The organism is Agaribacillus sp. DX54, assembly GCF_056858335.1.
Genome location: NZ_JBXEQE010000034.1, coordinates 1 through 57,671 on the forward strand (window position 1 = coordinate 1; position 57,671 = coordinate 57,671).

Here is a 57,671-nt window from a genome sequence, read left to right on the forward strand (position 1 = left end):
AAAGGACTTCCTTGTGGCTTACCCTTCCTGCGTTTGTGCAACTTTCCGTTTATCCGGATAGGTGCACGTAGCCATTTTCGGATCAGCCATAGGGTGGTAGGACATTTTACCTTGTTGTAGATCAGTTGCAGTAGCTTGTAGTGTTGTACTTCATCAAAGAACCCCTTCAGGTCAATATCCACAATGTCCTGATAGCCATCGTTGATGTTTTTCAGGGATTGTTTTACTGCTCCATGAAGGTTCTTTTCTGAGCGGAAACCATAGCTTTGCTCCTCGAAATCTAACTCGAATTTTGTTGCTAACTGTTGGCTTAACGCCTGTTGAAGCCATCTGTCTACTACGGTGGGAACCCCCAGTAGCCTGGTCTTCCCATTACTCTTGGGAATTTCTATTCCCTTGATAGCTTGGGGCACATACTTCCTGTTCAGGATAGAGATGACCGCTGTTATGCGGTTGTTGTCTATGAAAGACTTCAACTCACCTACCTGCATTCCATCTATACCTGCTGCCCCTTTATTGCATACCACTTGGTGGCAGGCTTTATAGAGGTTTTTCGGATGTAGTACTTTTTCTATCATTTTCTTCTTCTCCTTGTCCGCTTAAGGATAGGCTATCCCGCCTGTGGCGGCATTCCTAACCGAATTTGGACGCAATTCAATGTTCAGTCCTTCGCTACTTGGTGAGACCTCTCTGTTTTTCAGAGCTCGTTAGCCAGTAGCTACTATGACTTCTGCTGACTTCTCATCCTGTATCACGTACAAGTTGAGACCTCCCCAGGTAAGGGCATATTCCTTCCCCCAATATCCACTGGATCTACCTGACAGATACTTGATGGTTACCCACCCTTGGAACGTCAGTATGATGTGCTACCTTGTCCGACCTGTCAGGCCTCTGTATCCAGTTCCTGTTCGTTGGAACCAGGGTTTGCAGTCTCGCTTCCTTCACTCTATGCCTCACAGCAATCGAGCTTGCGACTTGCTTATGCTTCGGGACACGACTCCCGCACATAAGGGATTTTCACCCGCTGGAATAATTTGGTATCTTAGATACCTGATGCCCATGCTGGGCACACACAAACACTAAAATGAATATGCGAACTGAGCCATCTGATATGATAATGCAGGCAGTAATTTTTGGTGCTTCTTGCAGCTGAGACGCATACTCATTTTAGTTGGACGTTATGTGTAAAAAGTATTTTATAGCCGAATAAGAATCAAAGTAAAATGAAACAAATACTTATCCCTGCATTATTATTAACTTTTTGTTTAAAAACTCAAGCCCAAGATAATGCTAGAATGATTGGGGCTAATGATCCAAATAGTGATCCTAGTTGGGTATGGTATCAAGAACACGAAGGTGGTCTTGATATGTGGTTTAGAAATGAAGATCAAGATATAAAGAAAGTAGAAGGTATTGTTCAAACTCCATTTTTTACATCAGGCCATCCTCTGCAAGCTGCAGCTTCTAAAAAGGATATGTGGCCAGAAGATGGTTGGGTCTTAGCTTATCGAGATTTTGGAACGCCTGATGATGCGAAAGCATTTCCTTTTTTCATACTCTATAACAAGTACAGGGGAATTTTAAGGTACATGTTTTACAATGCGCGAGAAGTTTCATACAACTTTATTCGAGGAGAACTCTCTTTTCATGATCCTGAGTTTTCAGGTGCTCTAATGACCTTTTCAGATGATGAACATGCATCCTTGAACGACTTTGATGCCAATAATACCTTAAACTTTATGGGAGAGGTAGCTGTTTTTGATAGCTGGGGATATGTTGATTTTCAGCTTTTTGGCTATGATCCAACAATGGATCTGAATTCGCAATTGCGCATTGAAATTAAAGGTGTAGATATAGCTGAATTAAATCTAGAGTCAACGGAATTTACTCTTGAAGAAGTTTTTGATGATGCAAATCTTGAGGGATCTAAAGGGTTAGGCGAGAATTTAGTCAAATCGTTTGAGAAAGGTCAAAAATTTTATAAAAATGCTAACAAAGCAAAGAAAGGGCTATCTGATTTTGTAAGCAGTGAAACAAAGAAATTGGACGAAGATAAAAATGGGTCACTTAGCGATACAGAACTTGAAAATGCTAAGTGGTGGTTTAACGCAGTATCTACAATAGCGGGTGATGATCTAGTAAATGCATTACCCGTCATTGGAGGTGTAGCAGGATTCATCAACTCATTCTTTTTTAGTGGAGAGGGTACTCCCACACCAATGAAATTCGAGGGATCTTTGAAATTGGAAGGAAGCATAACAGACGTACCCGACCTTTTGATTAGTGATGATTTCATCCTTAATTCAAGCGCTTCTCCTACCTCACAATATTATATCCCGGTTAATCCTATCTCGTTAGGGGTTTTTAACCTAATAGATAAACCAATCATTACAGGTGAAGCAATTTGGACTTATAAAAGATCTAGGGCCAAAAAGGAGGAATACTATGTTTTAGGCGAGCCATTAAGATACGTTTTTAACGAAAACTCTGACTTAGAATTTGTGTCTATGAAATCTGCATTTGCTTCTATAGATAATGAGCCGACACAATACGAAGACCCCATACTTTTTGAGAGTCACGTCTTTACTAGAACTCAAACTGGCCCAAGAGTTCGGCCTCCTGGTACTTTCAGTCCTTGGGATACTCGCTTTGACTATCTCGTTTTAGAACTAAAATTCGAAACTAAGACAAGTAAAAACAACTCCAATGAGATTCTAGTTTACAAAACGTATTCAGTAGATAAAAACTACCAACAGGGTAGCATAATAGGTTTATTTCCTCCCATAGCTAACAACTTAGTTCTTACAGATCAAAGTGATTATGAACCACATCCATATTACGGGGCAGCTATTGCAAATAACAAAATAACGGCTGGGAATAACTTTAAAGTTGGTGGTAGCTTAAATAACGCTTATTTGGTTGCAGGTGCAGAAATTGTACTTACAGAAGATTTTCATGCGCAATTAGGTTCTAATTTTATAGCAAGTACTACGGATTTTAGTAGCCTCGAGAATGGAAGGTCTAGCAATTCAAATTTTCATATTGTTGAATCTATTCTACCTACTAATAGTGACTTTTATATTAATGCGAACACTACTGATGATTTTGAATCTCTAAGGGTTGAATTTAAAAATCAAGATTTTACCAATGACGAACTATATATTCAAGATCAAATACTTTCAGTTTATCCCAACCCAAATAGTGGCGTAATGAACATTCCCATTCGTCTAACGGAAATTAAAAAAGTATCCATAGAATTATATGATTTAAATGGAAATCTAGTGGCCAGGGATGAAAAAGAGTTTCATTCCCAAACAGAAATCCATGGCAGTATCCCGTTTAATGTTAGCTCTATGAAAGAAGGAGTATATGTATTAAGGATAACCTCAGGGAAATATATAAGTATTCAAAGAGTTATAATCTCAAATTAATAGAATATGAAGAGAGTGACTAAAGTTCTATTTTTTATTTGCTTTTCTACGTTTTGCTCATGTGATGATGAAGAGCTAACAGGTAACGCCAGATTAGTTTTTTCTGGTAATAATCTTGAAAATATGGAAATTGATGTATACCCAGAAGGTGTATTTATTCTTCGAGACATTGCAGCTACAAAGCCAATATTAGAGGACTTGCCATCTAGCAGTAATGGTGAAGTATTCGTTTCTGGTTTGAATTCTGGAAACTATACATGGTATGATGGCCTAGATAATATCGGGTTTTTCCAAATTTCTGCTGGACAGACAAAAACTTATGAAATATCAATAGTAAGATAAAAATACACCTAACACTATCATCCATAAGCTTACTAGGTGTTTGCAAAGGCTAGTGCTATCCGATACTTTTATGGAAATTTAAAAAGTCTAGCTTACGGATGATAGTTGGACGTTATATCATCTCTTTTCAAGATGGCCGAAATCGGAGCTATGTGGTCACTACCCCTAATTAAGTTTAGTTGTTTAATGCCGGTCTGCTAAATAAGCCAGCCGCTTCGCTCGACAGCCATTACAGCTGCTTCAACACTACTACCAGCTGGTCCGCCACTGTGACTGACATCGGTACTTTCACTCTTGTGGGTTCGCCACTTGAGTTTTCCTTTGGCATTCAGACGACAGCTTCCCATGTTCCATATAAAAGCCTCCATACAAGTCACGCCACCTTTATGCCGGATGCCATCTAAGCGGTAAGCAGATCGTCAGATTAAAGCTTGAAACCTGGTTTTGACATCTTCTTTGCGATTTCGACACCTCATAAGTGATTCATTTTCATTCGTCTCTTGTATAGTCACCTGCCTGTTTTATTACAGACTTTTAATGTATTGCTCACGACAATAGCTCTTAACTTATGCCGCATAAACCGGTTTGGAATCAACTTCTGCCAGTCGACTCCGAGGGGCCTACCCTCATCTTTTATATAGCGCCATTGTCTCAATTTTGAAACAATGTTCATGGCACACAATCCTTTGCGCATATCGGCTACCGGCAGGTAGAGAAAATATCGGCAATGGATTGTCAGGCTTAGCATTTGGACAAAATCATAGTGAGTTCTTCCAGGCTTAGCTGTTGGTGGATTTTCAACTTAACCCCGCTTGGAAAGTCCAACTCCATATAGGTGGGGACAGTGGTGTTACCGGACAATTGTAATGGTACAAACCCTTGTTTGGCCCCTTTTTCTCGCTTGTGCCGGTTGTAATGAGATATCCAGTAATTCAGGACACTGATCGGTAGACCTTCTTGTTTACAAAATAACTGCTTACCCTTAGGGCTTGAAAGCCACTTCTCAACAATGGGGTACATCTGTGATGGTTTGCGCATAACGATTTTTGCACGCTATATTAGACCAATGCCTCAAATTTTCAAACAGGTACTTTACAGTAGGCTTACAAAAAGATGCCAAGAAACTGGGCCTAAACAATTATTTTTTCCACAATTGCATGAGAAAGTGAGAATCTGCCAAAACCAATCGGCATTTTGCAGATGACATGATATAAAAAAACCTATTCCTTTTCTATTTCCAGTTATTAGAATAGTTTTATTCATTGTAGAGTTCCAAAATATAATTTGACAATGTCTTTACGGATATAAATGGACTGTTTCTTCTTGACATTGTTTTTTCCGATGTTAACTGAGTTTGAAACTCAAACTCCTCATCCAGAAGCTGTTCAACCTCAACAATAAAAGTCACCAACTCTATTGAATCAAAAATTTAAGATGATCCCAACATTCTGGTATCAATAGGCACATCTCCATCTGATTCAATTTCGCTTTCTTCAATAAAACCAGGCAATTTTGTTAATAGTTTCTGATTAAGCGTTTCTTCTGTCATAAGATTATTTGAATAGGTTTAATGATTCATGTAATGTGTAAAAATTACATAATTCACCCCTTTGACAGTAACATTAAATCAATTATTAAAATAATTGATGGTGATTTACGACCTTTAAGAAAGGTAGAAATTCACTGGAGGAAAAATTACCCCCCTAATAAAAAGTATCCCGCCAACCAACTATCTATTATCAAATGCCTGTCTGATACGGAATTTTGCCGTTCTATAAGCCAGTTTTGATCAATAGCTGCGGATTTTTTAACTATGTATTCTTGTTAAGAATTATATATATTCTTATTTACCAAAAATTTGGTGGATTTATTTTCGGATTACAGCGTTTTAAGACAATCTACCACTTTTTGTTGATGCAGGTGTTGAATCCCTTTCGTCACCTCCCCATACCCAAACCCCCTCCCATCAATCTCCACCACCGGCACAATCTCGCCCATGGTGCCGGTGATAAAAACTTCATCTGCCGCATACATCTCGGCGATGCTGATGTTGGCTTCCTCGCAGGGAATGTTGTTTTCAAGGCAGATTTTAAGTACCAAGCCTCTTGTAATGCCTGGCAGACAAGCGGTCGGAAAGGGGGTTCGAACTACTCCTTTTTTTACAAAAAATATGTTCGTAGCATTGGTTTCTGCCACGAAGCCTTGTAAATCCAGCATCACGGCGTCATCTACGCCTGCCAGGTTGGCTTCGATTTTGGCTAAAATGTTGTTTATTAAATTGTTATGATGAATTTTGGAATCGAGGCAGGCAGGGGAGTTTCTTCTGATGGTGGAGGAGATGAGTTTTATGCCTTCGCCTTCAAACACAGGAGGCTTCCATTCGGCGATGATGATCAGGGTGCAGCCGTATTGGTTCCAGTGGGGGCTCATGCCAGAGGTTACCTTTTTACCTCTGGATAAGGTCAGCCTTATGTGGACACCATCGGTCATTTGGTTGGCTTCCAGGGTTTTTTTGATCGCCTCCACAATGGTTTCCCTGGAGGGTATGCCTTCGAAAGCCATCGCTTTAGCTGAGTCAAAAAGCCGGTCCAAATGCTCGTGCAGCATAAATAGCTTCCCGTTGTATACTCTCAGACCTTCCCAAACACCATCACCGCCCTGCACCAGGCTATCAAAAACGGAGATTTTGGCCTCTTCCCTGGGGTATAGCTGGCCGTCAATATAGATTAGGATGTCTTCATTTTTCGGATTAGGCAATTTGACTGATTTGGCTGCTTTCATTGTTCTCATTAAAAAGTGTTATCGATCAGGTACTACGCTTTTATTGCTTCTCGGTATAATAGGTCGTAATAATGCTGGCATGATTCCAGCAATCCGTTCAGGGCCGGTGGCACCAGCCGGTTTTTAGGGCAGTAAGGGGCAAAGCCGGTGGAGTTATGCACATTTTCATACCAGTATTTGGCCCAAACGCCATCCTCAGGCCTGGGGCCCTTTTTCCAGGACAACATCTGCAGTTCAAATGAAATACCCACCTTTTGACAAAATGCCTTTAATATTTTTTCAGGATCTTTCAATAGCTCATGGGCATCGATCACAAGAGGTTTCAAGCCTTTCGCCTGCAGACTTTCAAAAATTTCATATTCCATTTTAAAACCAGTGTCTCTCATGACAGGTTCAGGCAGGTTTTTAATTAGTGATGTAATCACTTCTTCGGGGTCTCTTATTAAAAACACATTGATCAGCTTATCCAGAAAATCAGTGCGCATTTCTGTTAAATGATGGGCCATGTTTTTGATGAAAAGTATGGTTTCATCATAATCTTTGAGTACCACCTGGTCGATCACCTTACCGGCATCGATTTCCTGCGAGGCCAAAACCTCTTCCCGGCCGGGATGGGTTACGCCAGTACTATTCAGGTAGTGTGCATAGAATGGCTCGTCGATTACCCTGGTGTCGGTACGGTTGGCAAAAGAGTACATCAGGGCAGTGGAGATGTTGCGGGGGCCGGACCAAACACAGATTCTTGTTTTTGTCATGGGCAATTAATACAGTTTTGTAAAGGTATTGAGCCACCGGTCAGGCACCTGGCCCTGGGTGGCCAATTCGTAATCTTTGTAGTTGCAGGGTACTATGCAGTTTCTCTCGTATTTATTTTGGTCGGGATAAGGCACCTCTAACCACCATTTTTCGCTTAATTTACTTTTGTAAAATACAATGGCCTCGGGGTCGGCTGGCATCGAGACGACATATTTGAGGTAATCATTGGTCTTAAAATTAAGCTCGCTTTTACGATTGTAAAAGCCCTCCACAAAATACCATATCATGGTAGCGATGACTGAAGCGGTTTTTCTATCAAGGTCATCGAGCCGGGGTTTGTATTCATAAAACCCTACCGAGCTCAGCTTTTCATTTAATCCCGCATACCAGCAAATCTGGCAGGCCTCCTCACCGGTGAGTCCAAAAGGTCTGGGGTTGTTGACCCCGGGAGCGTCGATGGATTTGATCGCGCCAATGTCAAAACTCATCATATCCGCATCTCTGATAATCGGCTCCATTTCCTTGATATGCTCCCTCAGGTGCCCCAGCCGGTAGGCTTCGAAATAAAGTTTTTCCAGCAGGGAAATGTGGGCGGGATCAATCAGATAGCTTTGATAGCCGAGGTGACTGTAGTTAAAGAGAAAATTAGGTTCATGGAGCAGGATGTTATGGATATGATTGGTGTTATCCGGAATGCCTGCTCTGTCTTCCATGTCCAGAAGGGCATCGACGTTTAAAAAGCTGACCAGCTTTTTCATTTCTTCGTATGCTCTGAACTGCCCGATATCCATATCATGACTGCCTCCAATGAGTATGGGCAGCACATTGTTTTCAATCAGCATCTCGCAAACCTCCTTTATCCGAAGATAAGTTTCATCGAGGGATATGCCCGGATTAAGGTTACCTAAATCGATGATTCGGTAGGTGCCGCTACCTTTTTTCAGGTGGTATAGCTTTTTTCTGATTTCATTGGCTGCCTCCCAATCGATATTATTGGATTTTTCCTTATCCTGATCACCAGGTAATCCTAAAATGGCTATATCTGCGCCGTTAAACGCTGGCATTGATTCGTGGTTTACACGAATGCTATGATAAAAGGTATTGTGGCCTGAAATATCGCTGAATAGTTCATCATCGAGCGGTGAAAAGAATATCTTTAATTCCATTACCGCAATTTATGAATAGAATTCCAGGAGCCAAAATTTTATTCTTCACGATACCCCTGAATCGGGCCAAACTTTGTGCCTTTGTGGTTAACCATTTTTCACCACGAAGGCACAAGGGCACGAAGAGGCACAAAGGTTTTATCCGATGAGATAGAGCATACAGGTGCATTCTTGCGTTTTGCGACAGCCACGGAAGGGTACTTAATTTTTTCTCCGGAAAATTAAGGAAATACCATGCTTTAACAAAAAAGGAGTAAGCGAACCTACTCCTTTCCATATCTTTAAAAATAGTTTTATTACTACCCTCCGAAATCGTCAAAAGCCACGTTTTCCTCAGGAACACCCCAGCTATCGCACATCTTCAATACGGCCTGATTCATTAATGGTGGGCCGCAAAAGTAAAATTCAATGTCTTCGGGGGCCTCATGTTTACGGAGATATTGATCGATCACCGCCTGGTGCACAAAACCGAGGAAACCATCACCTTCCGGGTCATCGACATCCTTTTTCTCTACCCAATTATCCTCTGGCAAAGGCTCTGACAACACCACAAAAAACTTGAAATTTGAAAACTCTTCCTCTATCTTTTGAAAATGATCCAGATAAAACAGCTCTCTCCTCGACCGGCCGCCGTACCAATAAGTCACTTTCCGGCCGGTTCTTAGGGTATGGAACAAATGAAAAAGATGTGATCTCATGGGAGCCATTCCTGCACCACCCCCTATATACAGCATTTCAGCATCTGTGTCCTTAATGAAAAATTCACCATAAGGTCCTGAAATGGTTACTTTATCACCTGGTTTGCAGCCAAAAATGTACGAAGAGCAAATACCTGGGTTCACATCCATCCACTTGTTGTTGGCCCTGTCCCAAGGTGGGGTGGCAATACGGATGTTCAACATGATGATATTACCTTCAGCAGGGTGATTGGCCATGGAATAGGCGCGGAAGATGGGTTCATCATTTTTCATCTTCAGATCCCATAATCCAAATTTATCCCACTCAGATTTAAAATCCATCGGATCCCTGCCCAGATCAGGGTGCGATGTAATATCCATATCTTTGAAATCTACTTTAGTCTTCGGAACATCGATTTGAATATAACCACCTGCCTGAAAATCCAGATTTTCACCTTCAGGCAGTTTCACCACAAATTCCTTGATGAAGGATGCCACATTGTAATTCGAAACAACTTCGCATTCCCATTTTTTAATACCGAAAATCTCTTCCGGTATTCTGATTTTCATGTCACTCTTCACCTTTACCTGGCAAGACAAACGCACATTTTCTTTCTGCTCGGCCCTGCTCAGGTGGCCTACCTCGGTCGGCAGCACTTCGCCTCCGCCTTCCTCGATAACGCACTTACACATGGCGCATGTACCTCCACCTCCACATGCAGAAGGCAGAAACAACTTCTGCGCCGATAAAGTTGACAATAAGGTACTTCCAGCAGCCGCTATCATCGGATTCTCGGCATCACCGTTAACAATAATCTTCACATCACCGGACTGAACCAATTTCGATTGTGCAAACAGCAGGATCACCACCAGGAGTAACATAACTACTGTAAAAGCTATAATCGAAGTTATTACAATTGAACCCATATTTTACTACTTGTAGTTAAAATTTGTATCTGAATATTTGGTCACAAATATATTTATTAATTACCTATTTCAGTGACCCAAAACGTAATTTTTATTACGTTCGACAAAGGCATTGAAACTTTGGAATACATTTGTTGCTTTTATAACAAATACAGTGATCGCTATGTTTGTTTTAGGCTGTTTGTTTTGGGTTGAGTCAACAGTTTTATAAACGAAGCTAAGTCAATGAAGGACGAACTAGTCATACTATGGCTTTGAGCCATAGTATGACTTTAGTGAAATGCCATTCCCTCAAACGGGGCTGTACAATAATAAATCACATAAAGTGTTCCCCGGTATTTGAAACGCCGGGCAAGGGGGGCATCCGCATTAGCCATACACACCAGGAAGCCCGGAAATGCGGACAAGGAAGAAGAAAGGCTTTGATTTTAAAACAGTGACTTCCAGGTGCCTTTCAAATAGTTATACTTTATGGTACTGGGCAAGGCTTTCCACCAGAATTTATTCATTTCTACCGCAAAAGACGGCTGCATATAACAGTTGATGGTACAACCTTCGCATTCAGGCAGGCGACCTTCGAGGGCCACCAGTGTTTTAACATCGGAAGAATGGTACAGGTTATATAAATCTCCTTTGATCGGAAATGATTTTTTCCCCAAATGATAACAAGGCAATACCAATTCATTTTCGGGGGAGATCACTATGGTGCTGCTTGCTGCTTTACAAACCGGATCCTCGACATGGTTGCCACCACCTTGTCTGAGTGTGATAAACGCTTCGTTTAAATACACCCATTTCCTTTTTCCCCAATGCTTCAAAGTATTCAGGGTGGAGGCTGAAAGCTTTTTTCCGGTCCTTACATCATTGTAGTCAAATACCGGATTGAGAATAAGCACCAGATTATTGGGCAGACAAATGTTTTCATATATGGCATCGATCTCATCCACATTGTCTTCAAAAACAGTGAACAAAATATCCGGTCTTTCACCCAGGGTCGATGCGATATCAATGGATTCCATCACAAAATCAAAACAAGCCACACCGCGAGATTGATCGTGGGCCTCTTTGTCTGCAGCGTCAAGAGAGAAGTGAAGCATGTCAATCAATCCATGGAGTTTGACGGCCTTCTTAGGATATAAAAGTCCGTTGGTGGTCAGGGTAGTGATAAAACCCATGCTTTTAGCCAAAGCCAAAAAAGTGTGAATTTCCCGGTGCAACAGCGGTTCACCGCCGGTAAAATCGATGACTTTCACCCCCAGCTTTCTAAGATCTTTTAAATTAGCGGTTAAATCTTCCGGACTTACATAAGGAGATGGCCTTTCCCAAATATCACAAAATCCGCATTTCGCATTGCACCGGTAGGTAACATAGTAATTACACAATACCGGATGGGAAATAAGGCGCATTTAACAGCAGGTTTTATTTGCTTTTCAGCATTTTTAATAATGTTGTAAGTCTTTTTTTCAAATCACGGCGATCGACAATAAAATCAAGGAAACCGTGCTCCAATAGAAATTCAGCACTTTGAAAGCCTTTAGGCAAATCTTTGCCAATCGTTTCGCGGATTACCCTGGGCCCGGCAAACCCTATTAAGGCGCCAGGTTCGGCGATATTAAAATCACCCAACATGGCGTATGAAGCGGTCACTCCACCGGTGGTAGGATCGGTCATTAACGATATAAAGGGGATTTTAGACGCTGATAATAGAGCCAATTTAGCCGAAGTTTTGGCCAATTGCATTAACGAATAACCTGCCTCCATCATTCTGGCCCCTCCGGATTTGGAAATAATCAGCAGGGGGATCTCCTCTTTCATGGAAAGATCAATGGCCCTGGCAATTTTTTCTCCCACCACTGAGCCCATCGACCCTCCGATAAAAGAAAAATCCATGCAGGCGACCACGATAGAAATCCCGTTCATTTTTCCTTTGGCAGTCCTTACGGCATCTTTAAGGCCGGTTTTTAGCTGACCGGCTTCCACCCTTTTTACATAGGGCTTGGTGTCTGAAAACTTAAGCGGATCCGATGATTCGAGCTCCGCATCCAATTCTTCAAACTCATCATTGTCAAATAGTATTTCAAAATATTCCCGGGATCCTATTCTTACATGGTATCCGTCGTCAATACATACATAGGAGTTGTTTTTTAATTCACGGGTATGGAAAATTTTTCCGGTTTTAGGCGATTTATACCAAAGTCCGTCGGGGGATTCCTTTTTGGCTTCGGTAGGAGTCTTTACGCCTTTTTCCTTTCTCTTAAACCATGCCATATGTTACATTCTTGTTTTTTGTCCCTATCAATAGTGTAAGTCGGACAAATATAAGGATAATTAGGAAAGTAAGTTAACCTGATACCAGGCCAATGATGCAAATGGATAAATTTGTTTAAACGGAATGTAAGAGATTAGTTGGTAAGCGGATTAAAGTTCCTCATAGTCAATGTATTCTCCTCCTTTATATTTTTTTCGGGCATGTGGTTTATTGGGTACTTTATCTACGTTAACATTACCGTCGACAGGTCTTTTTTTTCCGTCAAAAGTATGGCCAGCCGGCTGACTACCCTGTTCTCCGGACATTAAATGCAAAAATCTGAATAAAAACCTTCCAAATCTAAAAAGTAGATAACCGATAATGGCAAATATTAATATTCCTCTAATCATCTGTGCACTGCAAGTTTAATGCTCTTTATATATTTCATTTTATGTTGTCCAAATCCCCGGCACATCTCCCGTCCCCCTTTATAGCGCAAGCTTTGCTTTTGCTTTCTTTGACGTGAAGAAGCACAAGCGAGACGTGGCTGTTGCACAACGTTTTCGACCAAAATTTTGGCGCCTCGGTGTCTTTGTGGTTAACTATTTTTCACCACGAAGGCACCAAGAGACACAGAGGTTTTCGCCTATAAAACAAATATACAAGTATATTCCTAAGTTATGCAACACCCACAAGACGCTGGCGCCAGGTGAGGTTGCTGATACGTTCTGCATCTCCTTCCGACCGATGCATCGCTTAAAATGCTTAAAATCGATGCATTAGTTGAAGACCACATTTGCTTCCACCTCATCGACGGACAAGGATAGAAGGATTTTCTCTTAATCTCTTTTACTATTTACTCAGATATAAGTTACGTTCGCTGTACACATTTAAGAAATAATCATCCATTAAATCATCGATAAAATAAATGGCTTCACCAGTGGATTTCATTTCCGGTCCCAATTCCTTATTCACGTTGGGGAATTTATTGAAAGAGAAAACCGGCACCTTGATGGCATAGCCATTTTTGGTTGGTTTGAAATCAAAGTCAGCTACTTTCTTTTCACCCAGCATAACCTTGGTTGCGTAATTAACATAGGGCTCCTTATAGGCTTTACAAATAAAGGGTACCGTTCTGGAAGCACGGGGATTAGCCTCAATAATATATACGCGATCGTCTTTAACGGCAAACTGAATATTGATAAGTCCCACCGTTTTTAGTGCCAGTGCAATTTTTTTGGTATAATGTTCGATTTGCTGCAGCACAAAATCGCCGAGGTTGTAAGGAGGCAATACAGCATAAGAGTCACCGGAGTGAATGCCGGCAGGCTCAATGTGTTGCATGATACCAATGATAAAAATATCCTTTCCATCGCAAATGGCATCTGCTTCGGCTTCATAGGCCCCTTCCAGAAAATGATCCAGCAGTACCTTGTTGCCAGGTATATCTTTAAGCAAATTTACCACATGTGACTCCAGCTCTTTTTCATTGATGACAATTTTCATGCTCTGCCCGCCCAGTACATAAGAAGGACGTACCAGTAACGGAAAACCCAGCTTCCTGGAAAGTTGGATAGCGGTATCGGCATCTTCAATCACGCCGTAATCAGGGTAAGGGATATCATTTTCCTTAAGCAGGTCAGAAAAACTGCCACGATCTTCTGCCAGATCCAAGGCTTCGAAACTCGTTCCGATAATCTTGATACCGTGACGGCTTAGTTTCTCCGCCAGTTTAAGTGCCGTTTGCCCGCCCAGTTGTACAATAACCCCCTCGGGTTTTTCATGCTGAATGATATCATATATATGCTCCCAGAATACCGGTTCAAAGTATAGTTTATCGGCCACATCAAAGTCAGTGGAGACCGTTTCGGGATTACAATTGATCATAATGGTTTCATAACCGCATTCTTTGGCTGCCAGCACCCCATGTACACAGCAATAATCGAACTCGATCCCCTGCCCGATCCGGTTGGGGCCCGAACCCAATACAACGATTTTTTTCCTGTCAGTGGTGATCGATTCATTTTCTTCTTCGAATGAAGAGTAATAATACGGTGTTTTGGCCTCGAATTCAGCCGCACAGGTGTCTACCAGCTTATAAACACGTTTGACTCCCAGGTCATTTCTCTTCTGGTGCACCTCGCTTTCAAGCGCTCCCAGCAGGTGGGCAATCTGACGGTCGGCATAGCCTTTTTCTTTGGCAGTACGCAACAGATCCGGAGGAATGGTTTCCAGGTTGTATTTTTGAATTTCTGATTCGAGAACAACCAATTCTTCAATCTGATTAAGAAACCATTTGTCAATTTTGCTGAGATTCCGGATGGTACTGAATGCAATGCCCAGCTTAAATGCATCGTAAATATGGAACAGACGATTCCAACTGGGATGTTTGAGGCTTTCCAGGATTTTTTCCTGGTCTCTAAGTTCCCTGCCGTCTGCACCCAGGCCATTTCTTTTAATCTCAAGTGATTGACAGGCTTTTTGCAGGGCTTCCTGGAAGTTCCGGCCAATGCCCATAACTTCACCGACAGATTTCATCTGAAGGCCAAGATGCCGGTCAGACCCTTTGAATTTATCAAAATTCCACCTGGGTATTTTTACAATAACATAGTCAAGGGCAGGTTCAAAATATGCGGAGGTAGTTTTGGTAATTTGATTATTTAATTCATCAAGATTGTAGCCAATAGCCAGTTTTGCAGCCACCTTGGCAATGGGATAACCCGTAGCTTTCGAAGCCAACGCCGAAGATCTTGAAACCCTTGGATTGATTTCAATAGCAATAATTTCGTCATTCTCCGGATTTACTGCAAACTGCACATTACAACCTCCTGCAAACTGGCCGATACCGTTCATCATCTTTATAGCCAGATTACGCATTTCCTGGTACACAGTGTCGGGCAGGGTCATAGCAGGGGCTACTGTGATCGAGTCGCCGGTATGAACGCCCATGGGATCAAAGTTTTCAATAGAGCAAATGATAATGACATTGCCGTTGTTATCTCTCAGCAACTCAAGCTCATACTCTTTCCATCCCAAAATACTTTGCTCAACCAGCACCTCATGAATGGGCGATGCATGCAGACCACGATTCAGTGCCTTTTCGAAACCCTCGGCTTTTTCTACAAAACCTCCACCTGTTCCTCCCAAAGTAAAAGAAGGCCTTATTACCAGCGGAAAGCCAATTTCCTGCGCAATTTCCTTGCCCAGGAGAAAGGAAGTAGCGGTAGCCCCTTTACACACACTGATGCCCAATTCATGCATTTTCAGCCTGAATTGCTCCCTGTCTTCGGTGGTTTCAATGGCATCGATATCCACACCGATTATTTTTACATCGAACTTTTCCCAAATACCCGCCTTTTCGCAATCAATGGCAAGATTCAGCGCGGTTTGTCCACCCATGGTAGGAAGTACGGCGTCAATTTTATGCTCTTTGAGAATTTTGATGATGGATTTTTTCTCTAAAGGCAACAAATACACATTATCGGCAGTAACCGGATCGGTCATAATTGTCGCGGGGTTGCTGTTGATCAGTGTGACCTCAATACCCTCTTCGCGCAATGATCTTGCTGCTTGTGAACCTGAATAGTCAAACTCACATGCCTGTCCTATGATGATAGGTCCGCTTCCGATAAGTAATATCGACTTAATACTGTTGTCTTTTGGCATAGTTAGATGATGAATCTCATTTTAGAAGTTGAACGGAACAATACAAATTCCGCAAATTTATATTAATTAGAGAATAATCAAAAGGCGTGGGGGGTTTTAGTTAGCCAGGATGAGGGAGGAATGGCGGGGGAATGGCATATCGCAAATATTAAAACAACGCCATCCACATGAGCCATTTCCCCTGTAAATACTGAAATAACTATAAAAAATATCCTAAAGGGACAAAACACCGGTAGCCAAAAACGATGAATCAGGAACGGCCTGTATTATGGAAAGTATGCCTGGTAACCGGGGGTTTGGCGGCATATGGTAGCGTTTGAATGCTGAAAATGAAATTTTTGATAATACCTCACACATTTTGAACCGGTAATTAATTGCATTAAACAAAGGGCATTCACAAATATTGCACTGTGCAAGGAATAACTGGGGAACCTGAAAAAATCAAGAAGCATTCAAAATATTATTATTTCTAGCCTCCAAATGAAAAAATGTATCTTTTTTGGAATGATTATCAATTTGGGACAATTATAAAATTGTATTTTTTTGATTTGATACCAAAAATATATCCCTGATTAAATTATAAATATTACACTAAATAGGTATTCGGCTAAATCTATTATTCCCTTCGTTGATTCCCCTTTAACTTTGAAAATAACCAATAACCAATTCATCTATGCACAGGTTAATTATATTCTTTTTTTTAATCCTGATCATCTTTCAATCATTTGCTCAGGATCAGTTTTCCGGAAAAGTTGTAGGGGTTTCAGATGGAAATACCCTGCAAATCATCGATAATTACCAGGATACCATAAGTGTTGTAGTGAAAAGTATCGACTGCCCTGAGTTAAACCAGGAAATGGGTAAGGCGGCCAGGAGCTATACGACAAAGTACTGCCTGGGGTCGACAGTAGGTGTTGAATTGTTCGGCAAAGACAGGTTTGGTAATGACATTGCTAACATTACCATCAACAAGACAGACCTCAGCAAATCCTTATTGGAAGCAGGGCTGGCATGGTATTATTGTAAAAACAAAGGCGAGGCGACACTGGAAGCCATTGAAAAATCCGCTCGCGCGAAGAAAGCAGGTCTCTGGGCGAATGAAAATCCCGTAGAACCTTGGATTTTTCGCAGGCAGCAAAGTATGTTAGCGCCAAAGTTAAGCTATTAGTGTGTTATGTGATGGGCAGCTTTTCTTGATCTAAGAATAATCTAATCTCTTCTCAGGGCAATTTATTCCGGATTAGATGGTTTATAGATAAAAGGTGTATGTGTTATGTTAAAGAAAAGCTGTCTGATATTATTGACCGGTTTGTTGGCGATGTCACTGCCTTGTACCGTTTCCGCCCAGTCGAAGTCAAAGCAAAAAAAGCTTAAAAGCAACGGGGAGGCGCCGGCATCCACCCGATATGAGAACTTTCCCTCCTCCAAAAATCCGGGGAGTAGCCAGTCATCTTACAAAAGTTCACGGCGAAGTCTTAAAAAGGGAAGCAGCAAAAATAACCTGATGCAACAACTTGACCGAAAGGTAGAAGAATACCATCAGAGGGTAAAAGAAGTGCAAAAAAGAAATGAAAAGTATGCAAGATTATCCAAAAAGCCCCAGTATTCTGATCCCTCCTATTTTGGCCATAAGCGAAAACCTAAAAAAAGACCTCCGGGCAAGAAAAAATTTTGTAAAGAATGCGGCATCATCCATTAGGGTGATCATGCATTGAACATGGCCAAAAGCTACTCACGGCGTTTATTCAGCGAAACATAGAAAAGTTATTGTTCCCGCCAAGGGCTGTCCAATAAGTTTGATCTGGTCAAGAAACGGCGAATTTTATTTGGCTCAGTGTTACTTGACTCCCCCCTCGGATAGGCCAGGGGGGTATGCCGGTCGTTGAAGCCAATAAAATTTGCTGGCCAGTCGAAACATAATACTTATTGGACAGTCTCACTAACGGCTTATTGAATAATTCGGCTTTTTTGTTAATTTTATTGCTGCTTCATATTATGGAAGATATCCAGCGTTTTATAGAACAAACCAATCTGCGCCCTACATTAACGGACAAGGAAATCGACCAACTGGTCGAGCAGGCGGGGAAGTACAATTTTGCAGGTATCTGTGTGCCTCCGTTTTGGGTAAAAAAAGCCAAAAGGGAAATAGGAATGGAAAACATACGGTTGGTGACAGTAATAGGGTTTCCTCTGGGATATCAGATGACCGAATCGAAAGTGCATGAGATGGAAACAGCTATTGCGAATGGTGCTGACGAATTGGATATGGTGATGAATATCTCAGCTTTTAAAAGCAAAATGCCCTGGGTAAAAATTGAAATAGCCAAATGTGCACGGTTAGCCCATGACAACGAAAAGCTACTGAAGGTAATTATCGAAACTGCCTATTTAGATAAGCATGAAATGATCAATGCGGCAAAATTATGCCAGGATGCCGGTGTAGATTATGTTAAAACCTCTACCGGGTTTGCCACCGGTGGTGCCAGGATAGAGGATGTCAGGTTATTAAGGGAAAAATTGTCTGACCATATCGGTATCAAAGCATCGGGCGGTATCAAAACCCTGGAGCAGGCTTCTCTTTTGATTGGGGCGGGTGCTGACAGGATCGGAACGTCGAGCGGGATTAAAATTATGGAAGAATTAGCGGCGAACAGAACATGATTACTCGATATACAATCAATATAAAGGGCAAGGTACAGGGTGTTTATTTCAGGGCGTCGACCCTAGAGGTAGCCCAAAAGCTCGATTTACATGGAATAGTAAAAAACGAACCCGATGGTTCGGTATCCATTGAAGTGGAAGGCACCAAAGCCCAGATGGAGAATTTTTTGAAGTGGTGTCACAAAGGGCCACTGGGAGCAGAGGTGAGGGAAGTTAAAATTACACAGTCTTCTTCGTTAAAAAATTTTCAGGATTTCAGGATTATCTAAACCAGTTGAATTTCCTCACCGAGGCGGTTCAGAAACTTAAACTCAGTAATACCAAGAGAAGAATCAGACACCAATTTAATCCACTTATGGTACCGGAAAAACCACTTCATCCTTTTCGAATAAAAACCTTCTTTAAAGTAGGCATGCACATAAGGATGCAAGGCAATACTTATTTTGTTTTCGTTCTGTTTCAGTAACAGAAAATCCAAATGCTTTTCAATTTGATCCGAAACGGCTATAGACGCGGAAATTTTACCCGTACCATTACAGGTTGGACACTTTTCCATGGTCTTGATATTCAGCTCGGGACGGAAACGTTGCCTGGTTATCTGCATCAAACCAAACTTTGAGAGGGGCAATATGGTAAATTTCGCCCGGTCTGACTTCATTTCCTCTTTCATCCTCTGGTAGACCTTCTTCTTGTTATCTACCTTTTTCATATCGATGAAGTCAATCACAATAATGCCTCCCATATCCCTGAGCCTGAGTTGCCGGGCAATTTCCCGGGCGGCTTGCAGGTTGACCATCAGGGCGGTCGACTCCTGGTCGCCTTCTGTGTTGGATTTATTACCGCTGTTAACGTCGATAACATGAAGCGCCTCAGTATGCTCAACAATCAGGTATCCTCCTCCCGGGATACTGACTGATTGACCAAACAGGGTTTTCAGTTGTTTTTCAATGCCAAAACTTTCAAATAGTTTGGCCTTGCCGTTATATTTTTTAACAATTTTTTCCTTTTCAGGCGCAATCGTTTTAATATACGTTTTAACCTCGTCGTATATCGATTTATCATCCGTTACTATACTGTCAAACGATTCATTTAACACATCCCGCAGTATAGAGGATGCTTTACTCATCTCTCCGATTATTTTTTCCCTTGGTTTGGCATGTTTCAGCTTTTTAATACCATCTTCCCACTTTTGCACCAGATTTTTCAGATCCCTGTCGAGTTCTGCCACATCCTTTTTTTGTGCTACAGTTCTGATGATAATACCAAAATTATCGGGTTTTATGGATGAGATGAGTCGCAATAGTCTTTTTCTCTCCTCTCCATCGGTCACCTTTTTAGATATGTTTACCGAGCTGGAAAAGGGTACCAGCACCATATACCTTCCGGCAATGGACAACTCACATGATAGTCGCGGCCCTTTTGTAGAAATTGGTTCTTTAACTACCTGTACAAGAATTTGTTGATTTTTTGAAAGAACCTGATTGATTTTACCGAATTTGTCAATATCCGATTCATTCGTAAAATCAGAAATCTTTTTTGCGTTCTTATTTCTATTTGCTGCTTGTTTTGTAAACTTATTGAGTGATCTAACCTGGGGGCCGAGATCAAGGTAATGCAGAAAGGCATCTTTTTCATAGCCAACATCTATAAATGCAGCATTTAATCCTTGAACAACTTTTTTGACTACTCCCAGATAGATATCCCCAACCGAGAACTTTGTTCCATTCTCATCATAATGGAACTCAACTAAACTCTTGTCCTTTAACAGGGCTATACGACATCCTCCTTGAGTTGAATTGATTAATAATTCATTGCTCAAACCTATTATATTTTATTTCTGCTTTTCAGAATAATAATTTAATGATGTGTATAAGGTTAAAAAAGTAAGCAATCACTTACTTCTTTTTATGACGATTCTTTCTAAGACGCTTCTTTCTTTTGTGTGTAGCGATCTTATGTCTTTTTCTTTTTTTACCGCAAGGCATAACTTCAATTCTTTTTTCTCCGCTCTAAATAGCGAATGGTTTAACAATTCTTTTATTCTATTTCTTCCAGATAACCATCTACCGTAGTCAATATAGAAGGGTCATCTTCCAATTCTTTCACTGCAAGGAATTGTTCTTTAGCTTTGGCATTTTCACCTAAATTAAAGTAACTGATTCCCAGGTAAAAAAGTGCCTGTGAATTTTGAGGGTTAATCTTCACCAATCTTGTAAATCTCTCCACTGCTTTATCATATTGGCCTGATTGCATGGACAGGGTTCCCAAATTAAAAATTGCCGTCTCATTGCCAGGATCCTTCTCCAAAACTGCTCTCAACCTCATTACTGCCTCCATCGGCGCTGAAGTGGTTACCAGGGTCATGGCCACTTTTGCCTCCAGATCAAGCCTTTCAGGCTCCATTTTTAACACTTTTTCAAAGAATTCTTTGGCCTTTGCTGCGAGAAATTTCTGTTTTTCCCTGTTGACCGCAAAGGAATAGGCTTTATAGTAACTTTCTCCGGCCCTTTCCCAGGTTTTAACGTTTGGCAAATTCGTAGCGGCAAGCTCCGAGTATTTTGCAGCACTGTCTAATCTGTTGTAGCGATCAAAAAGTTCAGCCAAAGAGTCTGCAAAGATAGCACTTTTTTTGTTATCGACACTATTTTTTACTAAATCTCTTAGATTTACTATCTGGTCGAGAACTTCGGATGGGATTGAAGAAGTGTGTGTATTTGCTTCTGCCGCGTTATCCCTACTGGTTTCTTCATCAGCATTTTGCCCGGTGGCAATGTCTCTTTGATCATTTTCTACAACGATTTTTGGTAAGTTGAATAAGGTTATTACCAAAAGTACTGCCGATATTGCGAATAAAATTTTTGTTCTAAGCATAAATTCAAAGCCTCAAAAGCTCTCTTTTTAAGGCTCCAAATTTAACACATAATTAGCTATTGGACGCTAATACTTTTTGACTTTTCTTGATTTTTTCTACGAAAACTTTTGAAGGTTTAAAACTTGGTATAAAATGTTCATCAATGACAATTGCCGTATTTTTGGAAATGTTTCTGGCAATTTTCTTAGCCCTCTTCTTATTTATGAAACTACCGAACCCTCTTACGTAGATATTCTCTCCTTCTGCCATGGAACTCTTTATCACACTAAAGAACGCTTCCACTGTTAGCTGCACATCATCCTTTGGAATACCGGTCTTCTCAGAAATCTGAGTAATTACATCTGCTTTAGTCACCTTGTTTAAATTTAAATTATAAAAATTCCCTAAAAAAAATGCGATCAAATCTTTTTGAGTTTACAAATTTATATCTTCGCTGAGTAATTTAAAAATGAAGTAATTAAAATATCACTTTTAAATCACCTTATTTATTACATATTAAAGTAACTAATTGAACCCCAATAAGTTTTTTAGAAAAAGGCTAATTTCATGGTATTTGCAAAACAAAAGAGATTTACCATGGAGAAATACTACTGATCCTTACATGATTTGGTTATCCGAAATCATTTTGCAACAAACGAGGGTTGTACAGGGTTTGCCTTATTTTCTGAAATTTACCGAAGCGTTCCCCACTGTCTTTGACCTGGCAAATGCCAGTGAAACCAAAGTTCTGAGGCTTTGGCAAGGCCTGGGATATTATTCGAGGGCAAGAAACCTCCACGCCTGTGCCAAAACTATCGTAGAAAAATACGATGGGAAATTTCCTGACAATTACCAGGAGTTGTTAAAACTAAAAGGTATTGGAAAATATACAGCCGCTGCGATTGCTTCATTTGCTTTTCAGGAAGCAGTTCCTGTGATAGATGGCAATGTTTACAGGGTGCTTTCCAGGGTGTTCGGCATAGCTGAAGACATTGGTAGCAGCCGCGGACAAAAAGTATTTGCCCAATTAGCCGGGGAACTCATGGATAGGGACCATCCTCACGATTACAATCAGGCAATTATGGAGTTTGGGGCTACCTATTGCACTCCTTCAGGCCCGGATTGCCACAACTGCATTTTCACCAATGAATGTCACGCCAATAAACATGGGCTTCAACGGGATTTGCCGGTTAAAATGAAAAAAGTCAAGGTGAAAACCAGGTTTTTTCACTACCTCGTAATCCAGCATCAAGGAAAAATCTTACTGAGACAGCGGCGCCAAAATGACATCTGGCAGGGATTATACGACTTTTATCTGATTGAAGATGTAAAGCCGCTGGATATGAACCAGATTGTACACGCCAAAAAACCGGGATGGGCAACTTATCAAAATCTGAATTTGCAACACCTTTCGAATGAGTACAAGCACATATTGACACATCAGCGCATATTCGCGCGCTTTTTTCATGTTTTACCTGTTAATGGATTTTCATTGGATCTTTTGGAAGAACCCGATAATTTCGGATTTTACAGTATCGATGAAATTAACGATTTGCCAAAACCTATTTTGATCGACAACTATTTGAATGAACATATTTTTTAGCTAACTTTAGAATAACAACTCAATTAATACAACGAAGAATGGCAGGAGTAAATAAAGTAATACTGATTGGAAGGTTAGGTAAAGATCCTGATGTAAGGCATCTGGAAAGCGGCACGGCAGTTGCCAATTTTACGATGGCCACAACAGAATCATATCGTGATAAAAACACGGGGGAACGAAAAGAAATAACTGATTGGCATAACATTGTTTTATGGAGAGGATTAGCTGAAGTGGCTGAGAAATACCTCAAGAAAGGCAATCTTATCTATATAGAAGGCAAATTAAAAACCAGATCATGGGAGGATAAAGAGGGGAATACCCGTTACACTACCGAGGTAGTAGCAGATAACATGACGATGCTGGGCGGTAAGCCAAGCGAAACGGCAGGTGACGGAAATTTCAGACAGGAAACCAAAATGCCCGTTACTGAAGCTGCCAGCCCTGACCTAAACACAGCTAACGATGATACTGATGACTTACCGTTTTAGTAACTAACTTTTGTTGTTTTGGGAGATTCAATTGATGACCCCTGGCCGGGGGTTTTACTCTTCTTTGATTTTATTTCCAATTCTTTGGCTTTTACAGCACTTGGAGGAGGAGTCATACTGTTACTTTTACTGTTGTTATCCGCAACAATTTCCGGCTCAGAAATAGCCTTTTTTTCATTGTCTACAAAGGATTTAAACCGGTGCAGGGCCAGCAAAAACCCTCAGGAAAAAAACCTGGTGAAACTTTTAGACCGCCCCAAAAAGCTATTGGCTACGATATTGATTCTCAACAATCTGGTCAATATCGCCTTTATAATCATATCTACATTCGTGGCATGGAGAATATTTGGGCATCAGAAAGATGAGAACCTGCTGGTTTTAGGCCTTACCGCCTTTAACACTTTTGCTATTGTGTTGTTTGGCGAAATCATTCCAAAAGTGTATGCCAACCAAAACAACCTTCCTTTCGCCAAAAGAACCGCCGGTTTTCTGAAGGCAGCCAATTATTTCTTCCACCCCATATCCTGGTTTTTACAAACTATGACCTCGATCATAGAGAAGCGCATTGAAAAAAGAGGGTATAACCTGTCCATGGACGAACTGGAACATGCCTTGGAAATAGCCACCGACGAGCACACCTCTGAAGAGGAGAAGGAGATATTGAAAGGCATTGTTAACTTCGGGTCGCTCAGCGTGAAACAGGTCATGCGTTCACGTATGGACATTTCTGCTTTTGACATTGAAACGGATTATATCACCCTGATCCGTGAAATTGACAATTTAAGTTTTTCACGTATCCCTGTTTACCGCGAAACCATTGATAAAATTGAAGGCATATTATATGTGAAAGACTTATTGCCACATCTCGATAAGGGGAATAACTACAAATGGCAAAATTTACTCAGAGCCGGGTTTTTCGTTCCGGAGAGCAAGAAAATCGATGCACTTTTAAGAGATTTTCAGGAAAAAAGGGTGCATATGGCCATCGTAGTAGATGAATATGGGGGTACATCGGGCTTAATCACCCTGGAGGATATTATTGAAGAAATTGTCGGGGAAATCAACGATGAATTTGACGACGACGACGTCGCTTACAATAAACTCGATGACCATACGTATATTTTTGAAGGGAAAACTTCCCTGAACGATTTTTGTAAAATTATAAGCGAGGAGCCGGTCTTGTTTGAGGAAGTAAAGGGGGAAAGTGAATCGCTGGGAGGTTTATTGCTGGAGTTGCATTCAAAACTTCCCAGAGTGGGAGATAAAATCAATTATGACAAATTTGTTTTTACCATTGTATCGGTTGACTCCAAAAGAATAAAACGGGTGAGAGTTTATATCAATATTCCCACCTGAACCAGGTACCAAAAAGATGATCGGAATTAATTTTCAGTTACACAGTTTTTGTTATCTCATTTTAACACTTGCCCTAACAGGCTGTGGCGGAAACTATGTCCCTAAGCCCAAGGGATATAACCGTATAGAATTGCCTGATCCTACCTACCAGTCACTGCCAGACACTTTTCCATACACCTTCCGGTTCTCGAAATATGCAAGGCTGCTGGATGACACTTCCAGATTAGCTGAAAGATATTGGATCCACATTTATTATCCTGAAATGGATGCCAATATTCAACTGACCTACAAGCCCATTGAAAACAAGAAGGAGCGATTGGAGGATTTTCTGGGCGATGCCTACAAACTGACCGCCAAACATCAGATCAAAGCGTATTCCATTGAAGAAAATGTGGTAAAAACCCAAGGTGGCCACACAGCCGTGGTTCAGGAGCTAAGCGGTGAAGTCCCCAGTCAATTTCAATTCTTTTTAACCGACTCAACACAGAACTTTTTAAGGGGTGCTCTGTATTTCACAACCGCTACTAAAAACGACTCCCTTGCCCCGGTCATTGAATATGTCAAATCAGACATCATGCATATGATCAGCACGTTTAACTGGCGGCATTTGAACCAGACGAACTACAGGAACCAACTCGACAAGTATCGCTCGGGCCAAAAATAGGCTATGATTGGTTTTTTTGATACAAAAATCGAATTTTTAAAAGGAGTCGGGCCTCAGCGTGGCGCCCTGTTGGGCAGTGAACTGGGCATTTTTACCTATGGGGACCTGATTCAATATTACCCTTTTCGCTACGAGGACCGTACCAGGTTTTATAAGATTGCGGAGATAAATGACCACATGAATTTCATTCAAGTGACCGGCCGGATCAGGTATCTTGAAACAGTGGGCCCACCCAGAAGACAACGGTTGGTAGCCTATTTTGGTGATGGAACAGGGGAAATTCAATTGGTTTGGTTCAAAGGATTGCAATGGATCATAAAAAAACTAAGGACTAACATTGATTACGTAGTATTTGGTAAGCCAGGCCGAATTGGCAAATACATCAACATTGCCCACCCCGAAATGGAACCGCTGACCACAAAAAATGAACAAGGCGGCTATCTTCAGCCTGTTTATTCAACCACTGAAAAGCTGAAAGCACGCTATCTCGACAGTAAAACCATCGCCAAATTTCAACGTACACTGACTGGGTTGGCTTTCAGGCAAATTCATGAGACCCTGCCCCCCGATCTTGTACAGCAATACCGGCTACTGCCCAAAAACCAGGCCATCAGCAACATTCATTATCCGGAAAACCAACAACTGCTTGCGCAGGCCCGGTACAGGTTGAAATTTGAGGAACTGTTTTTCATTCAGCTCCGATTGCTAAAGCTAAAATTAACCCGCCGGGAAAGGTTTAAAGGAATAATTTTCAATAATGCCGACTTACTCACCGATTTTTATCATCACCATCTCCCTTTTGAACTGACCAATGCCCAAAAGAAAGTCATTAAGGAAATTTACAGGGACATGCGTTCCGGCAGCCAAATGAACCGGTTGTTGCAGGGAGATGTAGGCTCGGGCAAAACCATTGTTGCCTTTATCTGCATGTTGATTGCCATCGGAAATGGTGCACAGGCAGCTATGATGGCCCCTACCGAAATACTGGCCAATCAACATTACGATGGTTTAAAAGGTTACGCAGAAAAAATGGGGCTCAATATTGCTTTGCTTACCGGATCTTCCAAAACCGCCGAGAGGAGGGATATTCATGAACGACTGCCGGAAGGATCATTACACATTCTGGTAGGCACTCATGCGTTGCTTGAAGATGTGGTACAGTTTCAAAATTTAGGCTTGGCGGTAATTGACGAGCAACACCGGTTTGGGGTAGCCCAGAGGGCGAAACTATGGCGAAAAAATGAGCATACCTACCCGCATGTGTTGGTTATGACAGCAACCCCCATTCCACGCACATTGGCGATGACCTTGTACGGGGATTTGGATGTATCAGTCATCGATGAACTTCCTGCCGGAAGAAAGCCTATTAAAACCATACACCATTATGATGCCAACCGGTTAAAAGTATTCGGCTTTTTAAAACAGCAAATCGAACTGGGCAGACAGGTGTATGTGGTCTACCCTTTGATAGAAGAGTCAGCGAAGATTGACCTGAAACATCTGGAAGATGGATATGAAAGCATCAGCAGGGCATTTCCGGACTATGCCATCAGCATCGTACACGGTAAAATGAAAGCGGATGCCAAAGAATATGAGATGAACCGTTTTGTGAAAGGAGAGACCAAAATCATGGTGGCCACTACTGTCATAGAGGTAGGCGTCAATGTGCCCAATGCTACCGTAATGGTGATAGAAAATGCGGAACGCTTTGGCCTGGCCCAGCTTCATCAGCTAAGGGGCCGGGTGGGGAGGGGCGGCGATCAATCGTACTGCATCCTGATGAGTGACTACAAACTTAGCAAAGAGGCTAAAACCAGAATTAAAACCATGGTAACCACCACCGATGGATTTGTAATAGCAGATACTGACTTAAAGCTCAGGGGGCCGGGTGATATCTCCGGAACCCAGCAAAGTGGCCTCACGGATCTGACAATCGCTGATTTGAGCCAGGACAGCGAAATATTGCAACAGGCGCGAAAGGCCGCACAAAGAATTCTCGATGACGATCCCGAACTCAAAACAGCAAAAAATGCCAATATACTGTTGCAGATAAACAGACAGAAAAAAAACGAATTAAATTGGAGCCGGATAAGTTAGGTTAAAAAAAATCCCATGCAACCATGGCACGGGACGCTTACATAAACCCTAAATAAAATATGTAATCGCTAAAATTAGCCTTTCTTTTTCAAAGTGATCTCGTAATTCTCCCCATCTTCATTATCGGTTATAACCAATTGATCATTTACCAGTTCTATCCCTACCTTAAATATATCGGTATAAGTCTGCCCGTCAAAATCATCCACATATTCAGTGACTACTGTCAGGGTTTTGCTCGCATTGTCATAGGTCCAAACACCGGTTTCTTCATATAGCTCTGTCTCCTCAGTATATTCCAGGTCATCACAAGTCGAATTTTTCCAATCGAATTCTCTCGCATATTCGTCTGCTTCAACCTTGTAAGCACCATCATTCGAAAAAGTCAGATAAAAATAATTAGTCCGGTATGTTTCCATCACTGTTACCGTTTTGAAAATGTTATCCCCGCATTGTACACTGGTTTCATAGCTTTTAGTATAATCTTCTCCCGGCACTTCTATTTCAACAACGTCCCCTTCGGAGTCTTTGGTAGATACCATCTCCCAGGTTTGCCCTGCAAAGAATTCACTGCCCCCGCCACCAAATTCAATGATCTCAATACAAATTTCCACAGCGTTACTAATCCTGCCTTCTTCATCATAGACACAATAAACCGCGCAAAACACCCCAGGCTCCAGGTTATCCGGTATTTCGATCTCAATTACATCGCTTTCAGCCGTTCTGGCGTTTTTGAATAGCCTGGATTTAGGCTTACGCGACCCAAACCGTCCCCCGGAACTACCGGTAGCGGTAGTCAAGGGAATATCGTAATATTCACCAGAGCCTTTTACCTGAAAGTAAACACCAGCCGGCTGCCCCTGATTCACATTCAGGTCCAGATAAAACGACTTTCCTGAAACCGCACCAAAATCCTCATTAGAATAATCGTTAAGGGATGGTGCATCCGGATCGGTGGAAGGAGCAGGAGGGGTGCCCTCCATTTTCACAGCATTTTCAATTGTAAGGGAATTGGAAACCAAATCCGCATCATCGATATCAATTTTTTCTTTCAACGCAGGGCCATCATCATCACTACAAGCCATCATCACACACGCAGCCAACAATACCATTAAGTAACTACTTCTCATGATTTTTGTTTTTTTTATCTTCACAAAGTTTTGGATTTAGTTAAATTTCGTTATTCAATCCAAAACTAAACAGCGTATTTTGGCGGGTTTAAGTCTTATGTAAGAAATGACTGATGATTTGTTAAATGCCTGATTATCGCATTTTACTTCATTCCGTTAACCAATCCTTGAAGGTATTTACCTTCTCCCTGCTCACAATTATCTCTTTGGAGAATGCGGGGTCAACGGAGATTTTTAAACGGCTGTTGGAGTAAACCAACACATCTCTGATGGCGCTGATTTTAACGATAAAACTACGGTTAACCCTAAAAAACAGGTTGGGGTCCAGTATTTCTTCAAGGCTCTCCAGTTTGTAGTCGATGATAAATTTTCTTTCATGTTTGGTTACCAGGTAAGCCGTACGGCCTTCAGCAAAAAAAAGTATGATGTCATCAACTGTAATCGATTTGATGTGTTCCCCTATTTTCACCATGAACCTGTTTTTGTAAGTCCGGTCTTTTAATCTTGAAAGGATTTTTCCCGGATCCTGCAAAGGTGCATGGCCTTGCCGGCCAAGGTTTAGCTTAAGTTTCTCGATTTTGTTAATGCTTTCCGTCAGTTTTTCATCTTCAATAATTACTATATTCATACTACGCGGTTGCTAATTCTTCTTGGTAGTCGATCAATGGTATCTTCTGAAAACAATCCCCATATGCTTTTACTTCCATGACAGGAAGGAAAGAGAAAGCCAGTCATACCGTATTGCCAGCTACTCTCTTACCTTATTTAATTATTGAAACCGGGACATTCAAAAAGGAATGCATATAATGGTTTCAATTCACAATTTATTTCCAAATCTATGCTCTGCTTTACAGTGCTGTTTTAGTGCCATCAAACCGATCGAGATTCATCACTTTAGTCCAAGCGGCTACAAAATCGTTTGCCAACTTCTCTTTAGCATCATCACTTGCGTATACCTCTGCTAATGCTCTCAACTCGGAGTTTGAACCAAAAATCAAATCAGCGCGTGTAGCAGTCCAGACTTTTTCAGTAGTACCTCTTTTAAATCCATTGAAAACGTATTTTTTATCATCTTCAGCTTTCCACTCAAAATCCATACTAAGTAGATTCCTGAAATACGTGTTATTCAATGTTCCGGGAGTATCTGTTAAAACGCCAAGATCTGATCCATCATAGGTAGCGCCCAGTGCTCTCATTCCACCCACCAGTACAGTCATCTCAGGGGCTGAAAGCTTAAGTAGCTGTGCTTTATCAATCAATAATTGCTCAGAAGTAAGTGTATACTCTGTTGTTTGGTAATTTCTAAAACCGTCAGCCATTGGCTCTAACAATTCCATACTCTTAAGGCTGGTTTTTTCTTGAGAAGCATCCATTCTACCAGGAGTAAATGGCACAGTAACATCGAACCCCGCTTTTTTAGCTGCTTCTTCAATGGCCACATTTCCGCCAAGAACAATTAGGTCTGCAATAGAGATTTTTTTGCTGTCTGCGTCAAAATCCGCTTTTACCTTTTCGTAGAATGCAAGTACTTTCTTTAGTTGCTTAGGATTATTCGATTCCCAGCTTACCTGGGGCTCAAGTCTGATCCTGGCACCATTTGCACCTCCTTTTCTGTCAGAATCCCTGTAAGTAGAAGCTGCACCCCAAGCAGTAGTTACCAGCTCATGAGTGGTTAACCCTGAATTTTGGATTTTAACTTTTAAAGAGGCAATATGCTTAGCATCCACTAATTCATGATCAACTGCGGGTATTGGATCTTGCCATATAAATTCTTCCTTTGGAATTTCTGGTCCCAGGTAAGTAGATTTTGGTCCCATGTCACGGTGAGTTAGCTTAAACCAAGCTCTTGCAAATGCCTTATCAAACTCCTCCGGATTTTCATAGAACCTCCTCGAGATTTTTTCATAAGCCGGATCTTTAATTAATGAAAGGTCTGTTACCAACATTGTTGGCTTATGTTTTTTATTTGGATCGAATGCGTCCGGATATAGTTTTTTTGGATTTACTGCTTCAAATTGCCACGCGCCACCCGGGCTTTTGACTAATTTCCATTCGTTCTCAAATAGTCCTTCGAAGAAACCGTGGCTCCATTGCGCAGGAGTCTCTGTCCAAATCACCTCTAAACCAGAAGTGATCGCATCCGGACCTTTGCCTGATTTAAAATTGCTTGACCAGCCCAGACCCATAGACTCAATGTTTGCACCTTCAGGCGCTGCTCCCAAATGCTCTTCTCCACTCGCTTGCCCATGTGTTTTGCCCAACGTATGACCGCCTGCTATAAGAGCAACAGTTTCTTCATCATTCATCCCCATTCTGCCAAATGTCTTCCGGATATCATGAGCAGCAGCTACAGGGTCAGGATTCCCGTTAGGACCTTCAGGATTCACATAGATCAATCCCATTTGAGCAGCAGCCAATGGTTTTTCAAGCTCCCTGTTTTCATCAAATCGCTCGTCACCCAGCCATTCTTTTTCTGATCCCCAATATACATTCGTCTGTGGCTCCCAGGTATCTACACGTCCACCGGCAAAACCAAGTGTTTCAAAACCCATACTCTCTAATGCTACGTTTCCTGTGAGGATAAACAAGTCAGCCCAGGAAATTTTCTGGCCATACTTTTGCTTTATTGGCCAAAGTAATCTCCTGGCTTTATCAAGGTTTGCATTATCAGGCCAGCTATTTTGAGGGGCAAATCTTTGTTTACCTTCTCTGGTTCCGCCTCTACCATCACCCGTACGATACGTACCTGCACTATGCCATGCCATTCTTATAAATAAGCCACCATAGTGACCAAAGTCTGCCGGCCACCAATCTTGAGAATCTGTCATCAAGTCTTCCAAGTCTTTTTTCAAAGCGTAGTAATCAAGACTTTCAAATTCTTTTTGATAATTGAAATTTTCATCTAATGGATTAGATAATGTAGCATTTTTACGCAATACCGTCAAATCAAGCTGATTTGGCCACCAATCACGGACAGTATTTCCGTCACCTTTAATTACTTCACCAGTGGACTTACCTGATTTGTCAAATCCAAAAGGGCAGCTTCCGCCGGACTCTTTTTCCCCGCCATTTTCCCTGGATTTAAAAGCAGATAGAACCATAAATACCGCCGCGGTAGTTATGGTTAGGATAATTGATATACTTAATACTTTTCTTTTCATCAGATTTATTTTTTTGCTGTGGTAAATATTTCCATTTGGCATTCATTAATCAAATTGATATTATGTATCGCATTATTGATTTTATAAATATTACTATCCGGCAATTATAGCAAGTGGGGGCTTAAAGCAATTGTAATCAATTTATTAAAGCGATCGAGAATTGCTTTGTAATTCATAACTACGTTTAACAATTCAACTCAAAGGGTTCCTCTTTCCTTCCTACATAATAGGTTCGCACCAGTTGATTATCGTCCTTGTTTTCAATTTTGACCATCCTTCTGGTACCGAAGGTGGTCTTACTGACTTTAAAATAGCCCCCCGGAGAAATACTTTTTATGTCTTTTTCATCATCCGTTAACGCGATTTTTCCACGATAGTCAAGAGAAAATGAGTTAAAGGTGAACCCCGACTTGTAAGAATATTTATGTCGGCCCCTCTCATGGGAAATGATAGGTTCGGTTTTATTTTTCTTTTCCTGAGCCATAGCGGGCGATAAAGCGCCGGTCGAAAGCACAGAAATCACAAAAAAGAGGATAATTACTACAAAAAACTTTTTATGATGTGTATTCATCGTAGCATTATTTGGAGTTTTTGAATAGTACAAAAATGACAGACAGGGATCACATCCCAAACGCAAATGTCATGAACTGTCAATTGTATGTATTAAATTGTCGGAGGAAGGTAGCCAGCGTTTCAATAATAATTGTAAATTGCCGGAAGAAAACAGTTATTACCCATGAAAACATTCAACCCGAACATTTCAATTAGTTGCCTTACACTTCTTGTTACTTTAACTTTAGGCTGTAAGGAAAAGCCTGCCACTAGTGACAGGGTTACAGAAGCACAATCTGAAGTTACCGGGGCAAACCCCGCCATGGAAGGCTTTAACAAAGCGGATTCAGATGAAAAGGCCATCGGCATCGCAGACGAGGTAATGAAAGCCATGGGTGGCAGAAAGGCCTGGGACGAGGCCCGTTATCTGGTATGGGATTTTTTTGGTGTCAGAAGGCTTTACTGGAATAAATGGACCGGGGATGTGAGGATTGAATATCTGAAAGAAGATACCAAAATGGTGCTGAATGTTCACGACCTGAAAGGCAAAGTTTATAAAGACGGTGAGGAGGTTACCCAGCCGGATTCCCTTGCCACCCACCTGAAACAGGGTAAAAGCATCTGGATTAACGACTCCTACTGGCTGGTGATGCCATTTAAGCTGAAAGATTCAGGAGTCACCCTCACCTACAGCCGCAAAGACACGCTGACCGACGGGCAGGCAGCCGATGTGCTTACCCTTACCTTCGAAGGAGTCGGTGATACACCTCAGAACAAGTATGAGATTTTTGTTGACCAAGCAGACAACCTCATCAAGCAATGGGCTTTCTTCAGGGATGCGGGTCAGGACTCTGCCAATTTTATCCGGCCATGGGACAACTATCGATCCTTTGGAAAACTATTGCTTTCGGGAAACAGGTCAGATAATGGTGGGCCAACTAACGTTCAATTGCTTGATTCTTTACCGCCTGCTGTATTTACTTCGTTAGAGTCTGTCGAATTGCCTGCTGTAAATTAGTCCTCCTAACAGATGCATACCCTTTTAGGATATATTATAGCATAAGCAAGGCCCTGAAGGTATAAGCAGCATAGGGTGATGACACAACGTAAGAATCTGCCCGTATTTTTATTTTGCATGCGAAAACCTTTGTGCCTTGGTGCCTAACCATTTTTCACCACGGAGGCACCAAGACACAGAGGGAAGGATTTGGGGTCACAGGAGGGTTAGAAAGGTATAGATACCAAGGCCTATAAAGATCAATCCGGTGACTTTGTTCACTATAAAGCTGTCAAGGCTAATCTTAAATTTTGAAACGATCAATACCAGGGTCGACAATAACAAAAACGTGCCGGTAGAAATGCCAAGAATATAGACCCAGAAAGTCTGGCCATTGATATCGACCCATGACTGACTTTCCAGATACGCCGTTACAGCAATCCAAAAAGGTATCGCCAAGGGGTTAAAAATACTTATAACAACCCCCTTTTTAAAGCCAGTCATTGGTATTTTCGATCTTTGTTCTCCCGGTTTTTTCTTTTTCCCAAAGAAGTTTACCAGGCCGAGGACAATCATAGCCGAGGCCGCAACTACTTTGAAATGCAGCGTAAAGTCAAGTTTACTAACAAAAAAAAACTGAATACCTACTGCAAATGTGGCATAAAAGAACTCTACCAATGCAGCGGCCAATGCAAAGTAAATGGCCTGTTTGATTCTTCCGCTTAAAGTTAATTGTATGACACTTATATTGATAGTACCCGGTGGTATGGAGCCGATATAGCTGAAGAAAAAGGCTACAAGAAAAGTTTGAACAACTACCATATTAAGTTTTCTTCCGGTCAGGCATTTTTCAACCGGTTGTAGGCTCTTAACTTTTTGATCTCCCTGATTCCCGTTGCAAGGGTCATATAAGGCACTCCCAAACGGTGGTTTTCCTTGCTAATTTTTAATAAGACCTCAAGATGGTTAAAAATGTCCCGGTAAGCAACCCAGATAGAGGTACCGGGATGATAGATATGCCCGGGTTCAGACCCTGCCCCGTTAAGTTCCATAATTTTAATCCCGGTGCCCCGATAAAGATCCTCAAGACTGCTGCAACGTAAATCATACCTGCCGAAATAAAACCCTTCGATACTTTTGCTGATTTTATCAAACACCTCATTGAGCTGATTATTTATTAAGTAATTGCCATTAAGAAAGGCCGTGCCCCGGCAATGATTTCCTATTGACTCCAGCTCCCTTTCTTCCCCATTCGCCAGCACCTCATCCAAATCACTTCCCAGACTTTTTTCCAACGCAGCCAATTGGAGTTTTGCCCTGGGATTCATCAAAATCAATTCCCTGATGGTTTTCTTTCCATCACCTGTGACATTTAACATTTGTTTGAGGACGATTGAGCTTACCTTTCCTTTTGGGTTGGAGGGGTACCGGTAATAAAATACACCCATTTCGATGGGAAGGTCAATATACTCTTGCGCCAAAAAAGGGATTTTAATTTGTTTCAGATAGCGATCCAGGTCATCTTCATTTTTTATTTTTTCAACAAATGACCCTCTCTCCCCAATATCAGGTTTCAGAATGAAGGGAAAGTCAACGCCGTTTTTTTTTAAAGCGGCAAGAAGCTGGAACTTGGAAGTACCGGGCTGAAAATACATGGTTCCGGGTATCAGTTCAGGGGCAATAGTATTGAGAATTTTAATTTTGGATTCTCCGAGCATACCACCATTTTCAATGGTCGGATTGGCGGCAGAAAAGAAGAAAGCCGACCTCGCCCTTAGTACCAACCCTACCCAGTAGATGAAAACGGGCAGGTATAACAGGTAAAATGGCCAGTATTCCCAATGTGTCAGCCTTATCCAGAAGTTACTGTTGAAAATTCTCTTCCCCAATCCTGCTGACTCTTGATCTTTCCGGTAGTCTGTGCCAGATCCGGTATCGGAGGTATCAATGAAGTTTGGCGTGAATGCCATAAGGCTACAACCTTACGCCGACTGGCTCTTATTATATTTGACGGTAGAATTTGCCACACCAAAGTTGGCCGGCATATCCACATGGGGACAAATGGCCTGAATGCCTATCTTTATCAACGCCATGTGATGAATAGCGTGTTCGATATTGTAAGCCAATTCCCTGTTAAAGTTTGTTGCTATTGAGCTGGTCAGTTCCATGTCGATACCATAGTCTACCTCGAGCTTAAAATAATGATTTTCATCAACCTTTTCTATAAAAGATGTAATACCGCTTAAAGTAGTCAGTGCCTGAGATTTGTCCGTTTCAATACCTTTATCGTGATTTCTTTTATCATAGTTTACAACGCCATTGATGTAGCCATCGAGTAAACAGGTAAAAAATTCCAGGGTATGGCGTATATGCTGTCCTACGGTTGCATTGTTGAGTGTATCTATGGGCTTCTTAAAATCCTTCTCACTGATCTGACTCATAACTGCAGCCAACTGATCCAACACGTTTTTCACAGCATTTTTCAATTCAATATTAACCATTTAACAAATATTAATATTCAAATAATTCGCAAATATATATACAAGATAGATCACAATCAGTCGCTCAGCCCTTTATTTTTGGTATATCCCGTAAGTTTTCAAGGATTAATTATACAAAAATTATTCATTAAAAGTTCAATTAATTTCTTCGAATCATAACATTGACGGCTACATCTTAGCCTTTAAAATTTCCCAAACCAACTCGGGTTCATAACCTTTATTTATCAGATAATCAGCTACTTTCCTGTTCAATCTGTAAAGGTTTTCACCCTTCCCCTCCTCCAGCCTTTTCTCTATCAAACGCTTCAAAGTTTCAGCATATTCCCTTTCGCCGATTTCTTCCAATCCCTTTTTAACACAATATTCAGACAATTTCAACCTTTCCAGAAAAAATTCGATCTTTAGCTTGCCCCACTTTTTTAGCCTGAACCTGCCAGAAGCGAAAACCCTGGCAAATCGTTCCTCATTGATAAAATTATCAATGATTAATGATGTCAGGATTTCTTCCACATCATCGGAACGAAGTCCCATAGCATACAACTTATCCCTTACCTGTTGCCGGGTTCTTTCCTGGTAGGCGCAATAATCGGCTGCTTTTACTTTAGCCGCTTCAAGCACTTTTTCATAGTTTTTTGTTTCCATAAGCTCAAGTTACTAATTCGATACGGCTTTTACTCACTGGGTAGTATTAGCCTGAAAGAGGAGCCGGCATCGATTTCACTTTCAAAAGTTATTTCCCCTCCCAGCTTTTCGGCAGCCTTTTTGGCAATATACAAGCCTAATCCATTACCCTGAGACCGCTCAGAGGCCCTGAAAAACATTCCAAATATACGCTGATAAAAATTACTGGCAATGCCGATGCCATTGTCCCGGAATTCAAAAACCACCCGGCTGCCGCTGCCTGTAATCAGCAATTTCAAATACGGCCTTTCATTCAACCTGTTACACCTGAAGTCAATGGCATTTTCGATCAACCTTTCACAAATGATCAATAACATGTTGGCATCAGATACCAGTTTCAGCCCCTCCTTAACTTCCACACAAAAGTCAATGTCCAGTTCCTTCAATCTTTTATCAAAAATGCGGTGCAGGTTTTTTACAATAGCGTCAAAATCTATATCCAGATGCTCGGCAGCCTGGTTTACAATATTGACCAAAAGCAGTTTTGATAAAACCTCGTTGGCGTTATCGGCAGTTTTTTCCAACATTTCCAGGTAGCTCATCTGGGCTTGTTTTTGCTCTTCTATTTTTGCGATTTTGGTAAGGCCTAATATACTCGCAATCGGCCCACGCAAATCATGGGAGGCCCGGTAGATAAATAAATCGAGTTCCTGGTTTGCCTGTATCAGGTTTTCATTAGTGCGGCGGAGCCTGGCAGTTCTTTCACTGACCATCTCTTCCAGACTTGAATTACTGGCTTTTAACTCCTCATTGGTTTCGGCAATTTTTCGTTGTGCATCTGCCAATAGCTGGTTTTTTTCAAGAATCGCCTTATTGCTTTCTTCGATCTGTTCTTTTTGTTTTTCGATTTCCAGGGCCCTTTCCCTGGTTAAAAGTTCAATAGACTGTAATTCCTCGTAAGCTTCTTCGAGTTCGGCCTTACTTTCAACCAGGTTGTTATTGGTCTCTTTAAGCTCCCGGAGCAGGTCGGAGATTTTTTCATTGCTTTTCTCCAGTTTTTTGTTTGCTGCCTGCAAATCTGTATTTGTGGTCTTTTCCTTTTCTAAAAGCCTCGATATTCTTCTTTCAAATCTTTGGTTTACTCTTCTGAAAAAAAGAAAGCCGCTCGTGAGAAAAACAAAAGCCGATACGGACGCGAATTTAATCAGTAACAGGCGGCGGTTTCTATATTCTCCGTAATCAGTGATTTCAAAAAACAGGCCCTGTATCTCCTCGAGAAACAACAAACAGATCAGGATTATTCCCAAACCAGCAGCCATCTTGAACTTATTCTGGTAATCCAACAACGTCGCCGGTAACACTAACATGGCAAGTATGGTAAATCTCGGCACTGTAAAATAGGCGATGTCTCTAAGCTCAGGGTTTGTCAGTTGATCATATGGAACAATAAAAATCAGCGACACAGGCATTATGGTACATAATGACCTTCTGACCAGTGAATTAAAGCCCGCCTTATTAAGCCATGGGATACTGGCAAGATACAGAATTAATATCGATATGGTAACAGTTATATATTGCCTGTGGAGGTATATTGTCTGGATAATGTTAAACAGTAAAAATATTATGGCAAGAGTAATACTAGCCAGATTGCTGAGAATGATCCTCTTTTTCAAACTGTCCGGCATTTCCCACTGTACACCAAAATAAACGATATCAACCCATATTTGATATATTTTTTTGTACATCTAATCCTTGAATTCGATGAAAAGTATCAATTCACATCAAAAACCTCTACCATTAAATCTTGTCAAGTTATGAATTTTAACTATACTTTCCAGAGTATTAAAAATATTTATTTGTACCCGCCAATACAATCCAGGTGGTGTAAAGCCTAAATATCAATTCGCTAAATTTTGATTCAGGGGTAGTATTTGGAACACTTTAAGTTAAGAATTACCACAAGACGGTAAATAATTGATAAACAGGACTGTGTGATTGTTATTTACATCAAATTTATTAATAAAAAATTATTGTCCAACCAAAAATACAGCATTACCGAACAATAGTTTCCCGTTTTGCCAAAAGGCCCTGAACAAGGGGTTGTCAGTCATATAAATAATATTTCCCTGACCAATATCTTCTACACCGAATACCAATGACTTTTCAACCCGGCTCAAAGCGTTTGCCCCTGAAAAGCCACTTACCAATTTGTTTTTGTCTTCAATGACCGACACATTCCAGCCATTGTGCAGATAAGCAAATCGCCTCCCACTCCGCTTTAAGGTAAAATAATAGTCAGGATATCCAAATGCCAGGGGATGACTGTTATCGAGACTTGTCTTGAAAATACTTCCAAAGATGGCATCTTTTATGGCTTCCCTTTCCCGGTCTTTGAACTTATAAAGCCTGCCGGTTATGTCATCTCCGGATGCAGACGGCTCCAGTTTTTCTTTTTCCTTGTTACTGGCATATTTTTTCAAGGCAAATGATTTTTTATCTGTAAAATAAGTCATAGCATTTTCCATTAAAATGAGCCTGCCACCAAGCTTTACCCAATTCCTGAAGGCTACTCTCTGTGCATCATCAATCAGGTCATTATACCTTCCATCGGGAATGATAAGTACATCATAACCGGCTAAATCCACCGTCTTAAAATAGTCAGTATCCAAAATGGTAACAGGGAAGTCGATTTGCTGTTCGAAAAAATGCCAAATTTCACCGAATGCCAGGGTGGACACCCCTTTTCCTGACAAAACCGCCACTTTGGGTTGCTCGATGTAGGCCACAGAATTGGAACCAAAATCTTTCCCCTTGCTGACAAAACCTGTTTTCACAGCATACACTTTTCTGTTGCAGGCCGATGCCGTTTCCAGTACCAGGTCTTCAAATTGTTTACCCAGTTTTTCATTACCCCGTTTCGTAATTATCAGGCTACCAGGCCGGAAGTTTTCGCCCGCTATAGTGAAAGCCTCGGTGGCAAAGCGCACCTTAATATCTTGCTGTAGCAGCTTGCTTAACCATTTTAGATCCTCAAGGCTGGTCCACCGGGCCACATAGGCATAAGCCTTACCTCCTTTCTCCGGTGCGGGATGGTTGACCTCGACTGGATCATCTGCAGCAGTGGGTACAATTTTATCTGTTAAGGCGTAGGCATTCAAACTAAAACTGTATGGCAATGCCCATGCGGTAATGTCATAGGTAACAGAGTCACTTAGCCTGGGCTCCGGCTCAAACAGGGACTTTACAAGCCTGGACTTAGGCTGGTAAGCACTGATAATCAGGTCATTTTTGTCTATGCTGAAAGCTTCCGTCGCATTGGTGATGTAACTAAAACCCCTGAAGGATCCGGTGGTCGTTGTATAGCCATACCTGATCCCATGACTATCCAGAAATTGCCTTAGTGTGGTCAATTTGTCCTCTTCACCGGCCCCTTTGATAACATAGGTCTTATAAGTCGATGATGGGTTATTTACAGCCTGGTCAAAGTACTGTGCAAACTCATCGACCACCTGGCCGGCGTTTAACGAGGTGATCTCTATGGTAGACAGACCTGTGGTAAAATGGTGGGCAATTCTGTCATTTAAAGTTAATGTGTCCCCTTCATGCGTGATAACACCTAAACCTGCCCTTCCGCTTCCTCCTTGTTCGTAGGTCATACCGATGGCGCCATTATAAGTAGGGTATGTGTCGCCATAACTGGGATAAAGCAGATCAAATACTTCTTTTGTAAAATAAAGCCATCCCTTTTCGTCAAAATATTTTGCATGGTTTTTCCCAATGGTGACCTGAAATTCCCTTTGCCAATCTGTGATTACTTCATGATAAGGTTCGGCGGCAGGAGCAAAATAGTAGGGGGAATTTACCCCCTGTTCATGAAAATCGACATGCACATGGGGCATCCACCGGTTATATACTTTAACCCGGTACTGTGACTCTTGCTGGCTTAACCATGCCCAATCCCTGTTCAGGTCAAACAAGTAATGGTTGGGCCTGCCACTTACCCACGGCTCGTGGTGTTCTTTTGAATTAGGATCGGGGTTATACCTTCGATTGCCAAATTGATGGTACCAGTTAACATAGCGATCCCTGCCGTCAGGGTTAAGGCACGGATCAAGTATAACTACGGTATTTTCAAGCCATTTTTGTGTTTCACGGTTAGCATCATCGGCCAGGGCGTACAGCGTACTCATGGCGGCCTCGGTGCTAACCGACTCATTACCATGCACGTTATAGCTCAGCCAAACAATAGCAATTTTATCGTTGGAGACACTTTCATCACTTAAGCGGGCCAGGCTAAGATTGTTTTTTCTGATATTCTCCAGGTTATCTATATTTTTTTTTGACGAAATAAACGCCAGTATCAAAGGTCTTTTTTCATAGGTTTCCCCATAGGGTTTAACAAGAATGTTTGATTTTTCACCAGCTACATAGTTAAAGTAGTCAACTACTTTATGATGCCTGGTAAAAGAGGTTCCCAACTCATACCCCAGGTATTGATCCGGCGTTTTCAATTGACCATGGGCATTGAAGTGGTCCAGGTTTAGCACAAAAAATAAAAAGAGGGTTGAAAAACTGGTTTTGATCATGTTTTTTTTACAAAAAGATTTAAGATTTTTGACAGTTTAGTTTTGTATCCGGCATAAATGACCCGATATGGTTTTCAGGTAGAAAAATATGACGTATATTTAGATTAAACAAATTTACATTATTTTAGAGAATATGAGTGTGGCTGCAACATACCTTCTTCAGGATTTTAACCTGAGAAACACAAACCAGAGAGAGGAGATACTGAAAATATTTTTGGACCACAAGCACGCTTTGTCGCATGCCGATATAGAAAAAAAAGTAGGGGAGTCGATCGACAGGGTAACTGTATACCGTACGCTTAAAACCTTTTTAAGCAAAGGAGTGGTTCACAAAGTACTCGATGACAGCGGCGTGGTGAAATATGCCTTGTGCAAAAACACCTGTACCACAAAAGAGCACAGCCATGATCACGTACACTTTAAGTGCGTGGAATGTGGTGTCACCAATTGCCTGGAAAATGTGGTAGTACCTGAAATCCATATGCCTGCCGGTTACGAAAAACTCGAGTCTAATTTTCTTATGGTAGGGATTTGTGACCAGTGTAGTAATACTATCTAAGCCGGCATCTCTTCATTTTCCTCTCTGTCAATTTTTTTTCGGGGGCCATCCCCTCCGGGTAAGGAGATTCCCGGCGGCAAATCAAGTTTGGGTGGGGTAAAAATTTCAATACCACCGTCATCATTATTGTCATTTCCGGAATTAAATCTCCTTTTACGTAAAAGCGTAAATATGAAATATACCAAAATGACGTAGGTAAAGCCAAAAAGGATCAAATGGAATACGTTGGTGGACATTGTGAATGCGTTTAGTATATCTTAATTAGAAATTTAGCGAATTATTTGATCTTTATCAAATACATACGTCAATATAAAGTCGCTTGTTTTAATTAAAACTTACACTGGAGATTTTGATTATGTTTACGTAGCTGTAATTTGTGCGATATTGTTCTAACTTCAAAGTTAAATAATTAATTCAGAATTAGTTAGGTTATGACATTTATCGCCTTTGCAGACGGCATAACCTGAAAGGAGGTATGAGGTTTTCAAAGTTTTTTATTTCATAAATGAGGGATGGATGAACGGAGTAAAACATAGGTTTAAAGCAAAAAAATGTACAAGCGTCTTCATATATATTTAAGGTGGGCAAAAACATACATTTTGACAACCATTTAACACCTGCAGATGTACTACTCTTTTTTTTTATTAAATGGAAAATGATATTTTTACCGCACTTCGTAAATAATTGAAGCTGAAGTTTATGCATTTGGGTTTTATATCGAATAGTAATGAACCAACACTGTTTATCCTTTTCGGGATAATCATTGTAACGTTTCTGATCATAGACCTGGGCGTATTAAATAAGTCAGCCAAAAAAATATCCACCAAATCGGCACTATACCAGACTATTTTCTGGATTGCCATTTCAGTGGCCTTCGGATTTATCATCTATAAATATGATGGCGGATCCGAACCAATGCTGGAATACTTTTCAGCCTACGTCACGGAAAAGGCCCTATCGGTTGACAACATATTTGTAATTATCCTGATACTGAAATATTTCAGAATTGATGAAGCATATTACCACAAAATCCTGTTCTGGGGCATCATTGGGGCGGTGATTTTCCGTGGAATCTTCATTTTCGCAGGAGTATTCCTGGTTAGCAAGTTGCATTGGATACTTTATATATTCGGTGCGTTTTTGGTGTATTCAGGCATTAAACTGTTTTTTGAAAACGAAGAAGAGGAATTTAACCCGGAAGATAGTTTCGTAGTCAAATTTATCAGAAAGCGGTTTAAAATGACCAAGGAAAACTACGCCGGGAAGTTTTTTATCAAAACCGAAAATGGCACTTTGTTTACCCCCTTGTTTTTGGTCCTGATTTTGATAGAAACAACCGACCTTATTTTTGCTGTCGACTCCATACCGGCAGCCTTTGCCATTACCAATAGCGAGTTTATTCTTTACACGTCCAACATCTTTGCGGTACTTGGCCTTCGCGCTATGTTTTTCCTGTTGGCAGGTGTACTTGACAAATTCCACCTACTCCAAAAGGGGCTATCGTTTATTTTGATTTTTATCGGTGGCAAAATGCTACTTGAGATATTCAGCATCAAAGTTCCAACCAGCCTCTCCTTTACCATCATTATTGCCACTATTACCCTTTCTATCGTCATATCGATTCTAAAACCCCAAACCCAAAAAGAAAAGGCGGCCTAGATTCCACTATTCCATCAACGAATACTTCGATCTTCTGTTTTCACCGATTCTTTCAACCCTTTTAAAAGCTCCTTGATTTGTATCATACGTCTTTGAGTGTGACCGACCACAGACCCAAATGCATCTGCCAGTTTAAATCTTATGAACCCGCCAATGCCTGATTTTATCCTGCTCTTTTCGACAAACGTTGTTATATTTATCATACATCAGGTGCAAATCCTCCCTGGAAATGGCATAAAGCTGAGCGTCTGTCAAAGCCGACAGTGTCAAATAGTTTCTTTGGCAGCCTTTGCATGAAATCAGTCATTTTGAATTTTAGATAAGAACAATTAAAACTACCTTTAACGTGCTAAAAAAATCATTATGAATAAAACTATAAAACTGGCCGTGATTCAACACAGTCCCGTGTACCTGAATCTGCAAAAAAGCCTTGAAAAATCCATAGATCTGATTGGGCAGGCTGCCGGTAAAGGTGCCGGGATTATTGTATTCGGTGAGACCTGGCTAAGTGGTTATCCGGCCTGGTTGGATTATTGCCATGATGTTGCTTTATGGGATTATGAGCCAGCCAAAGAGGTTTTCAGCCGGTTGTATCATAACAGCCTTCAAATTCCCGGCACCGAGACTAACAGACTCTGCCAGGCGGCCAGGGATCATGGGGTGGTAATTTGTATGGGAGTTAATGAGGTAATTAAGGACGGAAAGGCAAGTGGAACCATTTTTAATACCTTCCTGATTATCGATGAAAAGGGAGAAATCGTCAATCATCACCGCAAACTCATGCCCACTTATACAGAAAAGTTAATCTATGGATTGGGTGATGGTTCAGGGCTTAAGACTGTCGAGACCGCTTATGGAAGAATCAACGGATTAATCTGCTGGGAACACTGGATGCCATTGGCAAGGCAGGCTATGCATGATAGTGGTGAACAAATCCATATAGCGGTCTGGCCAGCGGTACACGAAATGCACCAAATTGCCAGCAGGCACTATGCCTTTGAGGGCAGGTGTTATGTAGTAGCAGCAGGCCAGATCATGAAGGTGAGTGATATTCCTCCTGAGTTAAAACTGCCGCCTGCTTTCAAAGCAACGCCCGACCAAATGATCCTGAACGGGGGTAGCTGTATTATCGGCCCCGATGGCCAATATATCATCGATCCTGTATTAGACCGGGAGGCCATTATTTTACAGGAAATTGATATTAACGAGATTTATAAGGAAAAAATGACTTTAGATGTGAGTGGTCATTATCAACGACCTGATATTTTTTCACTAGCGGTGACGAAGAATCGAACACACTGAAAACACATAGTAAATACTGGAATACGCTTGTTGTTTCAACTGATTAAAAGGGAAAAGTTTCCTGTTACCTTAACAACAGATTAAGGCATCTTCACTGAGGTTACGAAAAACTAAACCAGTTGCAGCTTAAATTTTTCTTCCGATTTACCCTCATTCAAGGCCTCTCTTATTTGCTTCATAGCATGCTGCTTGAATTGCAAATAATCAGGGTTTTCGATCGAACTGTTCTGCAAAACCCGGATGTAGCGCATTACCTGATCCATCTGGTCCAGACTTAACGTTCCAAGGGCCTCGCATATCGACGCTTTGAAAATTTTGATTTCCATAATTTCATTAGTTTGGCGTTTCAATTTCAATTTACGCAAAAAATAATCCGTATGTTGTCATTTTTCTTAATCATAACAATATCGTAATGTTATCATAACACTTTTTGACCTCTTATGAAAGCCCGGTAAACCAGTTAAAATGATGTAACTGTTTACCTACCGAAGGGTCTTTTAATTCTCTAATATTACACTCATATCTTTTAATACAAATTTTTCAAAAAACCACGTTTGGAAACTAAAATCGGCCGGATATGATTACAACAAAAGAGTAGATCATTGCAGAACTAAAAAAATCATTGAACAATGGTGACAGATTAGAACCTGTTATTACATCCCTGCCATACTTCTTGCTGCGGCGCAATTTGTATTACACATCCCTGAATCTATAAATTAGAAGGATGAAGTGTGATTTACCAGGTGTTTAGGCATCCACTTTGATTATTTTGTTTAATATGAGTATCCTATTTTTTTGTAAGGAGGAATGCCACCTTTATGATCGAGGAGCTATCTGATTAGCTAACATCTTGAATAGCCACTCCTTACCGGGAAATGAGGGAAATGACAACTTTTCAAATAATTATTTAATCCGTAACTACCATGGAAAAACATGACAGGATAAACTTCTTTTTTCAAGAAATTTTTAGAAGGTCCAACAAAATTACAGAAGCATTATTAATTTTTTATTTCTTCCTGGGTATTCTTCTGGCCATTATTTATGACACCTGGTGGGTAGGCATCGGCGTTGGTGCATTAAGTATGGCACCCTATTATATTGGAAAATTTGCTTTTCCCAAAAAGAAGCTGAGTCAATATCTGGCCGGTGTTTCAATGGCAATTTTTATGGCCCAGTTAATTTACCAGATGCATGGGTTACCCGAAATGCACTTTACGGTGTTTATTGGTATTGTTGCATTAATCGGTTATCAAAACTGGCGGGTGTTTATTCCATTGGCCCTGATTGTGATGACTCACAATACCAGCTTTGCCTACATTCAGTATTTAGGTGTTGTCAATGATTATGAAGCCTTCCGGAATATATTCTTTACCCAATCGGAATACATGGATTTGCGAACCTTTCTGATTCATACCGGTCTATTTGCCATTGCTGTAGGTATAGCAGGTTATTACGCCTACCACCTGGAAAAAAGTACCAGGGAAAACGCCCTGAACTTTTTTTCATTGCAAACATCCGAGGAAAGGATTAGGTCGAACATTGAATTTGCCAACCATATTGCCAACGCTGATTTTGATGTCGAGTATAAAGTTAAGGAGGACGATGAAATGGGCAATGCGCTTATGAACATGAGAAAGAACCTGATGGAAGGTGCTGAAAGGGAAAGAAATGAAAAATTTATGAATGTGGGTATTGCTGAAATCAGTAATATAATCAGGGACAACAAAACCGGATTGGCCGATTTATCTTATGAAGTTATCAGCTATCTTGTTAAATACCTTGGGGCCAATCAGGGTGGCATGTTTGTCATTAAGGAAGAAGAAAATGAAAAATATCTTGAGTTATTGGGTTGTTATGCCTTTGAAAGAAAAAAATTCCTTACCAAAAGGGTAGGTATAGGCCAGGGATTGGTAGGCCAGTGCGTTTTGGAGAAAGAAACCATCTATATGACCGAGATTCCGGAACATTATATTAATATAACTTCCGGACTCGGAACAGCCATACCGAGAAACCTGGTCATTGTACCCCTCAAAAACGATCAGGTGATAGAAGGGGTTATTGAAATTGCTTCTTTCAAAAAAATTGAACCACATCAGATTGAATTCCTGGAAAAGTTAGGGGAAACCATAGCTGCTTCCATTACCAACACCCGCATCAATGAACGCACCCAAAGCCTGTATCAAAATTCCCAGGAGCAGGCCGAACAATTGCGTTCGCAGGAAGAAGAAATGCGCCAGAATATGGAAGAGTTAACCGCGACACAGGAGGAAATGAGGAGAAGTACTTTCAGCCTGGAAAGGAGAATGGAAGCCATATACAAAAATGGAACTGCCTTTGTTGAATTCGATATCCATGGGAATATCCTCGATGCTGACGATTCTTTCTGCCAAATGGTAAAATACGCCCCGCAGGAATTAAAGGGTAAAAACAACAAATTGTTGGTGGAGCCTGCTTTTGCCGGCAGCGATGAGTACAGGCAAATTTGGGAGGGGATCAAAAAGGGCCATGCATATACCGGAGAATATGTATTGATAGCCAAAGACGAAACGGAAGTATTTGTTACAGGCAGTTATTCTGTAGTCCTTGATAATAACAATAAACCCAGCAAAGTGTTAAATTTCGCTTTCGATATCAGCCATGTGAAAAAAGAATATGAAAAGGGTGTGGGTCAGGAACAGAAAGCGGTAAAAACCCCATCAAAATCATTGGAGTCTGTCAATGAAAACAAGGAGTAGTGTTAAAAAAACCAATTAAGCGATCGGTATAAAACATGGTGACCATCTGGGTAGCATGCGGGCTGATCCGTACTAACCAAAAATTCTTACTTGAGCCTAAATTAGAGTAGGTTTTTAACCTGAATCCGATCATTTGTTAAATGACATGGGTTAATTCAGGGCCTTAACCAGGCCTGCCTTATTTTCAGTTGCTGTTCTGTGGCATTTTCATTTATGGACATCACATGATATTCCTTTCGCGCGGTTTTGAAAATTTCACTGCTCAATATCATTTCCTCTTTTTCACCCGACTCACCGGCCCTCAATACTGTGACCGAAAAGGTATCTCCCTCCTGCATACTTGCTTTGATAGCATCGATGAATTGTTCCAATCCCTGCAATGGTATGTCACGCTCATTTATTTTCAGCAATAAATCCCCTGTCTTATAGCCCATCTTTTTACCGAATTCATTCATATTATCTGTTCCTGAAACAATCAATTTCCGGGCTTCCGGATCAAATCCTAAATTGATATTCCCGAAACTGTAATCATTTATCGATTTTTCAAAATCATAATCGATACCAACGAGGCGCAAGACTTCCTGATAAGGAAGCACATGGCCATTGACCAGGTATTTATCAAAAAATTCCTCTATTTGGGGATAGGTAAGTTCAACAATTTCATTAAAAAGATTTTCATCCTTAAAAGGCTTATCCTTTCCATATTTTTTGGAAAGATCTCTCATCAGGTTTTGGATGCCGTATTCGCCGTCTGAAAGATTAAGCAACTGTATGTCTAACAACATGCCGATCAGTGCCCCTTTCTCATAAACATTGCCATACTGATCAGGGTATTTGTCTAAAGTATATTTACTCATATCGGTGAATGATAACGTATCATTAAAGCCAAAACTGGCTGTTTGCATTTTTTGCTGTATTGTCGCCAGGAATTGCTCATCACTGATAAGCGCATATTTTACCTGTACATGGTGGGCAGAATATTCGGTAACCCCCTCATACATCCAAAGATGCTTGGACATCTGAGGATTATTGAAATCAAAGTACTGAATTTCTTCAGAGTGAATGTTCAGGGGAGTAACGATGTGAAAAAACTCATGGGCAGCTACATCTTTTACGGCCTGGCGAAGGTTTTCCTGGGGTACTTCGGGGAAATAATAAAAAGAAGAATAAGAATGTTCCAAAGCACCCTGTACAGGTGCCAGCCGGGAAGGATCCTCACAATAAAATATGAAAGCATATTTATCGACAGGCAAAGTACCTCCCAGATATTTTCTTTGCGCGTTTAATATGTCATCTATATTTTCTGCAATAAATTTTGAAGTTACCAACCCGTTCGGCGAATAGACCGATACCAGCACCTCTGTTCCCCCTACATCGATCAAGGTGGTGTCGGGTTTGTTATACATGATGGGTGAATCGATCAAAAGGTTGTAATCTGAGGTGATAAACCGGTCTACCAGCTTACTTTCATCGTCTGCATCGATATTTTCCTTTTTCAGATTGTATTCATATTCAGTGCCTGTAGCTTCCGGTATAAGGCCGGTGGAACCATAAAATTCACTGGGGCGGATAAAATTCAATTCAAATTCATTGTCTTTCATGCCTTCAAAATACCCAAAGAATCCACTGGTGTTCAACACGAAGTTTTTCTTGTCTTCAATATTGGTTCCGGCCATGGGGTAAACCTGATTGGCGCCCATGTCCGCATCATAAGTATCATTCACTTCATAGATTATTTTCCGGAGCTTTTTGGCTTTACTGATTTTCCATGTGTTATCATCCTGCCTTACTACTTCCAGGGCCCTGCCTTTCTTGTCAAAAGCCTGAAAATTAGTAACAAACCGGCCGTAGTCGGCTTCCTTGTAGGTTCCCGGAATGATTTTCGGCAGATAAAAGTTTATTTCACTGGCACTCATTGAAGGCACTGACAGCTCCACCTGAACCTTGTCATTCTCCACCCTGGTAAGATCGATCGTGTAAATGTATTTATCCACCGCATCCCGGTCAGGCAGGGCCAGGGCATGAAGGTTGATAAGACTTATCCAAAGGACTACCAAAAATCTATATTTCATTTTATCATTGGTTTAGGTTGTAATTTTTGATTGTTTAACCATTAATTACTTTCAAAAGTAATGGGAACCTCAAGGAAAGCAAAGAAATTTTATATGAGTGGCAGACTCCTTTGGATGGCCAGTTGTCAGGAGGCAATACCTTAATGTTATCGGATAAATAGAATTAACAGGAAATCACCCCAATGACAACTGGTCTGTACCCCGACTTAAAATCCGTTGGTAGAAAACGTTTTTTCCACCATACAATCCGCTCCCGGATTGCGGTTGTCACGGATAAAGATTTTAAGATTCTGGTTGCCCGGAACAGAAATGGGGCTGGTGTAAGTGATATAATAGATACTTTTGGATTGTGTCAGTATTTTGTCCTGAATATCGAGAAACACATTGGCCAGTCCGGAAACATCACTGGCAAAAAGATACCTGCTTTCATCGCCAGCGATTTCTACCAATGTGGCCTCATCGAGGTTTGGGCCATCCAGGGCCGCTATAAAAACTGATTTTTCCCCGATAGCATTGATTGCATCGCCAACCTGCAATCCGGGATCGGCGTTATGCTTTCCATCGGTAAATATAATCATACTACCTTCTTCGATCTGTTCAATGCTTATATTGTCCTGCCATGTCTGACTGGCCTCCATAATAGCCCTGTAAAGATTGGTAGATGCATCCAGTCCGGTTTCTTCCAAAGCATTCACTGCACTCAGGAGTTCGGAGGTGTTCGTTGTAAAATCCCGGATCAACTCCACCTGGCTATCAAATGTATAAATGGCAAATTCCTGTTCCGGTACCTTTGCCTGTATCAATTCTTTCACTGCGGTTTTGATTTCTCCGGTTTTCCCTTCAACACTACGACTCATATCCAGTAACAATACCGTCTTAATGGTAAACGGAATACTATCCGGATCGATTTTGGTGTTGGCCTCGACATCATTTACCTTATCAATGTTATTTTCCAGCACCTCAAAATCAGTTTTTTCCAGGTTGGTAATGCCAAAACCGACACTATCGGTAACCCTGACCAATACCCTCACCTGTCGGTTTTGAGGGATTACGTCCACCTCTCCAAAATCTTTTAACCGGAAAAATTCCCCCGTGCCGGGTTCCTTAAAAAATGGCGGGCTTACCGGATCGTCATCAGAACAAGCCTGAAGCATCAAAAGCGCAACAACGGCAGTAAGAAAATTAGCATGCGCTGGTTTTTGGGTTAAATTTTTGATTCGTTTCATGACCTTTTATTTACATACACACATTTTTTGCATTTTATACTCCAACGCAAAGCCTCCCGATCTTATTACCGGCGGGGATGGAAAATCCATTTGTGAGGTGGCTCAAAAACCAATGAAATCCAGGGAAATAAACAGGTTTCCGGATCAAATTTCCTCCATAAAACCCCGGAATTTACGGCCCATCGGGCTGTCTAATGGTTTATCTGTAAGATTTTATTTTTCTTTTTGATTATATAATTAACATAAAAAAGAGTAATTTCTCACCATAATTGAATGTGCGGATTTACATAATTTGAAATATAACTATCAATACTATGAGGCTAACGACCCGAATCCAGCTATCGACGATGATGTTTCTTCAGTTTTTTATTTGGGGAACCTGGTATGTTACCATGGGCACTTATCTATTCAATATTGGTTTCAATGGTCTGGACGTTGGACAAGCCTACAGTGCTATTCCTATTGGCGCAATTATTTCCCCTTTTTTCATAGGGATGATTGCAGACAAATACTTTCCTGCCGAAAAGGTGCTGGGGGCTATGCATCTGATCGGTGGTGCGGTTATATATTGGGTCTCTACCATTGTGTCTTCCGAATATTTCTTTTGGGTATTATTGTTATATTCACTCTGCTACATGCCTACCCTGGCCCTGGTCAATGCTATTTGTTTTAACCAAATGAAAGACCCGGGTATTGAATTTCCAAATGTAAGGGTGCTTGGAACCATTGGCTGGATAGCCGCTGGTTTAATGGTAGGATTTTTAAAAGTGGAAGAAACCAACTTACCGTTAAGAATCGCATCGCTGATATCCGTGTTGATGGGATTATATGCGTTTACGCTTCCCAAAACCCCTCCAAAATCCAGGGATGAAAAAGTTACCGTGTCTGATATCCTGGGACTGGAAGCATTGAAATTAATGAAGGAGAAATCATTTGCGATTTTTAGTATCAGCTCACTGCTCATTTCTATTCCTCTTGCATTTTATTACGCCTTTGCCAATCCCTTTTTGAATGAAGCCGGCATGGAAAATGCCGCGGGGAAGATGACACTCGGTCAGTGGTCGGAAATTGGATTTATGGTGTTGATGCCCTTCTTTTTTGCCCGGCTTGGGGTAAAAAGAATGTTATTGATCGGTATGCTGTCCTGGGCATTACGTTATGTGCTGTTCGCTATGGGCAATAATGAAAGCCTGGTTTTCATGTTTTACATCGGGATACTGTTACATGGGATTTGTTACGATTTCTTTTTTGTTACCGGTCAGATCTATGTGGACAAAAAAGCCCCAAAAGCCATTCAGGCGGCTGCCCAGGGTTTTATCACCTTAATCACTTACGGCATGGGCATGTTGATAGGATCATGGGTTTCGGGGTTTGTCGTGGATTACTATACGGTCGATGAGATTCGTCAATGGGGACCTATATGGTATTTTCCGGCCATCATGGCAGTAGTAGTATCCATGTTGTTCTGGTTGTTGTTCAATGAAAAAGAGGAAAAGGTAGCAGTAAGTCAGCATACACAGCTATCTGAGGCAGGATAGGCTTTTTCAGGGAAGCTCAATCCGGATCCTCACAGGGCTTTATGGCTTTATGTGGCTGTGGCATACTGCTTCTTAAACATATCAATGTTTTCCTGGGCTCCCAGTATGATCAGGACATCACCATCGTTGATCACTGTTCGGGGATGAGGGTTAAAAAGAAATCCCTTGTCTTTTTCTTTTAATCCAATCACTGTCACGCCGGTATTTTTACGGATATCCAAATCAGATAACGATTTTTGATGGTAACTGGCTTTTAGTTCCTCAAATGAAAATTCATCCAAAACGACTTGCTTCCCGCCCACCCCGTTCAGCAATTCCAGGAACTCAATGACATAGGGTTTGGCAATCAACTGTGCCATGTGTAACCCTCCCAGTGTATCTGGCATTACTACATGCGTAGCCCCTGCTCTGGTCAGCTTTTTCTCGGAACTCTGATCAGAGGCTCTGGCAATAATCTTGATACTTGGGTTGAGCTCCCTGGCGGTGAGTGTGATAAAAACATTATCGGCATCACTCGGTAAAGTGGTGATGATTGCCGAAGCCCTTTCGATCCCCGCTTCCTTTAATACCTCGTCGGTAGTGGCATCGCCGATAAGGCTTTGAAAGTTGCCGGTATTTTTGAAATGCTGCAAGAGCTCTTCGTTGCTTTCAATCAACACAAATTCGCGTTTTTCTTTCATTAATTCCTCACAGGCCTTTGATCCGTTACGACCGTAACCGCAGACGATCGTATGGTTTCTTAATTGTTGCACTTCTCGTCCCTGAATAAAGTTTCGTAAAATAATCTTCAACTCCCCTTCTACCAAATAAGTTGTAAATATAGAAACAACATAGGCAAAAATGCTCAGGTTTACAATGATATAGACAGATGTAAATAGTTTACCTTCTTCTGACAAAGGATCAACCGCCCCGTAACCTACTGTTGAAATGGTAATCACCGACATGTAAACCGCATCTACAAATGAATACCTTTCAAGCGCCATATAACCAAATACGCCAATAGACAAACTCAAGACCAACATTAAAAGCGCTCTAAATAACTTTACTACATTTTTGTTCATTGGATTTGACGTACCTATGAAAACATTTCAATATGAAAAATTATTTAATATCAAAGAAAACAATTTTCAAATTTAATCAGTAAAACCCAACATCTATCAGAATTTCCGGAAATGGGTTAAAGATTAAAGTTCGGTGTTTTATTACCTGCCATACCGAGATAAATCGTAGCGTGGTTTCAACCCGTTTTTGGCTGTTAAACGATAATCACAAAGTCCTGTCATGCAGCAAGCCGGTCATTTAGGTCAATTATCTTACTTCCGGGGGCTAAATCTTCCGGGATTTTAGCATAAAAAGTTTTAAATCAATAACTTCGCAGTCTTGAAATTTTGTATATAATTGTGAATTAATTGTCTTATACCTAAAAATAGTTTTGATATTTTATGGCAAATGTAACGATTTTCGGAGCTGGCTACGTAGGCGTGCCGACAGGTGCTCATTTTGCAAGGAATCACCAGGTTACCATTTATGACCCTGATACGAATAAAGTTGAAAACATCAACAAAGTAATCGATAATAACGCTGACTCATTACATATACATGAAAAGGGGTTGATTGAGCTATTGCAGGAAAACCACGAAAACATAACAGCAACAACGGACATTAAGCAGGCCCTTGAAAACCCGGAGATAATTTTTATTGCTGTAGGAACACCTCCCAATGAAAAAGGAAGGGCCAACCTCAAGTATGTTTGCTCAGCGGCCGAGCAAATTGCAAAAAACATTAAAAATGACTGCGTCGTCTTAAATAAAAGTACTGTTCCTCCGGGGACAGCCTACCTCGTGCAGGAGATCATTAACAATAACCTGAAAAGTGACGTCAAAATTGCGGTAGGTTCATGCCCCGAATTTCTGGCAGAAGGTACGGCTGTAGAAGATTTAAGAACCCCGGATAGAATTGTGTACGGATGTGACGATAAGGATGCAATAGAAAAGGTTACCGAGTTTTTTCTTTTCCTCCATGGCCGATCCACTTTGGCTCCTATGACTACCCTTAGCGCTGAGGTAACCAAGTATGCGGCCAATGCCTTACTCGCAACCAAAATTTCATTCATGAATTCGCTCGCTATTCTTTGTGATGCTGTCGGCGCCAACATCAGGGAGGTTCAGGAGGGCGTAGGCAAAGATACCAGGGTAGGCAGAAAATTTTTGAATGCCAGCATGGGATACGGCGGAAGTTGTTTTCCTAAAGACACCAGCGCCATTGCAGAGTACGGGCAACTCTTTAAAAGTCCCCTGGAAATTATCGAATCTACTATCTTGGTCAACAATAAAACCACTGACTATTTCAGCAAAAAGATCAGTGAAGCATTTGGTGGTGACCTGGCAGGAAAAAACTTTATTATCTGGGGTATAGGCTTCAAAGCCCGCACCGATGATTTAAGGGAATCAAAACCCGTACAGGTAGCCAGGGAATTAATGGACCAGGGCGCCTATGTGCATATTTATGATACTGTAAGAGGTGCCTTGGAAAACTTTGAAAATGAAAACCCATCCTATAAAGGCAAGTATAGCATCTATCATGAGCAGTATGAGATGGTCAATGGGAACATCGATGGCCTGATCATCGGTAATGAACATGAGAAATTCAGAAATCCGGATGTGAACAAATTAGATAGCATGCGGGGTAAGCACATTTTTGACGGAAAGAATATTTTGAACAACTATCTGATCAAAAGCCTGAAAAGCAAAGGCTTCAACTACAAAAGTGTTGGTAAAGATACAGTCGCTAATCCGGTGAATAAAACCAGATTAATTGACTTTCTCAAACACGAATACATGGATTAAAGCCCCGGTTTAACCTTCAAAAAAAACAGAACCCCTCTAAAAAAGGAAAACCGCTCGGATTAGGGGGACTAATCTCGAACGGTCTCTTTCAACCAGCTATGGAAAGAAATTTATACAAATATAAATTAATCAGCTTAATGTTACAACGATTTAAAGTAAATAATTGTAAATAATTTTGTAATAATGGACATAATTCACTTAAGTCATTGAAAATGAGAAGTATTAATTAATCCTGGATTCGATTAGATTTTTGATTCCATACGTTTCAGACAGGTATGCTTTAACCGACCCGACCAGTATTTTTGCCTCTATTAATACCGGGATCCTGTTTTGATCATCTGTCACCCATACAGTCATATTTTCCCCGGCCAAAAACAAGGAGCCCTCCACCAGTAAAGGTTTAAATTTAAAGCATTTGTAGGTTTCCTTTTCCCTCGTTTTCAGGGTTTCTTTACCCAGGTATCTGATGTAAAGGTTATATACTTTCCCATCGATAATCAATGAGATCGGAATTTTGTCGTTTTCACGGTATTGACTGTAATCGATATTTCTCGCCTCATAGATCATAGACAACACATCAAAGGTACAAGGTGGCAGTTGTATCGTATCCCTCGAAAAAGGCTTATGAGAGTTTTCAGTGGCAGTATATATTTTACCCTGCTCATAATCAAACTCGTAGGCATTATTTACGCTGTACTTCCCTTCCAGTGTATTTCGCCTGAACCTTAAGGGTTTGAGGGCATCGATATCAATGAATGACTCATAGGTGTCCCTTACCCTGTAAATCCAATCCCATTTTTTCAAAGACGTGCCATAGGCAAAGAAGTGAAAAGCATTTTTCCCATCCACTTTCTTGCTTCTCACTTTAAAAACCACCTGACCGGCATTCACCCATATAAAACCCCAGTTGTAAGCTACTTTGTAGCCAATGGTTTCTCCAACCTGGTAGGCACGATTTTCATGGCTGCATTGGCCTTGCACCAGCCGGGAACCGATAAGAATGAAAAAGAATAATAATACCCTGCTATGGTTTAAAATACCTATATCTATATGCACATGATTGGCTTTCACAACTAAAATCCGGCGTTTAACATCAATTAAAATCTTAATTTGTCAAATCAAAACTTAATTTTCACTTAATCTTCGGAATCAACATAGGCACATTTTTTCTATATTCGATGTATTCATCCCCAAATTCCCTGATCAGTCTTTTCTCCTCCAGCATGATACCTATGTACAGGTAAATAAATATGCAAAAAACTGAAATTAAATGCGTCAGACTTGGTCTGAAAACCCAAAAACCTGCCACAATCAATATAGTGCCGGCATAGATAGGATGGCGTATATGGGCACGTATGCCTGAAGTGATTAATTTGGAAATGCCGGCATGCTGATCTTCGGTGGTAAATTTGGTGCCCAGGAATTGTTTTAAATCATAAGTCTTAAAAGCCACCCTTATGATCAGAAAACCCCAGGTAGCCAGGATCAAACCGGTAACACTGGTAAACTGATTTACTTTCAGCAGAAAGGGAGAGGAAATAGCCCCGTTCAAAACCAGGATGAAAAAGAGCCCCCCCGAGGCCAGCAGGTTGTAGAGCAGCCGGTAGTATTTATAACCTGATTTAAATTGCTGCCGGAAATAGTTTTTTGCCGTTTCGCCAGCAAGATAGCTGTGAAAAAAGAAGTAAATGGCCCAGGCCAGTATAAGTATGATATGGTATTTATTCATGATGTCTGTCTACCGATAATCGCATCACAAATTTATACCAATGTCATCAATTAGACGAAGGGATTCAGCAATTTTTACCAATGGGAGATACTGTTGCTTCAAAGGGGCACAAAGGTTTTGAGGGATTTAGGGAAAATGTATCAACGCACCTTGTACACCTCGACTTTGCCGCCGATGCCTTTTAACTCGTGACTGCCGACAGCCATAATGCTGGTATCATCGCCGTTAAGATTGGTCAGTACCTCTTTGGAGATCACGAATTGGGAGGCCAGCTTTTTGTTAAGTTGTTCAAGGCGGGCGGCGATGATCACTGCGGAGCCGCTGATAGAGAATTGCTTTCGTTCGTTATTACCAATGTTACCGGTAACCACCTGCCCCGTATGTATACCGATACCAACTCTGGTAAATGGGATATTTCTTTGCATTGACAGTGATTCTACCTTGTTTAATATTCTCAATCCACACTGAAAGGCCTTTCTGGCATGATCCTGTCTTTCAATTGGCGTACCAAAAGAGGCCATTATTCCATCACCGAGAATTTGATTGACAATCCCCTCATGTTCATTGATAATGTCAATAATGGGCTCAAAAACCTTGTTTTGATACTCGATGATCTCCTGAGGAGTTTTCGATTCCACCATGGAAGTAAAATCCCTGATATCCAGAAACATGATCGATGCCTCTACTTTTTTTGATTTTTCAGGTTGATTAATCAATGCATTCACCACCTCTTTGGATACCTGCTG

Annotated in this window: 51 protein-coding genes (1 of these 51 running past the window's edge); 18 read left to right on the forward strand and 33 right to left on the reverse strand. The window is 41.1% G+C overall.

Annotated features, from left to right (window positions below):
• On the reverse strand, positions 1-578 hold a 578-nt coding region (locus tag AC04NP_RS25170), incomplete at its 3' end, for a reverse transcriptase domain-containing protein (protein ID WP_482862794.1).
• A 645-nt stretch (positions 579-1,223) separates the two neighbouring features.
• Here AC04NP_RS25170 and AC04NP_RS25175 point away from each other — a divergent pair.
• Positions 1,224-3,431 carry a T9SS type A sorting domain-containing protein gene (locus tag AC04NP_RS25175; protein WP_482862795.1) on the forward strand — a complete coding sequence of 736 codons (2,208 nt, stop codon included), beginning with the start codon at positions 1,224-1,226 and terminating at the stop codon, positions 3,429-3,431.
• Between the two features lie 6 nt (positions 3,432-3,437).
• Positions 3,438-3,773, forward strand: a complete 336-nt coding sequence (locus tag AC04NP_RS25180; protein WP_482862796.1) for a hypothetical protein — start codon at positions 3,438-3,440, stop codon at positions 3,771-3,773.
• Between the two features lie 508 nt (positions 3,774-4,281).
• Here AC04NP_RS25180 and AC04NP_RS25185 read toward each other — a convergent pair.
• From AC04NP_RS25185 to carB, 10 genes are all read right to left on the reverse strand, one after another.
• On the reverse strand, positions 4,282-4,521 hold the full coding sequence (locus tag AC04NP_RS25185) for a hypothetical protein (protein WP_482862797.1): 240 nt from the start codon (positions 4,519-4,521) through the stop codon (positions 4,282-4,284).
• Positions 4,515-4,793 (reverse strand): IS66 family insertion sequence element accessory protein TnpA, encoded by a 279-nt coding sequence (gene tnpA, locus AC04NP_RS25190; protein ID WP_482862798.1) that lies wholly within the window; start codon positions 4,791-4,793, stop codon positions 4,515-4,517. Before tnpA ends, AC04NP_RS25185 begins: the two co-directional genes overlap by 7 nt.
• Positions 4,794-5,651: 858 nt before the next feature.
• Positions 5,652-6,563, reverse strand: coding sequence for an aminotransferase class IV (locus AC04NP_RS25195; protein WP_482862799.1), 912 nt, complete (start codon positions 6,561-6,563; stop codon positions 5,652-5,654).
• Between the two features lie 23 nt (positions 6,564-6,586).
• Complete coding sequence (locus AC04NP_RS25200) at positions 6,587-7,309, reverse strand: sulfotransferase-like domain-containing protein (RefSeq protein WP_482862800.1); 723 nt, start codon at positions 7,307-7,309, stop codon at positions 6,587-6,589.
• A gap of 6 nt (positions 7,310-7,315) precedes the next feature.
• The gene (locus tag AC04NP_RS25205) at positions 7,316-8,476 is read right to left on the reverse strand and encodes a formimidoylglutamase (protein WP_482862801.1); all 1,161 of its coding nucleotides are present in this window, start codon (positions 8,474-8,476) and stop codon (positions 7,316-7,318) included.
• A gap of 299 nt (positions 8,477-8,775) precedes the next feature.
• Positions 8,776-10,080 carry an NADH:ubiquinone reductase (Na(+)-transporting) subunit F gene (gene nqrF, locus AC04NP_RS25210; RefSeq protein ID WP_482862802.1) on the reverse strand — a complete coding sequence of 435 codons (1,305 nt, stop codon included), beginning with the start codon at positions 10,078-10,080 and terminating at the stop codon, positions 8,776-8,778.
• A 428-nt stretch (positions 10,081-10,508) separates the two neighbouring features.
• Positions 10,509-11,486 (reverse strand): radical SAM protein, encoded by a 978-nt coding sequence (locus AC04NP_RS25215; RefSeq protein WP_482862803.1) that lies wholly within the window; start codon positions 11,484-11,486, stop codon positions 10,509-10,511.
• 13 nt (positions 11,487-11,499) lie between these two features.
• A complete protein-coding gene (gene accD / locus AC04NP_RS25220) occupies positions 11,500-12,348 on the reverse strand; it encodes an acetyl-CoA carboxylase, carboxyltransferase subunit beta (protein ID WP_482862804.1) in 849 nt (282 codons plus the stop codon).
• Between the two features lie 150 nt (positions 12,349-12,498).
• Complete coding sequence (locus AC04NP_RS25225; RefSeq protein ID WP_482862805.1) at positions 12,499-12,738, reverse strand: hypothetical protein; 240 nt, start codon at positions 12,736-12,738, stop codon at positions 12,499-12,501.
• Positions 12,739-13,180: 442 nt separating this feature from the next.
• Positions 13,181-15,994, reverse strand: coding sequence for a carbamoyl-phosphate synthase large subunit (carB, locus tag AC04NP_RS25230; protein ID WP_482862806.1), 2,814 nt, complete (start codon positions 15,992-15,994; stop codon positions 13,181-13,183).
• 673 nt (positions 15,995-16,667) lie between these two features.
• On the opposite strand from carB, the gene AC04NP_RS25235 reads away from it, so the two are divergent.
• The 4 genes from AC04NP_RS25235 to AC04NP_RS25250 all read left to right on the forward strand — a co-directional run bounded on the left by AC04NP_RS25235 (position 16,668) and on the right by AC04NP_RS25250 (position 18,924).
• Positions 16,668-17,162, forward strand: a complete 495-nt coding sequence (locus AC04NP_RS25235; RefSeq protein ID WP_482862807.1) for a thermonuclease family protein — start codon at positions 16,668-16,670, stop codon at positions 17,160-17,162.
• A 105-nt stretch (positions 17,163-17,267) separates the two neighbouring features.
• On the forward strand, positions 17,268-17,693 hold the full coding sequence (locus tag AC04NP_RS25240) for a hypothetical protein (RefSeq protein WP_482862809.1): 426 nt from the start codon (positions 17,268-17,270) through the stop codon (positions 17,691-17,693).
• 296 nt (positions 17,694-17,989) lie between these two features.
• Complete coding sequence (deoC, locus tag AC04NP_RS25245; protein WP_482862872.1) at positions 17,990-18,655, forward strand: deoxyribose-phosphate aldolase; 666 nt, start codon at positions 17,990-17,992, stop codon at positions 18,653-18,655.
• Positions 18,652-18,924 (forward strand): acylphosphatase, encoded by a 273-nt coding sequence (locus AC04NP_RS25250; protein WP_482862810.1) that lies wholly within the window; start codon positions 18,652-18,654, stop codon positions 18,922-18,924. The genes deoC and AC04NP_RS25250 overlap by 4 nt, the downstream gene beginning before the upstream one ends.
• Here the strand turns inward: AC04NP_RS25250 and AC04NP_RS25255 are convergent.
• The 3 genes from AC04NP_RS25255 to AC04NP_RS25265 form a co-directional block, all read right to left on the reverse strand.
• Positions 18,921-20,474 (reverse strand): Rne/Rng family ribonuclease, encoded by a 1,554-nt coding sequence (locus AC04NP_RS25255; RefSeq protein ID WP_482862811.1) that lies wholly within the window; start codon positions 20,472-20,474, stop codon positions 18,921-18,923. The two genes, AC04NP_RS25250 and AC04NP_RS25255, sit on opposite strands and share 4 nt — an antisense overlap.
• Before the next feature lie 218 nt (positions 20,475-20,692).
• Positions 20,693-21,526, reverse strand: a complete 834-nt coding sequence (locus tag AC04NP_RS25260) for a tetratricopeptide repeat protein (RefSeq protein WP_482862812.1) — start codon at positions 21,524-21,526, stop codon at positions 20,693-20,695.
• A gap of 52 nt (positions 21,527-21,578) precedes the next feature.
• Positions 21,579-21,881: an HU family DNA-binding protein gene (locus AC04NP_RS25265; RefSeq protein WP_482862813.1), complete on the reverse strand. Its 303-nt coding sequence runs from the start codon at positions 21,879-21,881 to the stop codon at positions 21,579-21,581.
• 154 nt (positions 21,882-22,035) lie between these two features.
• Between AC04NP_RS25265 and mutY the strand changes: the two genes are divergently transcribed.
• From mutY to recG, 5 genes are read left to right on the forward strand one after another with little or no spacing between them, the layout of a single operon-like run.
• Positions 22,036-23,109, forward strand: a complete 1,074-nt coding sequence (gene mutY, locus AC04NP_RS25270) for an A/G-specific adenine glycosylase (RefSeq protein WP_482862814.1) — start codon at positions 22,036-22,038, stop codon at positions 23,107-23,109.
• A 38-nt stretch (positions 23,110-23,147) separates the two neighbouring features.
• A complete protein-coding gene (locus AC04NP_RS25275) occupies positions 23,148-23,597 on the forward strand; it encodes a single-stranded DNA-binding protein (protein WP_482862816.1) in 450 nt (149 codons plus the stop codon).
• Between the two features lie 18 nt (positions 23,598-23,615).
• Positions 23,616-24,953 (forward strand): gliding motility-associated protein GldE, encoded by a 1,338-nt coding sequence (gene gldE, locus AC04NP_RS25280; protein ID WP_482862817.1) that lies wholly within the window; start codon positions 23,616-23,618, stop codon positions 24,951-24,953.
• Between the two features lie 16 nt (positions 24,954-24,969).
• Positions 24,970-25,617 carry a gliding motility lipoprotein GldD gene (gldD, locus tag AC04NP_RS25285; protein ID WP_482862818.1) on the forward strand — a complete coding sequence of 216 codons (648 nt, stop codon included), beginning with the start codon at positions 24,970-24,972 and terminating at the stop codon, positions 25,615-25,617.
• 3 nt (positions 25,618-25,620) lie between these two features.
• Positions 25,621-27,714, forward strand: a complete 2,094-nt coding sequence (gene recG / locus AC04NP_RS25290; RefSeq protein ID WP_482862819.1) for an ATP-dependent DNA helicase RecG — start codon at positions 25,621-25,623, stop codon at positions 27,712-27,714.
• A 74-nt stretch (positions 27,715-27,788) separates the two neighbouring features.
• Here the strand turns inward: recG and AC04NP_RS25295 are convergent, their stop codons facing one another.
• From AC04NP_RS25295 to AC04NP_RS25310, 4 genes are all read right to left on the reverse strand, one after another.
• Positions 27,789-28,841 (reverse strand): hypothetical protein, encoded by a 1,053-nt coding sequence (locus AC04NP_RS25295; protein WP_482862821.1) that lies wholly within the window; start codon positions 28,839-28,841, stop codon positions 27,789-27,791.
• Positions 28,842-28,989: 148 nt separating this feature from the next.
• Positions 28,990-29,469, reverse strand: coding sequence for a LytR/AlgR family response regulator transcription factor (locus tag AC04NP_RS25300; RefSeq protein ID WP_482862822.1), 480 nt, complete (start codon positions 29,467-29,469; stop codon positions 28,990-28,992).
• Positions 29,470-29,689: 220 nt separating this feature from the next.
• Positions 29,690-31,942, reverse strand: coding sequence for a catalase/peroxidase HPI (katG, locus tag AC04NP_RS25305; protein ID WP_482862873.1), 2,253 nt, complete (start codon positions 31,940-31,942; stop codon positions 29,690-29,692).
• A 244-nt stretch (positions 31,943-32,186) separates the two neighbouring features.
• The gene (locus AC04NP_RS25310) at positions 32,187-32,573 is read right to left on the reverse strand and encodes a hypothetical protein (RefSeq protein WP_482862823.1); all 387 of its coding nucleotides are present in this window, start codon (positions 32,571-32,573) and stop codon (positions 32,187-32,189) included.
• A 165-nt stretch (positions 32,574-32,738) separates the two neighbouring features.
• Here AC04NP_RS25310 and AC04NP_RS25315 point away from each other — a divergent pair, with 165 nt between their 5' ends.
• Positions 32,739-33,572, forward strand: coding sequence for a hypothetical protein (locus AC04NP_RS25315; protein ID WP_482862824.1), 834 nt, complete (start codon positions 32,739-32,741; stop codon positions 33,570-33,572).
• A gap of 195 nt (positions 33,573-33,767) precedes the next feature.
• Here the strand turns inward: AC04NP_RS25315 and AC04NP_RS25320 are convergent, their stop codons facing one another.
• The 6 genes from AC04NP_RS25320 to AC04NP_RS25345 all read right to left on the reverse strand — a co-directional run bounded on the left by AC04NP_RS25320 (position 33,768) and on the right by AC04NP_RS25345 (position 41,259).
• Positions 33,768-34,373 carry a LysE family translocator gene (locus AC04NP_RS25320; RefSeq protein ID WP_482862825.1) on the reverse strand — a complete coding sequence of 202 codons (606 nt, stop codon included), beginning with the start codon at positions 34,371-34,373 and terminating at the stop codon, positions 33,768-33,770.
• A gap of 17 nt (positions 34,374-34,390) precedes the next feature.
• Entirely contained in the window at positions 34,391-35,521 is a 1,131-nt protein-coding gene (locus AC04NP_RS25325; RefSeq protein ID WP_482862826.1) for an ATP-grasp domain-containing protein, read from the reverse strand.
• Between the two features lie 12 nt (positions 35,522-35,533).
• Positions 35,534-36,052, reverse strand: coding sequence for a hypothetical protein (locus AC04NP_RS25330; RefSeq protein WP_482862828.1), 519 nt, complete (start codon positions 36,050-36,052; stop codon positions 35,534-35,536).
• 168 nt (positions 36,053-36,220) lie between these two features.
• Positions 36,221-36,694, reverse strand: coding sequence for a regulatory protein RecX (locus AC04NP_RS25335; protein ID WP_482862829.1), 474 nt, complete (start codon positions 36,692-36,694; stop codon positions 36,221-36,223).
• Between the two features lie 29 nt (positions 36,695-36,723).
• Positions 36,724-38,418, reverse strand: coding sequence for a sensor histidine kinase (locus tag AC04NP_RS25340; RefSeq protein WP_482862830.1), 1,695 nt, complete (start codon positions 38,416-38,418; stop codon positions 36,724-36,726).
• A gap of 282 nt (positions 38,419-38,700) precedes the next feature.
• Complete coding sequence (locus tag AC04NP_RS25345) at positions 38,701-41,259, reverse strand: M14 family metallopeptidase (RefSeq protein ID WP_482862831.1); 2,559 nt, start codon at positions 41,257-41,259, stop codon at positions 38,701-38,703.
• 133 nt (positions 41,260-41,392) lie between these two features.
• Between AC04NP_RS25345 and AC04NP_RS25350 the strand changes: the two genes are divergently transcribed.
• Positions 41,393-41,818, forward strand: a complete 426-nt coding sequence (locus tag AC04NP_RS25350; protein ID WP_482862832.1) for a Fur family transcriptional regulator — start codon at positions 41,393-41,395, stop codon at positions 41,816-41,818.
• On the opposite strand, the gene AC04NP_RS25355 is transcribed toward AC04NP_RS25350, so the two are convergent.
• Positions 41,815-42,054, reverse strand: a complete 240-nt coding sequence (locus AC04NP_RS25355) for a hypothetical protein (protein WP_482862833.1) — start codon at positions 42,052-42,054, stop codon at positions 41,815-41,817. The genes AC04NP_RS25350 and AC04NP_RS25355 overlap by 4 nt on opposite strands.
• Before the next feature lie 463 nt (positions 42,055-42,517).
• Between AC04NP_RS25355 and AC04NP_RS25360 the strand changes: the two genes are divergently transcribed.
• Complete coding sequence (locus tag AC04NP_RS25360) at positions 42,518-43,477, forward strand: TerC/Alx family metal homeostasis membrane protein (RefSeq protein ID WP_482862834.1); 960 nt, start codon at positions 42,518-42,520, stop codon at positions 43,475-43,477.
• 14 nt (positions 43,478-43,491) lie between these two features.
• Here the strand turns inward: AC04NP_RS25360 and AC04NP_RS25365 are convergent, their stop codons facing one another.
• The gene (locus tag AC04NP_RS25365; RefSeq protein ID WP_482862835.1) at positions 43,492-43,680 is read right to left on the reverse strand and encodes a hypothetical protein; all 189 of its coding nucleotides are present in this window, start codon (positions 43,678-43,680) and stop codon (positions 43,492-43,494) included.
• Positions 43,681-43,840: 160 nt separating this feature from the next.
• On the opposite strand from AC04NP_RS25365, the gene AC04NP_RS25370 reads away from it, so the two are divergent.
• On the forward strand, positions 43,841-44,779 hold the full coding sequence (locus AC04NP_RS25370; RefSeq protein WP_482862837.1) for a carbon-nitrogen hydrolase family protein: 939 nt from the start codon (positions 43,841-43,843) through the stop codon (positions 44,777-44,779).
• Positions 44,780-44,889: 110 nt separating this feature from the next.
• Here AC04NP_RS25370 and AC04NP_RS25375 read toward each other — a convergent pair whose 3' ends face one another.
• Positions 44,890-45,105 (reverse strand): hypothetical protein, encoded by a 216-nt coding sequence (locus tag AC04NP_RS25375; RefSeq protein ID WP_482862838.1) that lies wholly within the window; start codon positions 45,103-45,105, stop codon positions 44,890-44,892.
• Positions 45,106-45,702: 597 nt separating this feature from the next.
• Between AC04NP_RS25375 and AC04NP_RS25380 the strand changes: the two genes are divergently transcribed.
• The gene (locus AC04NP_RS25380) at positions 45,703-47,514 is read left to right on the forward strand and encodes a GAF domain-containing protein (RefSeq protein WP_482862839.1); all 1,812 of its coding nucleotides are present in this window, start codon (positions 45,703-45,705) and stop codon (positions 47,512-47,514) included.
• 155 nt (positions 47,515-47,669) lie between these two features.
• Here AC04NP_RS25380 and AC04NP_RS25385 read toward each other — a convergent pair whose 3' ends face one another.
• Both AC04NP_RS25385 and AC04NP_RS25390 read right to left on the reverse strand, forming a co-directional pair.
• Complete coding sequence (locus tag AC04NP_RS25385) at positions 47,670-49,586, reverse strand: M61 family metallopeptidase (protein ID WP_482862840.1); 1,917 nt, start codon at positions 49,584-49,586, stop codon at positions 47,670-47,672.
• A gap of 206 nt (positions 49,587-49,792) precedes the next feature.
• On the reverse strand, positions 49,793-50,812 hold the full coding sequence (locus AC04NP_RS25390; protein ID WP_482862841.1) for a VWA domain-containing protein: 1,020 nt from the start codon (positions 50,810-50,812) through the stop codon (positions 49,793-49,795).
• 314 nt (positions 50,813-51,126) lie between these two features.
• Here AC04NP_RS25390 and AC04NP_RS25395 point away from each other — a divergent pair, with 314 nt between their 5' ends.
• Positions 51,127-52,350, forward strand: a complete 1,224-nt coding sequence (locus tag AC04NP_RS25395) for a nucleoside permease (protein WP_482862842.1) — start codon at positions 51,127-51,129, stop codon at positions 52,348-52,350.
• 47 nt (positions 52,351-52,397) lie between these two features.
• Here AC04NP_RS25395 and AC04NP_RS25400 read toward each other — a convergent pair whose 3' ends face one another.
• On the reverse strand, positions 52,398-53,411 hold the full coding sequence (locus AC04NP_RS25400) for a potassium channel family protein (protein ID WP_482862844.1): 1,014 nt from the start codon (positions 53,409-53,411) through the stop codon (positions 52,398-52,400).
• Positions 53,412-53,792: 381 nt separating this feature from the next.
• On the opposite strand from AC04NP_RS25400, the gene AC04NP_RS25405 reads away from it, so the two are divergent.
• Positions 53,793-55,196 (forward strand): UDP-glucose dehydrogenase family protein, encoded by a 1,404-nt coding sequence (locus AC04NP_RS25405; protein WP_482862845.1) that lies wholly within the window; start codon positions 53,793-53,795, stop codon positions 55,194-55,196.
• A 222-nt stretch (positions 55,197-55,418) separates the two neighbouring features.
• Here AC04NP_RS25405 and AC04NP_RS25410 read toward each other — a convergent pair whose 3' ends face one another.
• The 3 genes from AC04NP_RS25410 to AC04NP_RS25420 form a co-directional block, all read right to left on the reverse strand.
• Positions 55,419-56,267, reverse strand: coding sequence for a DUF3108 domain-containing protein (locus AC04NP_RS25410; RefSeq protein WP_482862846.1), 849 nt, complete (start codon positions 56,265-56,267; stop codon positions 55,419-55,421).
• Positions 56,268-56,328: 61 nt separating this feature from the next.
• Positions 56,329-56,925 (reverse strand): methyltransferase family protein, encoded by a 597-nt coding sequence (locus tag AC04NP_RS25415; RefSeq protein WP_482862847.1) that lies wholly within the window; start codon positions 56,923-56,925, stop codon positions 56,329-56,331.
• Positions 56,926-57,065: 140 nt separating this feature from the next.
• A protein-coding gene (locus tag AC04NP_RS25420) for an adenylate/guanylate cyclase domain-containing protein (protein WP_482862848.1) crosses the window boundary here: on the reverse strand, positions 57,066-57,671 show its final stretch. Its footprint extends 681 nt past the window's final position; only the last 606 of its 1,287 coding nucleotides appear in the window; its start codon lies off the right edge, out of view — the gene reads right to left on this strand; it ends in the stop codon at positions 57,066-57,068.

What these genes read in the sequence shown, in the direction of transcription:
- AC04NP_RS25350 (WP_482862832.1), top strand. Translation starts at nt 41,393, where the DNA reads ATGAGTGTGGCTGCAACATACCTTCTTCAGGATTTTAACCTGAGAAAC.
- AC04NP_RS25320 (WP_482862825.1), bottom strand. Translation starts at nt 34,373, where the DNA reads ATGGTAGTTGTTCAAACTTTTCTTGTAGCCTTTTTCTTCAGCTATATC.
- recG (WP_482862819.1), top strand. Translation starts at nt 25,621, where the DNA reads ATGATTGGTTTTTTTGATACAAAAATCGAATTTTTAAAAGGAGTCGGG.
- AC04NP_RS25275 (WP_482862816.1), top strand. Translation starts at nt 23,148, where the DNA reads ATGGCAGGAGTAAATAAAGTAATACTGATTGGAAGGTTAGGTAAAGAT.
- AC04NP_RS25235 (WP_482862807.1), top strand. Translation starts at nt 16,668, where the DNA reads ATGCACAGGTTAATTATATTCTTTTTTTTAATCCTGATCATCTTTCAA.
- AC04NP_RS25185 (WP_482862797.1), bottom strand. Translation starts at nt 4,521, where the DNA reads ATGCTAAGCCTGACAATCCATTGCCGATATTTTCTCTACCTGCCGGTA.
- AC04NP_RS25300 (WP_482862822.1), bottom strand. Translation starts at nt 29,469, where the DNA reads ATGAATATAGTAATTATTGAAGATGAAAAACTGACGGAAAGCATTAAC.
- AC04NP_RS25370 (WP_482862837.1), top strand. Translation starts at nt 43,841, where the DNA reads ATGAATAAAACTATAAAACTGGCCGTGATTCAACACAGTCCCGTGTAC.
- AC04NP_RS25250 (WP_482862810.1), top strand. Translation starts at nt 18,652, where the DNA reads ATGATTACTCGATATACAATCAATATAAAGGGCAAGGTACAGGGTGTT.
- AC04NP_RS25205 (WP_482862801.1), bottom strand. Translation starts at nt 8,476, where the DNA reads ATGGAATTAAAGATATTCTTTTCACCGCTCGATGATGAACTATTCAGC.
- AC04NP_RS25225 (WP_482862805.1), bottom strand. Translation starts at nt 12,738, where the DNA reads ATGATTAGAGGAATATTAATATTTGCCATTATCGGTTATCTACTTTTT.
- tnpA (WP_482862798.1), bottom strand. Translation starts at nt 4,793, where the DNA reads ATGTACCCCATTGTTGAGAAGTGGCTTTCAAGCCCTAAGGGTAAGCAG.
- AC04NP_RS25390 (WP_482862841.1), bottom strand. Translation starts at nt 50,812, where the DNA reads ATGAAACGAATCAAAAATTTAACCCAAAAACCAGCGCATGCTAATTTT.
- katG (WP_482862873.1), bottom strand. Translation starts at nt 31,942, where the DNA reads ATGGTTCTATCTGCTTTTAAATCCAGGGAAAATGGCGGGGAAAAAGAG.
- AC04NP_RS25215 (WP_482862803.1), bottom strand. Translation starts at nt 11,486, where the DNA reads ATGCGCCTTATTTCCCATCCGGTATTGTGTAATTACTATGTTACCTAC.
- AC04NP_RS25385 (WP_482862840.1), bottom strand. Translation starts at nt 49,586, where the DNA reads ATGAAATATAGATTTTTGGTAGTCCTTTGGATAAGTCTTATCAACCTT.
- gldD (WP_482862818.1), top strand. Translation starts at nt 24,970, where the DNA reads ATGATCGGAATTAATTTTCAGTTACACAGTTTTTGTTATCTCATTTTA.
- accD (WP_482862804.1), bottom strand. Translation starts at nt 12,348, where the DNA reads ATGGCATGGTTTAAGAGAAAGGAAAAAGGCGTAAAGACTCCTACCGAA.
- AC04NP_RS25175 (WP_482862795.1), top strand. Translation starts at nt 1,224, where the DNA reads ATGAAACAAATACTTATCCCTGCATTATTATTAACTTTTTGTTTAAAA.
- AC04NP_RS25310 (WP_482862823.1), bottom strand. Translation starts at nt 32,573, where the DNA reads ATGAATACACATCATAAAAAGTTTTTTGTAGTAATTATCCTCTTTTTT.
- AC04NP_RS25375 (WP_482862838.1), bottom strand. Translation starts at nt 45,105, where the DNA reads ATGGAAATCAAAATTTTCAAAGCGTCGATATGCGAGGCCCTTGGAACG.
- AC04NP_RS25260 (WP_482862812.1), bottom strand. Translation starts at nt 21,526, where the DNA reads ATGCTTAGAACAAAAATTTTATTCGCAATATCGGCAGTACTTTTGGTA.
- carB (WP_482862806.1), bottom strand. Translation starts at nt 15,994, where the DNA reads ATGCCAAAAGACAACAGTATTAAGTCGATATTACTTATCGGAAGCGGA.
- AC04NP_RS25400 (WP_482862844.1), bottom strand. Translation starts at nt 53,411, where the DNA reads ATGAACAAAAATGTAGTAAAGTTATTTAGAGCGCTTTTAATGTTGGTC.
- nqrF (WP_482862802.1), bottom strand. Translation starts at nt 10,080, where the DNA reads ATGGGTTCAATTGTAATAACTTCGATTATAGCTTTTACAGTAGTTATG.
- AC04NP_RS25200 (WP_482862800.1), bottom strand. Translation starts at nt 7,309, where the DNA reads ATGACAAAAACAAGAATCTGTGTTTGGTCCGGCCCCCGCAACATCTCC.
- AC04NP_RS25340 (WP_482862830.1), bottom strand. Translation starts at nt 38,418, where the DNA reads ATGTACAAAAAAATATATCAAATATGGGTTGATATCGTTTATTTTGGT.
- AC04NP_RS25405 (WP_482862845.1), top strand. Translation starts at nt 53,793, where the DNA reads ATGGCAAATGTAACGATTTTCGGAGCTGGCTACGTAGGCGTGCCGACA.
- AC04NP_RS25335 (WP_482862829.1), bottom strand. Translation starts at nt 36,694, where the DNA reads ATGGAAACAAAAAACTATGAAAAAGTGCTTGAAGCGGCTAAAGTAAAA.
- AC04NP_RS25180 (WP_482862796.1), top strand. Translation starts at nt 3,438, where the DNA reads ATGAAGAGAGTGACTAAAGTTCTATTTTTTATTTGCTTTTCTACGTTT.
- AC04NP_RS25395 (WP_482862842.1), top strand. Translation starts at nt 51,127, where the DNA reads ATGAGGCTAACGACCCGAATCCAGCTATCGACGATGATGTTTCTTCAG.
- AC04NP_RS25325 (WP_482862826.1), bottom strand. Translation starts at nt 35,521, where the DNA reads ATGGCATTCACGCCAAACTTCATTGATACCTCCGATACCGGATCTGGC.
- AC04NP_RS25330 (WP_482862828.1), bottom strand. Translation starts at nt 36,052, where the DNA reads ATGGTTAATATTGAATTGAAAAATGCTGTGAAAAACGTGTTGGATCAG.
- AC04NP_RS25295 (WP_482862821.1), bottom strand. Translation starts at nt 28,841, where the DNA reads ATGAGAAGTAGTTACTTAATGGTATTGTTGGCTGCGTGTGTGATGATG.
- deoC (WP_482862872.1), top strand. Translation starts at nt 17,990, where the DNA reads ATGGAAGATATCCAGCGTTTTATAGAACAAACCAATCTGCGCCCTACA.
- AC04NP_RS25345 (WP_482862831.1), bottom strand. Translation starts at nt 41,259, where the DNA reads ATGATCAAAACCAGTTTTTCAACCCTCTTTTTATTTTTTGTGCTAAAC.
- AC04NP_RS25355 (WP_482862833.1), bottom strand. Translation starts at nt 42,054, where the DNA reads ATGTCCACCAACGTATTCCATTTGATCCTTTTTGGCTTTACCTACGTC.
- AC04NP_RS25240 (WP_482862809.1), top strand. Translation starts at nt 17,268, where the DNA reads ATGTTAAAGAAAAGCTGTCTGATATTATTGACCGGTTTGTTGGCGATG.
- AC04NP_RS25415 (WP_482862847.1), bottom strand. Translation starts at nt 56,925, where the DNA reads ATGAATAAATACCATATCATACTTATACTGGCCTGGGCCATTTACTTC.
- AC04NP_RS25380 (WP_482862839.1), top strand. Translation starts at nt 45,703, where the DNA reads ATGGAAAAACATGACAGGATAAACTTCTTTTTTCAAGAAATTTTTAGA.
- AC04NP_RS25315 (WP_482862824.1), top strand. Translation starts at nt 32,739, where the DNA reads ATGAAAACATTCAACCCGAACATTTCAATTAGTTGCCTTACACTTCTT.
- AC04NP_RS25360 (WP_482862834.1), top strand. Translation starts at nt 42,518, where the DNA reads ATGCATTTGGGTTTTATATCGAATAGTAATGAACCAACACTGTTTATC.
- AC04NP_RS25365 (WP_482862835.1), bottom strand. Translation starts at nt 43,680, where the DNA reads ATGATAAATATAACAACGTTTGTCGAAAAGAGCAGGATAAAATCAGGC.
- AC04NP_RS25195 (WP_482862799.1), bottom strand. Translation starts at nt 6,563, where the DNA reads ATGAGAACAATGAAAGCAGCCAAATCAGTCAAATTGCCTAATCCGAAA.